The organism is Pseudomonas sp. P7779, from assembly GCF_013386315.1.
Taxonomy (GTDB): domain Bacteria; phylum Pseudomonadota; class Gammaproteobacteria; order Pseudomonadales; family Pseudomonadaceae; genus Aquipseudomonas.
On record NZ_JACARZ010000019.1, the window covers coordinates 1 to 55,707 of the forward strand.

55 protein-coding genes and 2 pseudogenes (1 of these 57 only partly in view) are annotated in these 55,707 nt (G+C 61.7%); 30 read left to right on the forward strand and 27 right to left on the reverse strand.

The genetic code is table 11. The features are described 5' to 3' along the window. Nucleotides 1-150 (reverse strand): annotated as a pseudogene (locus HX869_RS06655) (GFA family protein); the annotation flags it as partial. 34 nt (nt 151-184) lie between these two features. Then, complete coding sequence (locus HX869_RS06660) at nt 185-1,096, reverse strand: LysR family transcriptional regulator (protein ID WP_177029124.1); 912 nt, start codon at nt 1,094-1,096, stop codon at nt 185-187. Nucleotides 1,097-1,299: 203 nt separating this feature from the next. Here HX869_RS06660 and HX869_RS06665 point away from each other — a divergent pair, with 203 nt between their 5' ends. The 8 genes from HX869_RS06665 to dctM all read left to right on the forward strand — a co-directional run bounded on the left by HX869_RS06665 (nt 1,300) and on the right by dctM (nt 10,003). Beyond that, nucleotides 1,300-2,118 carry a MaoC family dehydratase N-terminal domain-containing protein gene (locus HX869_RS06665; RefSeq protein WP_178902896.1) on the forward strand — a complete coding sequence of 273 codons (819 nt, stop codon included), beginning with the start codon at nt 1,300-1,302 and terminating at the stop codon, nt 2,116-2,118. Between the two features lie 31 nt (nt 2,119-2,149). Then, nucleotides 2,150-3,313, forward strand: coding sequence for an acyl-CoA dehydrogenase family protein (locus HX869_RS06670; protein WP_178902897.1), 1,164 nt, complete (start codon nt 2,150-2,152; stop codon nt 3,311-3,313). A gap of 10 nt (nt 3,314-3,323) precedes the next feature. Next, the gene (locus HX869_RS06675) at nt 3,324-4,673 is read left to right on the forward strand and encodes an MmgE/PrpD family protein (RefSeq protein ID WP_008436239.1); all 1,350 of its coding nucleotides are present in this window, start codon (nt 3,324-3,326) and stop codon (nt 4,671-4,673) included. A 9-nt stretch (nt 4,674-4,682) separates the two neighbouring features. Further along, on the forward strand, nt 4,683-5,879 hold the full coding sequence (locus HX869_RS06680; RefSeq protein WP_003215053.1) for a CaiB/BaiF CoA-transferase family protein: 1,197 nt from the start codon (nt 4,683-4,685) through the stop codon (nt 5,877-5,879). 14 nt (nt 5,880-5,893) lie between these two features. After that, complete coding sequence (locus tag HX869_RS06685) at nt 5,894-6,709, forward strand: CoA ester lyase (protein ID WP_003215055.1); 816 nt, start codon at nt 5,894-5,896, stop codon at nt 6,707-6,709. A gap of 222 nt (nt 6,710-6,931) precedes the next feature. Continuing rightward, nucleotides 6,932-7,915, forward strand: a complete 984-nt coding sequence (locus tag HX869_RS06690) for a TRAP transporter substrate-binding protein (RefSeq protein ID WP_177022617.1) — start codon at nt 6,932-6,934, stop codon at nt 7,913-7,915. Between the two features lie 175 nt (nt 7,916-8,090). Then, on the forward strand, nt 8,091-8,723 hold the full coding sequence (locus HX869_RS06695) for a TRAP transporter small permease (RefSeq protein WP_177029129.1): 633 nt from the start codon (nt 8,091-8,093) through the stop codon (nt 8,721-8,723). Beyond that, complete coding sequence (dctM, locus tag HX869_RS06700) at nt 8,723-10,003, forward strand: C4-dicarboxylate TRAP transporter large permease protein DctM (RefSeq protein WP_003215062.1); 1,281 nt, start codon at nt 8,723-8,725, stop codon at nt 10,001-10,003. Before HX869_RS06695 ends, dctM begins: the two co-directional genes overlap by 1 nt. Before the next feature lie 74 nt (nt 10,004-10,077). On the opposite strand, the gene ampC is transcribed toward dctM, so the two are convergent. After that, entirely contained in the window at nt 10,078-11,232 is a 1,155-nt protein-coding gene (gene ampC / locus HX869_RS06705; RefSeq protein WP_178902898.1) for a class C beta-lactamase, read from the reverse strand. A 133-nt stretch (nt 11,233-11,365) separates the two neighbouring features. On the opposite strand from ampC, the gene HX869_RS06710 reads away from it, so the two are divergent. Next, the gene (locus tag HX869_RS06710) at nt 11,366-12,241 is read left to right on the forward strand and encodes a LysR family transcriptional regulator (RefSeq protein WP_003215066.1); all 876 of its coding nucleotides are present in this window, start codon (nt 11,366-11,368) and stop codon (nt 12,239-12,241) included. A gap of 191 nt (nt 12,242-12,432) precedes the next feature. Continuing rightward, entirely contained in the window at nt 12,433-13,326 is an 894-nt protein-coding gene (locus HX869_RS06715) for a LysR family transcriptional regulator (protein ID WP_087694998.1), read from the forward strand. Here HX869_RS06715 and HX869_RS06720 read toward each other — a convergent pair whose 3' ends face one another. The 3 genes from HX869_RS06720 to HX869_RS06730 form a co-directional block, all read right to left on the reverse strand. Further along, nucleotides 13,327-13,902: a DUF1349 domain-containing protein gene (locus HX869_RS06720; protein ID WP_003215071.1), complete on the reverse strand. Its 576-nt coding sequence runs from the start codon at nt 13,900-13,902 to the stop codon at nt 13,327-13,329. It abuts the gene before it with no gap. Nucleotides 13,903-13,974: 72 nt separating this feature from the next. After that, the gene (locus HX869_RS06725) at nt 13,975-15,477 is read right to left on the reverse strand and encodes an APC family permease (protein WP_087695002.1); all 1,503 of its coding nucleotides are present in this window, start codon (nt 15,475-15,477) and stop codon (nt 13,975-13,977) included. After that, the gene (locus tag HX869_RS06730; protein WP_178902899.1) at nt 15,474-16,736 is read right to left on the reverse strand and encodes an aspartate aminotransferase family protein; all 1,263 of its coding nucleotides are present in this window, start codon (nt 16,734-16,736) and stop codon (nt 15,474-15,476) included. Before HX869_RS06730 ends, HX869_RS06725 begins: the two co-directional genes overlap by 4 nt. A 224-nt stretch (nt 16,737-16,960) precedes the next feature. Here HX869_RS06730 and HX869_RS06735 point away from each other — a divergent pair, with 224 nt between their 5' ends. After that, the gene (locus HX869_RS06735; protein WP_178902900.1) at nt 16,961-18,145 is read left to right on the forward strand and encodes a DUF2252 family protein; all 1,185 of its coding nucleotides are present in this window, start codon (nt 16,961-16,963) and stop codon (nt 18,143-18,145) included. A gap of 140 nt (nt 18,146-18,285) precedes the next feature. Here HX869_RS06735 and yghX read toward each other — a convergent pair whose 3' ends face one another. Together yghX and HX869_RS06745 are read right to left on the reverse strand one after the other, a co-directional pair. Beyond that, nucleotides 18,286-19,173: a YghX family hydrolase gene (gene yghX, locus HX869_RS06740; protein WP_063029644.1), complete on the reverse strand. Its 888-nt coding sequence runs from the start codon at nt 19,171-19,173 to the stop codon at nt 18,286-18,288. A gap of 44 nt (nt 19,174-19,217) precedes the next feature. Beyond that, nucleotides 19,218-19,712 carry a PaaI family thioesterase gene (locus tag HX869_RS06745; protein WP_087695007.1) on the reverse strand — a complete coding sequence of 165 codons (495 nt, stop codon included), beginning with the start codon at nt 19,710-19,712 and terminating at the stop codon, nt 19,218-19,220. Between the two features lie 118 nt (nt 19,713-19,830). On the opposite strand from HX869_RS06745, the gene HX869_RS06750 reads away from it, so the two are divergent. Beyond that, nucleotides 19,831-20,385, forward strand: a complete 555-nt coding sequence (locus tag HX869_RS06750; protein ID WP_178902901.1) for a YceI family protein — start codon at nt 19,831-19,833, stop codon at nt 20,383-20,385. Nucleotides 20,386-20,388: 3 nt separating this feature from the next. Here HX869_RS06750 and HX869_RS06755 read toward each other — a convergent pair whose 3' ends face one another. After that, nucleotides 20,389-21,279 carry a DMT family transporter gene (locus HX869_RS06755; RefSeq protein ID WP_178902902.1) on the reverse strand — a complete coding sequence of 297 codons (891 nt, stop codon included), beginning with the start codon at nt 21,277-21,279 and terminating at the stop codon, nt 20,389-20,391. Between the two features lie 91 nt (nt 21,280-21,370). Between HX869_RS06755 and HX869_RS06760 the strand changes: the two genes are divergently transcribed. After that, complete coding sequence (locus HX869_RS06760) at nt 21,371-22,699, forward strand: PLP-dependent aminotransferase family protein (RefSeq protein WP_178902903.1); 1,329 nt, start codon at nt 21,371-21,373, stop codon at nt 22,697-22,699. 138 nt (nt 22,700-22,837) lie between these two features. Here the strand turns inward: HX869_RS06760 and HX869_RS06765 are convergent, their stop codons facing one another. Then, nucleotides 22,838-23,269: a nuclear transport factor 2 family protein gene (locus tag HX869_RS06765; protein WP_003215089.1), complete on the reverse strand. Its 432-nt coding sequence runs from the start codon at nt 23,267-23,269 to the stop codon at nt 22,838-22,840. Nucleotides 23,270-23,524: 255 nt separating this feature from the next. Here HX869_RS06765 and HX869_RS06770 point away from each other — a divergent pair, with 255 nt between their 5' ends. Next, a complete protein-coding gene (locus tag HX869_RS06770) occupies nt 23,525-23,995 on the forward strand; it encodes a RidA family protein (protein WP_003215091.1) in 471 nt (156 codons plus the stop codon). A 6-nt stretch (nt 23,996-24,001) separates the two neighbouring features. Beyond that, nucleotides 24,002-24,724 carry a CPBP family intramembrane glutamic endopeptidase gene (locus HX869_RS06775; protein WP_003215093.1) on the forward strand — a complete coding sequence of 241 codons (723 nt, stop codon included), beginning with the start codon at nt 24,002-24,004 and terminating at the stop codon, nt 24,722-24,724. A 6-nt stretch (nt 24,725-24,730) separates the two neighbouring features. On the opposite strand, the gene HX869_RS06780 is transcribed toward HX869_RS06775, so the two are convergent. After that, nucleotides 24,731-25,096: a hypothetical protein gene (locus tag HX869_RS06780; protein ID WP_003215095.1), complete on the reverse strand. Its 366-nt coding sequence runs from the start codon at nt 25,094-25,096 to the stop codon at nt 24,731-24,733. 288 nt (nt 25,097-25,384) lie between these two features. Here HX869_RS06780 and HX869_RS06785 point away from each other — a divergent pair, with 288 nt between their 5' ends. Beyond that, a complete protein-coding gene (locus tag HX869_RS06785) occupies nt 25,385-25,801 on the forward strand; it encodes a hypothetical protein (RefSeq protein ID WP_003215097.1) in 417 nt (138 codons plus the stop codon). 18 nt (nt 25,802-25,819) lie between these two features. Here HX869_RS06785 and HX869_RS06790 read toward each other — a convergent pair whose 3' ends face one another. Beyond that, on the reverse strand, nt 25,820-26,629 hold the full coding sequence (locus HX869_RS06790) for a helix-turn-helix domain-containing protein (protein WP_174717786.1): 810 nt from the start codon (nt 26,627-26,629) through the stop codon (nt 25,820-25,822). 116 nt (nt 26,630-26,745) lie between these two features. Between HX869_RS06790 and HX869_RS06795 the strand changes: the two genes are divergently transcribed. Beyond that, a complete protein-coding gene (locus HX869_RS06795; RefSeq protein WP_003215101.1) occupies nt 26,746-27,063 on the forward strand; it encodes a DUF2834 domain-containing protein in 318 nt (105 codons plus the stop codon). Continuing rightward, a complete protein-coding gene (locus HX869_RS06800) occupies nt 27,063-27,485 on the forward strand; it encodes an MAPEG family protein (RefSeq protein WP_003215104.1) in 423 nt (140 codons plus the stop codon). The genes HX869_RS06795 and HX869_RS06800 overlap by 1 nt, the downstream gene beginning before the upstream one ends. Here the strand turns inward: HX869_RS06800 and HX869_RS06805 are convergent. The 3 genes and pseudogenes from HX869_RS06805 to HX869_RS06815 all read right to left on the reverse strand — a co-directional run bounded on the left by HX869_RS06805 (nt 27,475) and on the right by HX869_RS06815 (nt 30,433). Beyond that, nucleotides 27,475-28,442, reverse strand: a pseudogene (locus tag HX869_RS06805) (substrate-binding domain-containing protein). The gene HX869_RS06800 and the pseudogene HX869_RS06805 sit on opposite strands and share 11 nt — an antisense overlap. A gap of 3 nt (nt 28,443-28,445) precedes the next feature. Further along, nucleotides 28,446-29,588: a phytanoyl-CoA dioxygenase family protein gene (locus HX869_RS06810; RefSeq protein WP_003215107.1), complete on the reverse strand. Its 1,143-nt coding sequence runs from the start codon at nt 29,586-29,588 to the stop codon at nt 28,446-28,448. Then, complete coding sequence (locus HX869_RS06815; protein ID WP_003215109.1) at nt 29,588-30,433, reverse strand: SDR family oxidoreductase; 846 nt, start codon at nt 30,431-30,433, stop codon at nt 29,588-29,590. Before HX869_RS06815 ends, HX869_RS06810 begins: the two co-directional genes overlap by 1 nt. A 123-nt stretch (nt 30,434-30,556) precedes the next feature. Here HX869_RS06815 and HX869_RS06820 point away from each other — a divergent pair, with 123 nt between their 5' ends. Beyond that, complete coding sequence (locus HX869_RS06820) at nt 30,557-31,582, forward strand: LacI family DNA-binding transcriptional regulator (protein WP_177042174.1); 1,026 nt, start codon at nt 30,557-30,559, stop codon at nt 31,580-31,582. Nucleotides 31,583-31,618: 36 nt separating this feature from the next. Then, nucleotides 31,619-32,623: an inositol 2-dehydrogenase gene (gene iolG / locus HX869_RS06825; protein WP_178902904.1), complete on the forward strand. Its 1,005-nt coding sequence runs from the start codon at nt 31,619-31,621 to the stop codon at nt 32,621-32,623. Between the two features lie 42 nt (nt 32,624-32,665). Here iolG and HX869_RS06830 read toward each other — a convergent pair whose 3' ends face one another. Continuing rightward, the gene (locus tag HX869_RS06830) at nt 32,666-33,832 is read right to left on the reverse strand and encodes a cystathionine gamma-synthase (protein WP_008436288.1); all 1,167 of its coding nucleotides are present in this window, start codon (nt 33,830-33,832) and stop codon (nt 32,666-32,668) included. After that, nucleotides 33,829-35,205 carry a cystathionine beta-synthase gene (locus HX869_RS06835; RefSeq protein ID WP_178902905.1) on the reverse strand — a complete coding sequence of 459 codons (1,377 nt, stop codon included), beginning with the start codon at nt 35,203-35,205 and terminating at the stop codon, nt 33,829-33,831. Before HX869_RS06835 ends, HX869_RS06830 begins: the two co-directional genes overlap by 4 nt. 265 nt (nt 35,206-35,470) lie before the next feature. Here HX869_RS06835 and atzF point away from each other — a divergent pair, with 265 nt between their 5' ends. After that, a complete protein-coding gene (gene atzF, locus HX869_RS06840; protein WP_178902906.1) occupies nt 35,471-37,270 on the forward strand; it encodes an allophanate hydrolase in 1,800 nt (599 codons plus the stop codon). A gap of 2 nt (nt 37,271-37,272) precedes the next feature. Beyond that, nucleotides 37,273-37,959 carry a GntR family transcriptional regulator gene (locus tag HX869_RS06845; protein WP_177080891.1) on the forward strand — a complete coding sequence of 229 codons (687 nt, stop codon included), beginning with the start codon at nt 37,273-37,275 and terminating at the stop codon, nt 37,957-37,959. Between the two features lie 148 nt (nt 37,960-38,107). On the opposite strand, the gene dapA is transcribed toward HX869_RS06845, so the two are convergent. Continuing rightward, nucleotides 38,108-38,971, reverse strand: coding sequence for a 4-hydroxy-tetrahydrodipicolinate synthase (gene dapA, locus HX869_RS06850; protein WP_178902907.1), 864 nt, complete (start codon nt 38,969-38,971; stop codon nt 38,108-38,110). 292 nt (nt 38,972-39,263) lie between these two features. After that, nucleotides 39,264-40,232, reverse strand: a complete 969-nt coding sequence (locus tag HX869_RS06855) for an alpha/beta hydrolase (protein ID WP_087695025.1) — start codon at nt 40,230-40,232, stop codon at nt 39,264-39,266. Nucleotides 40,233-40,328: 96 nt separating this feature from the next. Here HX869_RS06855 and HX869_RS06860 point away from each other — a divergent pair, with 96 nt between their 5' ends. After that, entirely contained in the window at nt 40,329-40,808 is a 480-nt protein-coding gene (locus HX869_RS06860) for a VOC family protein (RefSeq protein WP_003215129.1), read from the forward strand. Nucleotides 40,809-40,821: 13 nt separating this feature from the next. Here the strand turns inward: HX869_RS06860 and HX869_RS06865 are convergent, their stop codons facing one another. Then, nucleotides 40,822-41,985 (reverse strand): GGDEF domain-containing protein, encoded by a 1,164-nt coding sequence (locus tag HX869_RS06865; RefSeq protein ID WP_003215131.1) that lies wholly within the window; start codon nt 41,983-41,985, stop codon nt 40,822-40,824. 70 nt (nt 41,986-42,055) lie between these two features. After that, entirely contained in the window at nt 42,056-42,676 is a 621-nt protein-coding gene (locus HX869_RS06870; RefSeq protein ID WP_177009454.1) for a LysE family translocator, read from the reverse strand. A gap of 240 nt (nt 42,677-42,916) precedes the next feature. Here HX869_RS06870 and HX869_RS06875 point away from each other — a divergent pair, with 240 nt between their 5' ends. Then, nucleotides 42,917-43,483, forward strand: a complete 567-nt coding sequence (locus HX869_RS06875) for a hypothetical protein (RefSeq protein WP_003215135.1) — start codon at nt 42,917-42,919, stop codon at nt 43,481-43,483. A gap of 175 nt (nt 43,484-43,658) precedes the next feature. Here the strand turns inward: HX869_RS06875 and HX869_RS06880 are convergent, their stop codons facing one another. Further along, complete coding sequence (locus HX869_RS06880; RefSeq protein ID WP_177050599.1) at nt 43,659-44,804, reverse strand: serine hydrolase domain-containing protein; 1,146 nt, start codon at nt 44,802-44,804, stop codon at nt 43,659-43,661. A 71-nt stretch (nt 44,805-44,875) separates the two neighbouring features. Then, on the reverse strand, nt 44,876-45,943 hold the full coding sequence (locus HX869_RS06885) for a fatty acid desaturase (protein WP_003215138.1): 1,068 nt from the start codon (nt 45,941-45,943) through the stop codon (nt 44,876-44,878). A gap of 316 nt (nt 45,944-46,259) precedes the next feature. Here HX869_RS06885 and HX869_RS06890 point away from each other — a divergent pair, with 316 nt between their 5' ends. Beyond that, nucleotides 46,260-46,823 carry a recombinase family protein gene (locus tag HX869_RS06890; RefSeq protein ID WP_102604935.1) on the forward strand — a complete coding sequence of 188 codons (564 nt, stop codon included), beginning with the start codon at nt 46,260-46,262 and terminating at the stop codon, nt 46,821-46,823. Between the two features lie 159 nt (nt 46,824-46,982). On the opposite strand, the gene HX869_RS06895 is transcribed toward HX869_RS06890, so the two are convergent. Beyond that, nucleotides 46,983-47,519: an ATPase AAA gene (locus HX869_RS06895; RefSeq protein ID WP_008436317.1), complete on the reverse strand. Its 537-nt coding sequence runs from the start codon at nt 47,517-47,519 to the stop codon at nt 46,983-46,985. Between the two features lie 121 nt (nt 47,520-47,640). Here HX869_RS06895 and HX869_RS06900 point away from each other — a divergent pair, with 121 nt between their 5' ends. Then, nucleotides 47,641-48,009 (forward strand): hypothetical protein, encoded by a 369-nt coding sequence (locus tag HX869_RS06900; protein ID WP_178902908.1) that lies wholly within the window; start codon nt 47,641-47,643, stop codon nt 48,007-48,009. Nucleotides 48,010-48,025: 16 nt separating this feature from the next. Here the strand turns inward: HX869_RS06900 and HX869_RS06905 are convergent, their stop codons facing one another. Next, the gene (locus tag HX869_RS06905; protein ID WP_003215146.1) at nt 48,026-48,907 is read right to left on the reverse strand and encodes a LysR family transcriptional regulator; all 882 of its coding nucleotides are present in this window, start codon (nt 48,905-48,907) and stop codon (nt 48,026-48,028) included. 122 nt (nt 48,908-49,029) lie between these two features. Between HX869_RS06905 and HX869_RS06910 the strand changes: the two genes are divergently transcribed. After that, entirely contained in the window at nt 49,030-50,160 is a 1,131-nt protein-coding gene (locus tag HX869_RS06910) for an epoxide hydrolase family protein (RefSeq protein WP_178902909.1), read from the forward strand. Here HX869_RS06910 and argC read toward each other — a convergent pair. After that, complete coding sequence (argC, locus tag HX869_RS06915; protein ID WP_178902910.1) at nt 50,144-51,076, reverse strand: N-acetyl-gamma-glutamyl-phosphate reductase; 933 nt, start codon at nt 51,074-51,076, stop codon at nt 50,144-50,146. The genes HX869_RS06910 and argC overlap by 17 nt on opposite strands. A 112-nt stretch (nt 51,077-51,188) precedes the next feature. Between argC and HX869_RS06920 the strand changes: the two genes are divergently transcribed. The 3 genes from HX869_RS06920 to HX869_RS06930 all read left to right on the forward strand — a co-directional run bounded on the left by HX869_RS06920 (nt 51,189) and on the right by HX869_RS06930 (nt 55,293). Further along, nucleotides 51,189-52,073, forward strand: a complete 885-nt coding sequence (locus HX869_RS06920) for a LysR family transcriptional regulator (RefSeq protein ID WP_087695047.1) — start codon at nt 51,189-51,191, stop codon at nt 52,071-52,073. Between the two features lie 128 nt (nt 52,074-52,201). Next, entirely contained in the window at nt 52,202-52,996 is a 795-nt protein-coding gene (locus HX869_RS06925; protein WP_178902911.1) for an alpha/beta fold hydrolase, read from the forward strand. 101 nt (nt 52,997-53,097) lie between these two features. Then, the gene (locus tag HX869_RS06930) at nt 53,098-55,293 is read left to right on the forward strand and encodes an OsmC domain/YcaO domain-containing protein (RefSeq protein ID WP_178902912.1); all 2,196 of its coding nucleotides are present in this window, start codon (nt 53,098-53,100) and stop codon (nt 55,291-55,293) included. Nucleotides 55,294-55,448: 155 nt separating this feature from the next. Here the strand turns inward: HX869_RS06930 and HX869_RS06935 are convergent, their stop codons facing one another. Then, on the reverse strand, nt 55,449-55,707 hold the 3' end of the coding sequence (locus HX869_RS06935; RefSeq protein WP_178902913.1) for an efflux transporter outer membrane subunit. It continues 1,163 nt past the right edge of the window; 259 of the gene's 1,422 nt are visible here — the last part of the coding sequence; its start codon lies off the right edge, out of view; its stop codon occupies nt 55,449-55,451.

Genomic DNA, 55,707 nt, shown 5'->3' on the forward strand with positions numbered 1-55,707 from the left:
CCTGGCATCCCCCCCAAGGTTGATCGCATACCCGCCACCCCCCTGGGTCTTGCGACAAATCGAGCAATAACACCGCTGATAAGGGTAGGGATGCGCACTCTCAAGACTGAACGAAACCGCGCCGCAATGGCAGGAACCTTCAAGCTGCATGACCAGATCTCCTTCGCAAAAGGGCAACGTTAGCTTAGGCGCCCGGCAGCCGGGGCGGTTCCATCTCGGGCATCAAGGTCGCGATCAACGCCCGAATCGTACCCGGCAACGCCTCCAGTTCCCGCACCAGAATACTGCGCTCACGCACTGCCCAAACCTCATCCAGCTTCACCGTCACCAGTTGCATGGTCCGGCTGTGCCGCACGGCGGCCGACTCGGGAATGATGCCGATCCCCACGCCCGCCTCAACCATCCGGCAGATCGCCTCGAAGCTCGACATTTGAATGCGCAACGACAAGTGCTTGCCCAGCCGCTCCACATGCTCACGCAGGAAACTCAGCAACGTGCTGCCGTCATGCAAGCCGATATGTTGATAAGCCAGGGTTTGCTCCAGCGTCACCGAAGGCAGGCTCGCCAGCGGATGCCCCACCGGTACCGTCAGCACCAGGTGGTCGGTGCTGAAGTGCAGCACCTGCAAACCCGACGCTTCCACAGGCCCGGCGATGATGCCCATGTCGCTGGTGCCATCCAGCACGCCCCGCACGATATCCCGCGACAGCCGCTCCTGCAGGTCCACCGTCACGCCGGGGCGCTGGGACAGGAAGCCGGCCAGCACCTCCGGGAGAAATTCGGTCACGGCGGTGGTGTTGGCAAAAATGCGGATATGCCCGGCCGAGTCGATGCCGTATTGGGTGAACTCGCTTTTCAGGTAATCTACCTGGCGCATGATCAGCCGCGCATGGTGCAGCAGCCGTTCGCCCGCCGGGGTGATCTCCACGCCACGGCTGTCGCGGTACAACAGGCGGGTGTCGAGTTGGCCCTCCAGGGCCTTGATCCGCGCACTGGCGGCGGCCGGCGAAAGGAACGCGCGCTTGGCGCCCTGGGTCAGGCTGGGGGATTCGGCGATATGGATAAACAGGCGTAAGTCAGCCAGATCAAAGTGCATGCAAGGCTCCGGGGCAGCGACGAAGAACCCATGCGGGAGCAGGCAAGCCAGCTCCCACATTGATCATCCGGGTTCTTGAGATCTTTATTATGGGCGATGGCGTTCAGCATAGCCGAACGCTGCTTTATTGAAATGCAAATTCTCAGAACGGCCAGGGCCCAGCATGATCCGGTTCAGATTCCCTGCCCGAGGACATGCACCTGATGAGCGCCACAGACTGGATCGGCCGTAGCGAAACAGCCCACGACCACTTGAGCCACAACCTGCTCAAACGCATCGCCGCCACCTTTGGCGAAGCGGTACCGGCAGATGGCGAGCCGGTTCCGCCGTTGTGGCAATGGTGCTTTTTCCAGGACCCGCTGCCCGAATCAGCCCTGGGCGGTGACGGTCATCCGGCCCGTGGCGGCTTCCTGCCGCCGGCCGATAATCGCAACCGCATGTGGGCCGGCGGGCGCATCGAGTTCTTCCATGCATTGCGTGCCGGTGAGGCCGCCACCCGCGTTTCGACCATCACCCAGGTGGAAGAAAAAACCGGTCGCACCGGCTCGTTGTTGTTCGTCACCGTGCGCCACGACTATTCCCAGGACGGCCGCCTGGCCCTGCGCGAAGAACAGGACATCGTCTACCGCGAACCCACGCCGCCCAAGCAGGGCAGTGGTGACGCGCTCCCCGAAGGCGCCTGGCGTGAAGCGGTCGACCCGACGCCAACCCTGTTGTTCCGCTACAGCGCCGTGACCTTCAACGGCCACCGCATTCACTACGACTACCCCTACGTCACCGGCACCGAAGGTTATTCGGGACTGGTGGTGCACGGGCCGCTGATCGCCACCTTGAGCCTGCGCGCATTTTGCCGCGCCAACCCCGCGGCCACGTTGCGCCGTTTCTCGTATCGCGGCGTGCGTCCGTTGATTGCCCCGCAAGCCTTTGAAGTGGGCGGGCACGTCACCGCGCCGGGCGTCGCGGAACTGTGGGCGGGCAACGCCGACGGCCTGGCCCAGCGCGCCGAACTGCATTTCGAATAAACCTCCAAGAACAACAGGCGGAGAGCCGTTAATGAACCCGAATGACAACGAAGAACTGAATGCCATCCGCGAAGGCGTGCGCGCACTCTGCGCCGAATTCGACGCTGCCTACTGGCGCAAGGTCGATGAAGAAAAGGGCTTCCCGGAAGCCTTCGTCAAAGCCCTGACCGACGCCGGCTGGCTGTCGGCAATGATCCCCGAAGAATACGGCGGCTCCGGCCTGGGGCTGGCGGAAGCCTCGGTGATTCTGGAAGAAGTGAACCGCTGCGGCGGCAACTCCGGCACGGTCCACGGCCAGATGTACAACATGTTCACCTTGCTGCGTCACGGCAGCGAAGCACAGAAACGCTTCTACCTGCCCAAGCTCGCCAGCGGCGAATTGCGCCTGCAGTCGATGGCCGTGACCGAGCCCACCACCGGCACCGACACCACCAAAATCAAGACCACCGCAGTCAAGCGCGGCGACAAGTACGTGATCAATGGCCAGAAAGTCTGGATCTCGCGGGTGCAGCATTCCGACCTGATGATCCTGCTGGCCCGCACCACGCCGTTGGCCGAGGTGAAGAAAAAATCCGAAGGCATGTCGATCTTCCTGGTGGACTTGCAGGAAGCCATCGGCAACGGCCTGACCGTGCAGCCCATCGCCAACATGGTCAACCACGAGACCAACGAACTGTTCTTCGATAACCTGGAATTGCCGCTGGACAGCCTGATTGGCGAGGAGGGCAAGGGCTTCCGCTACATCCTCGACGGCTTGAATGCCGAGCGGACGCTAATTGCCGCCGAGTGCATCGGCGATGGCCGCTGGTTTATCGAGAAAGCCAGCGCCTATGCCCGCGACCGCGTGGTATTTGGTCGGCCCATCGGACAGAACCAGGGCGTGCAGTTCCCGATTGCCGAAGCCCATATCGAGATCGAAGCAGCCGACCTGATGCGCTGGCGTGCCTGTGAGGAATACGACAGCGGCGCCAATGCCGGGGCCAGCGCGAACATGGCCAAGTACCTCGCGGCCAAGGCTTCCTGGGAGGCGGCCAACGCCTGCCTGCAAACCCACGGCGGCTTCGGGTTTGCCTGCGAATACGACGTGGAGCGCAAGTTCCGCGAAACCCGCCTGTACCAGGTTGCGCCGATCTCCACCAACCTGATCCTGTCCTACGTGGCCGAGCATCTGCTCGAACTGCCACGCAGTTTCTGAGGGCCCGACCATGAGCCATACCCAAGCGCTGTGTCGGTTCCTCGCCGAGTTGAATTACGCACAATTGCCGGACGCCGTACTCGCCCGCACCGAAGACCTGTTCCTCGACTGGCTCGCCTCGGCGCTGGCCAGCAAGGGCGCGCATCCGATCCCGCTGTTCGAACGTTATGCCCGCAGGATGGGCCCGGCTGATGGCCCGGCGCAGATCATCGTCAACGGCGGCAGCAGCAGTGCCTATTTCGCCGCGCTGGTGAATGGCGCGTCGTCGCACCTGGTGGAGCAGGATGACCTGCACAACAGCTCGGTATTGCACCCGGCGACCGTGGTGTTTCCGGCGGCATTGGCGGCGGCGCAAGACCTCGGCAAGTCCGGTCGCGAACTGCTGCTGGCCTCGGTGGCCGGCTACGAAGCCGGGATTCGCATCGGCGAATTCATGGGCCGCTCCCACTACCGGATCTTCCACACCACGGCCACCGTCGGCACCCTCGCGGCGGCGGTGGCCGTGGGCAAATTGCTCGACTTCAACCAAGAGCAATTCATCAACCTGCTGGGCAGTGCCGGCACTCAGGCGGCCGGGCTGTGGGAGTTCCTGCGGGATGCCGCCGACTCCAAGCAACTGCACACTGCCAAGGCCGCTGCCGATGGTTTGCTGGCGGCGTATCTGACGGCGGACGGGCTGACCGGTGCGCGCAATATTCTGGAAGGTGATCAGGGGATGGCGGCGGGCATGTCCACCGACGCCGACCCAGGCAAATTGTCCGATCGCCTCGGCAGTCGCTGGGCGCTGCTGGAAACGTCGTTCAAGTTCCATGCTTCATGCCGGCATACCCATCCGGCCGCCGATGCGCTGCTGGATCTGATGCAGCGCGAAGGGCTCGGCCATGAGCAGATCGCCCATGTGGAAACCCGCGTTCACCAGGGCGCCATCGACGTGTTGGGCCGGGTGACGCTGCCGCAGACCGTGCACCAGGCCAAGTTTTCCATGGGCACCGTGCTGGGGTTGATTGCCGTGCATGGCAAGGCCGGGCTGACCGAGTTTCACGAGCTGGCGCTGAGCGACGGGGACGTGGCGGCGTTTCGCGACAAGGTCTCCATGACCCTCGACGCCGAAGTCGACGGTGCCTATCCGCAGCGCTGGCTGGGCCGGGTGATCGTGACCACCGCCGATGGTCGCACCCTGCACGGCGCCATCGACGAACCCAAGGGCGACCCGGGCAACACCCTGAATCGCTCGGAGCTGGCCGACAAGTTCCAGCGCCTGACTCAATTCAGCGGTGCCCGCACACCCGCGCAAACCACCGGGCTGATCGAAAAAGTCTGGGACCTGCGCAACGCCGCGTCCCTGGCTCACTGGCTTTAAGGAACTGTCATGACCGCTAATCAACGACCGCTGGACGGCATCACCGTTGTCAGCCTGGAACACGCGATTGCCGCACCGTTCTGCACCCGCCAGTTGGCCGACCTGGGCGCGCGGGTGATCAAGATCGAACGTCCCGGCGCTGGCGACTTTGCCCGGGGCTATGACGAGCGCGTGCGCGGCCTGGCCTCGCATTTCGTGTGGACCAACCGCTCCAAGGAAAGCCTGACCCTGGACCTCAAGCACGACGATGCCGGGGACATCCTGGAAACCCTGCTGGCCGATGCCGATGTGCTGGTGCAGAACCTCGCACCGGGCGCGGCCGCGCGCATGGGTTTGTCATTCGAGGCGCTGCATGAGCGCTTCCCGCGGCTGATCGTCTGCGACATCTCCGGCTATGGCGAGGGTGGCCCGTATGAAAAGAAAAAGGCCTACGACCTGCTGATCCAGAGCGAAGGCGGCTTTCTCTCGGTCACCGGTGGCCCGGGTGAAGACCAGATGGCCAAGGCCGGCTGCTCCATCGCCGATATCTCCGCCGGTATGTACGCCTACAGCGGCATCCTCTCGGCGCTGCTGCTGCGGGGCAAGACCGGGCAGGGCAGTCGCATCGACGTCAGCATGCTGGAAAGCCTGGTGGAGTGGATGGGCTACCCGATGTATTACGCGTTCGACGGCGCGCCCCAGCCACCGCGCGCGGGTGCGGCGCATTCGACGATCTACCCCTACGGGCCGTTTCCCACCGGCGACGGCGGCACGGTGATGCTCGGGTTGCAGAACGAGCGCGAGTGGGCGGCGTTCTGCGACAAGGTGCTGCTTACCCCGGAATTGGCCACCGACGAGCGTTTCTCGGCCAACTTCAAGCGTTCGGAAAACCGCGACGTGCTGCGCCAGATCATCGTCGACAGTTTTGCGCAGATGAGCGCCGAGGGCGTGATCCAGCGCCTGGAAGACGCGCAAATCGCCAGTGCACGAGTCAACGACATGCAAGGCGTGTGGGACCACCCGCAGCTCAAGGCCCGGGACAGTTGGCGTGAAGTCGACAGCCCGGCGGGCAAATTACCGTCGTTGCTGCCACCGGCACGTAATGCCGCGTTCACCCCGCGGATGGATGCGGTGCCGGGACTGGGGCAGCACAGCCAGGGGATTCTCGACCAGTTGGGTTACTCCGCTGAAGCCATCGACGGCCTGCGTATCCGCGGCGTTATCTGACAAGGAATCGAACGATGCCAACCTCTCTTGTGCGCTCTGCGCTGTTTGTACCGGGCAGCCGACCGGAACGTTTTGCCAAGGCCCTGGCCAGTGGCGCCGATGCGGTGATTGTGGATTTTGAAGACGCGGTGGAAGAGCCGCTCAAGCGTCAGGCCCGGGACAACCTCGGGGTGTTTTTGCAGGCGACGCCGGCGGCGCGGGTGTGGGTGCGGATCAACGCGCCGGAGCATCCCGAGCATTTTGCCGATGTGGCGTTCTGTCAGGCCCACGCCGGGGTCGCGGGGGTGTTGCTGCCCAAGGTTGAAAGTGCGGCCCAGGTGGCCGTGGTGGCTGCAACGGGCAAGGCTATCTGGCCGATTATCGAGAGTGCGCGGGGTTTGCTGGCGGTGGCGGAAATCGCCCATGCGCCGCTGGTGGAGCGCCTGTCGTTTGGTGGCCTGGACCTGGCGCTGGACTTGAACCTGAGCAGCGGCTCCCCGGCCGCGCAATTTGCCCTCGACCAGGCTCGCCTTGCCTTGATCGTGCATTCCCGCGCCGCCGGGCTGGTGGCGCCGCTGGACGGCGTGCACCCGGCCATCGACGACCCCGAAGGCCTGCGCCGTTCGATTCGGCATGCCTATGAAATGGGCTTTGCCGGCGCGTTGTGTATCCATCCCAAGCAGGTGGCGGTGATTCACCAGGCGTTGGCCCCCAGTGCCGAGGATCTGGCCTGGGCCAAACGGGTGGTGGACGCTGGTGCCCATGGGGCCGGGGCGTATCAGCTGGACGGGCAGATGGTGGATGCACCGGTGTTGCTGCGGGCCCAACGATTATTAGCCGCGCAACCGTAGAAATGTGGGAGCGGGCTTGCTCGCGAAAGCGGTGGGTCAGCCAGTGCATCCGGTGACTGGCACACCGCTTTCGCGAGCAAGCCCGCTCCCACAATGGATCCCCGTTGTTTGCGAAGTCGGCGTTCGTCCACGCCGAACGCAGGTATCTAAAATTCGAAATTCTCTATACGCGTGACATCAGGCACCTTGCCCTATAACACAACAATAAGAAGGTGATTTTCCATGCTCAAGCTTTCTCGGGCGCTGTTCTGCGCCGCCACCTTGTTTGCCGCGGGCCTGGCCCAGGCGGGCGACCCCATCGTGATCAAGTTCGCCCACGTGGTCGCGGAAAACACCCCCAAAGGCCAGGGCGCCTTGCTGTTCAAGAAGCTCGCTGAAGAACGCCTGCCCGGCCGGGTGAAAGTCGAGGTGTACCCCAACTCCTCGCTGTTCGGCGACGGCAAGGAAATGGAAGCGCTGCTGCTGGGCGACGTGCAGATGCTGGCGCCGTCCCTGGCCAAGTTTGAGCAGTACACCAAGCAAGTACAGATCTACGACCTGCCGTTCCTGTTCAACGACCTGGCGGCGGTCGACCGTTTCCAGGCGGCCCAGGGCAAGGCGCTGCTGACCTCGATGCAAGACAAGAACATCCTCGGCCTGGCCTATTGGCACAACGGCCTCAAGCAACTGTCGGCGAACAAGGCATTGCGTGAGCCCAAGGATGCCCGTGGCCTGAAGTTCCGCGTGCAGGCCTCCAGCGTCCTGGAGGAGCAGTTCAAGGCGATCCGCGCCAACCCGCGCAAGATGAGTTTTGCCGAGGTGTACCAGGGCTTGCAGACCGGCACCGTCAACGGCACCGAGAACACCTGGTCGAACTATGAAAGCCAGAAGGTCAACGAAGTGCAGAAGTACTTCACCGAATCCAACCATGGCCTGATCGACTACATGGTGATCACCAACGCCAAGTTCTGGAACGGCCTGCCGCCGGATGTACGCACCACTCTGGACCAGGTCATGGTTGAAGTCACCGTCGAGGTGAACAAGCAGGCCGAGGCGCTGAACCAGTCGGCCAAGCAGAAGATCATCGACGCCAAGACCAGCGAAATCATCGAACTGACGCCCGAGCAACGCCAGCTCTGGCGCGAAGCCATGCGCCCGGTGTGGCAGAAGTTCGAAGGTGAAATCGGCGCTGACCTGATCAAGGCGGCCGACGCGTCGAACCAGTAATTTGGAGAGCACCGAGATCAAATGTGGGAGCGGGCTTGCTCGCGAATGCAGTCTTTCAGTTGATGCATTCGGTGACTGACACACCGCCTTCGCGAGCAAGCCCGCTCCCACATTTTGATCCGGTTCCCGCCTCCAAGCCTTGCACACACCTATCTCCGCTTCGCGAGGTTTTGCCATGCAAACGCTAAGGCGCGTCTGGGAGCACCTGGAGGAAGGCTTTATCGCCATCCTGCTGGCCGCCATGACCCTGGTGACTTTTGTCTACGTCATGCTCAACAACATCTACACCCTGTTCTTTGCCCTTGCCGACAAGTGGGCGTGGAGCAGCGGTTTCTTCAATGCCCTGGGTGACCACACCATGGGCTGGGCCCAGGACATGACCTGGAGCGTGGCGCTGACCAAGGCCATGTTCGGTTGGTTGATTTTCTTTGGCATCTCCTACGGCGTACGCACCGCCGGCCACCTGGGGGTGGACGCGCTGGTCAAGCTGACGCCGCGCCGGGTGCAGCGCCTGCTGGGCATGCTCGCCTGCCTGTGCTGCCTGGCCTACGCCGGGCTGTTCATGGTTGCCAGCTACAAGTGGTTGAGTGCGGTGATGACCGCCCACATCGGCGCGGAAGACCTCGACCAGTTCGGCATCGATGTCGGCGACATTATTGTGATCGTGCCCATCGGCTTTGCCCTGGTGTTCATCCGCTACCTGGAAATTTTCTACCGCATCTTCACCCACCGCCAAACCGGGCTGGGCCTGGCCGACGAAGCCGGTGAAGCCAGCAAGTTGGCCGGCAGCCATGAGGAGCGTCACTGATGGCCGTTCTGTGTCTGTTTTTGCTGCTGTTCGTGTTCATGTTCCTCGGTGTGCCCATCGCTATTTCCCTGGGGTTGTCGGGCGCGGTGTCGATCCTGATGTTCAGCCCGGACTCGGTGAGTTCCCTGGCAATCAAGCTGTTTGAAACCTCGGACGCCTATACCTTCCTGGCGATTCCGTTCTTCCTGTTGTCGGGTGCGTTCATGACCACCGGTGGCGTGGCGCAGCGGCTGATCGACTTTGCCAACGCCTGCGTCGGGCATATCCGCGGCGGGCTGGCGATTGCGGCGGTGCTGGCATGCATGCTGTTTGCCGCACTGTCGGGCTCCTCGCCCGCGACAGTGGCGGCGGTGGGTTCGATTGCCGTGGCGGGCATGGTGCGCTCGGGCTACCCGAAGGAATTCGGCGCCGGGATCATCTGCAACGCCGGTACCCTGGGCATCCTGATTCCGCCGTCGATCGTGATGGTGGTGTACTCGGCCGCCACGGAAACCTCGGTGGGCAAGCTGTTCATGGCCGGGGTGATTCCGGGCCTGCTGCTGGGCTTGATGTTGATGGTCGCGATCTACATCGTCGCGCGCATCAAGAAACTGCCGGCCCAGCCACGGGCGACCTTTCGCGAGTGGCTGACCTGCGCCCGCCGGGCATTCTGGGGCCTGTTGCTGCTGGTGATCATCCTGGGCGGGATCTACAGCGGCATGTTCACCCCGACCGAAGCGGCGGCGGTGGCGGCGGTGTACTCGGCGTTTGTCGCGCTGTTCATCTACAAGGACATGAAGATCAGGGATTGCCCCAAGGTGCTGCTGGAGTCCGGGCGCCTGGCGATCATGCTGATGTTTATCATCGCCAACGCCATGCTCTTCGCTCACGTGCTGACCACGGAGCAGATTCCCCAGGAAATCACCGCGTGGGTGATCTCCGAGGGCCTGACGCCGATTGGTTTCCTGATCATGGTCAACGTGGTGTTGCTGGTGGCGGGCAGCTTTATGGAGCCGTCGGCGATCGTGCTGATCCTGGCGCCGATCTTTTTCCCGATTGCGATGAAGCTGGGGATCGACCCGATTCACCTGGGAATTGTGATGGTGGTCAACATGGAGATTGGCCTGGTGCATCCGCCGGTGGGGTTGAACCTGTTTGTGACCTCGGCAGTGACAGGGCTGACGCTGGGGCAGACCATCCGCGCGGCGTTGCCGTGGCTGATGATCCTGCTGGTGTTCCTGATCATGGTGACTTACCTGCCGTTCATATCGCTGGCCTTGCCGCATTGGCTGGGGATGTAAACCCAACTTGAATCACGCCACAAAACAATGTGGGAGCGGGCAAGCCCGCTCCCACATTTGAGGTGTGCAGGGATTTATTTATCCATCGCACTCAAGATCGCATGGGCCACTTTCACCCGTTCGGCATTCGGGTAGTTCTTGTTCGCCAGGATCACCACCCCCAGGCCTCTGCTCGGCACGTACGCCACGTAGGCGCCAAAACCACCGGTGGCGCCAGTCTTGTTCACCAGCGTGTCGGCATGGGGCGCTTGCGGTGGTGTCAGCCAGTTGACCTTGTGGGTCTGAAAGGCCATTTGTGCCGAGTTGCCTTCCGTCAATGCATCCAGCGTGATCGGGTAGGGGTACATCTCCCAGCCGAGGCCCTGGGTCATGCCATCCACCGTGTAGTAGCCGGTGTGGGTTGCGGCAATCGCCTGTTGCAGCGGCTTCTCCAGCTTCGCCGGGTGCATGTTCACTTCAACGTACTGAATCAGGTCCGAGGTGCTGGTCTTGATGCCGTAGGCCTCGGCGTCCAGGGCGCCAGGCCCTACACGCACCGGTTTGCCGGCCTTGTCGTAACCCTGGGCGTAAAGGTTCATTTGTGACTTGGGTACGCTGATAAAGGTGTGCTTGAGGCCGAGTTTCGGCAGCAAGGTCTGCGCCATCAACCGGTCAAACGGCTGGCCCAGGCTTTGCGCTGCCAGGTGGCCGAACAAGCCGATGCTCGGGTTGGAATACAGGCGTTGCGTGCCGGGAGCGAAGTCCGGTTTCCAGTGCTGGTAGTAGCTGATCATCTTGCCGGCGTTATCGGACTCATCGGGGAATTGCAGGGGCAAGCCACCTGCGGTGTAGGTGCCGAGGTTGAGCAGGCTGATGTGGTCAAACGTGTCGCCGCGCAACGCCGGCAGGTATTGGCTGGCCGGGTCCGACAGCTTCAGCTTGCCGTTGGCCAGGGCATAGCCGGCGAGGGTGGCGGTGAAGGTCTTGCTCACCGAGCCGATTTCAAACAGGGTGTTTTCGGTGACGGGCTGCTTGCTCTCCTTGCTGGCAACGCCGTAGTTAAAGTATTGCGCCTTGCCGTTCTGTACGATTGCCACCGACAGGCCGGCGATGTCCTGTTGCTGCATCAGGGGCTGGACAGTACTGTCCACGACCTGGCGCATGTCGGTAGCCGCCATGCAGTTGCCTGCGCCGAGCAATAAGGCGAATATCGCGGTGTTGCGCACGGTTGGAAAAAGGGATGTGTACATGATGACGTGACTTCCATGAAGGTGATCGGGTGAATACCGTTGCCTGCGCAGGCGCCGCAAATCTAGGCAGTTTGTGATCCCGCGGCAAACGATGATATCTCGCAACAGCCATTAGAAAAATTAGGGTCAAGCCATGCTCCGTTCCCATTTGCCACTCAACGCGCTGCGAGCCTTCGAGGCGTCTGCGCGGCATTTGAGTTTTACCCGGGCGGCGATTGAACTGTGCGTCACCCAGGCGGCGGTCAGTCACCAGGTGAAAAGCCTGGAGGCCCAGCTCAATGTCACGCTGTTCAAACGCCTGCCCCGGGGCCTGATGCTCACCAGCGAGGGCGAGACCCTGCTGCCGGTGTTGCGCGAATCCTTCGACCGGATAGCTCAAACCTTAGGCCAGTTTGAAGGTGGGCATTACCGCGAAGTATTGACGGTAGGCGCGGTGGGCACCTTTGCGGTGGGCTGGCTGTTGCCGCGGCTTGCGGATTTCCAGGCGCGCTACCCGTTTATCGACTTGCGCCTGTCCACCAACAACAACCGCGTCGACGTGGCGGCCGAAGGCCTGGATTACGCAATCCGGTTTGGTTCCGGCGCGTGGCACGGCACCGAGGCGTGCCAATTGCTGGAGGCGCCGCTGACGGTGCTGTGCGTGCCGCAACTTGCTCGGCAATTGCAGACTCCGGCGGACCTGTTGAAGCACACGCTGCTGCGCTCATATCGTGCGGATGAGTGGACGCAATGGTTCCAGGCCGCGGGCTTGCCTGCCGATACGCTGGTGCCGCGCAGTATCGTTTTCGACTCGTCCCTGGCGATGATGGAGGCGGCGCTGCAAGGGGCGGGGGTGGCCCTGGCGCCGGCGATGATGTTCAGCCGGCAGTTGGCGACGGACGTGATTCGCCAGCCGTTCGAGATCGGCATCACCACCGGCAGTTATTGGCTGACGCGCTTGCAGTCACGGGCCGAGACGCCGGCGATGCTGGCGTTCAAGACGTGGTTGCGTGAAGTGGCCATGCACTGAGGTTGGGTCGACGCTGTGGCGAGGGAGCTTGCTCCCGCTGGGCTGCGTAGCGGCCCCAAAGAAGCGACGGTGTTAGTTCAGCAAGAACGCGGCGGATGGTTTCAGGGTCGCTGCGCAACCCAACGGGAGCAAGCTCCCTCGCCACAGGTTATTCTCCCACTCGGTCTGCCCATTGATCATAAGAGGCTGCAATGCAAACTTCCGGCGTAGACATCCGTCAACTCAAGGCCTTCGTGGTGGTGGCCGAGGAGCTCAGCTTCGTGCGCGCCGCGACCCGCCTGCATGTCTCGCAACCGGCGCTGTCCCAGACCATCCGCCAGTTTGAGGCGCTGCTGGACGTACAACTGTTCCAACGCAACACCCGCAACGTAGCACTGACCGAAGCCGGCCTGGCCTTGCTGGTAGAGGCGCGGGAAATCGTCAATGGCGTAAGCCGCCTGGTACGCACCGCCCACGAACATGCACGCGGCGTACGCGGCTCATTGAATATCGGCTTCCTGATCGGCGCGGGTGTGGACTTGATGCCGCAAATCCTCAGCGTGTTCGCCAGGCGCTACCCGGAGATCGAACTGGTGGTGCGCGAGTATGACTTCGGCTCGCCCCATGCCGGGATCGACGAGGGCATGGACGTATCGGTGCTGCGCCCGCCACTGGGCCTGCCGGACATCGAGTTGCACACTCTGGTGACCGAACCCTGCGTGGCGTGCCTGGCGTCCAGCCACCGGTTGGCCGGGGAGAGCAGCGTGAGCATCTACGACGTGCTGGATGAACCGATCATTGCTGCACCGGGAGTGGGCGTGTGGCGCAGTTTCTGGACCGCCGACGCGTACCGCGATGGCCAGCCGGCGCGGATCGTCCATGAAGCTTCGACGGTGGAGACCGAGTTGCAGGCGGTGGCGTCGGAGCGCGGGATCAGTATCACCGCGCTGTCCACTGCACGCTTTTATGCGCGGCCCGGCCTGGCCTTCCCGGTGATCAGCGATATGCCGATGTGTGAAGTGGCGGTCGCCTTGCCGCCACAACCGAGTGTGGCGGCGCGCAACTTTGCCGAGTTGGCGATGGAAGTGGCGAGCAGCCGGGGTTAGTCAGGACAGGTCGTGCAGGGATTTGCCGTTGGGCGCACTTACCTGAAGTTCGGAAAACTCCACCTCCAGCCCGCCACGTTCCGGCGTGCAGCAATAAGGTCCCACCCGATACGACGCAGCCACGGGGAACGGCGCCAGGCGCACCAATGGCCAGCTCACACCATCCACCGACACCTGCACGCGCAGCACGCCCTTGGCCACGGTGGCGCGAATCCAGAACGCCTCGGGATCACCCGGGAACACACCGGTGGCCCAGTCCGACACGCCATCGGTCAATACGCTGCTCAACAGCGTCACACCGTCGGACAGCTCTGCACCGATCTTCACCCAATGCGCTTCATCCACCCGCACCATCAACCCGGCCTGGTCATACAGGTGGGTAAACGCGCTGTGGATCTTGACCTGGGCGGTGAAGTCACCGTCGGTTTCAACAAACAGGAAATGCCCGTTGTCGCGCACAAAACCATAGTGGGTTTCGCGCCAGAAATCGGTGCTGGCATCGGTGCGCACCTTGAGGCGCTCGCCTTCTTGGCTCCATTGCTGGGGTTGATTGAGCCAACTGGCCTGTTCAAACATCGGGAAGCTCCTTGAAGGTGACAAGACAAAACCCCGGCGCCCGGGGTTTTGTTGTTTGGCTGCAATCAGCGGCTAGTGGTCGAGCAATTTGCCGCTCGGCCCGGCGGTGCCATTGTTAAGGCGCGTGCGCAGCGAAAACAACCACCACAGCACGCCGACCCCGAGTGTAACCCCGGTGGTGATGGCGCCGGTGTGGCTTTCTTCGGGCACGCTCAGGGTCAGGATCACCGCGATGGCCCACAGGCCGCCGAGGACGATCATCGGCAACAACCACTTGCCCAGGCTGAACACACCCGCAGGCGCCCCCGGCATCCGGCCATTTTTATAGGCCAGGTACGCGGCAATCAGCGTCAGCAGGTAGGTGCAGTAGTAGGTCAGGCCGACCATCGAGTAGATCGCCGTGACAAACCCGCCGCTCGCCAGGTTCAGCAGCACGGCGATGGCGGTGATCAGCACGATGGCGGCGACCGGCGTACCGAAGTGCGGGTTGATCTTCGCCAGCACCTTGGAGCCCGGCAGCATGTTGTCCCGGGACAGGGCGAAGGTCATGCGCGTGGCCACCGCCATGTTGGCGATCAGGCAGGCGAGGATCGAGGCGAAGGCGATCACGATCATGCCCACGCCGGCGGCGTTGCCCAGTTGCAGGCGCACGATATTGATCACCGGGTTTTCGCTGTGGCTGAGCAGCTCGCTGACCGACCCCGGGATCGCAATGCTCAGCAAGGCGAACACCACGAAGCCCAATACACTGGACACCAGCACCGCACGAATCATCGCCCGGGGCGCGGCGCGGCGTGGGTCCTTGGTTTCTTCGGACAGGTCGGCGGCGCCCTCCCAGCCCAGCAGCACCGAGACCGGCAGCAAGGTGGCGAGGGCGAGGGTGGTGAAGCTGAGGGTGCCGCCGCTCACCGGTTGTGCCGAGGTCAGGATCGCCACGCCCTGGGTGTGCTCGAAGAAGAAAAACACCCCGAAGAACAACGCAATCGCCAGCAGCACCGTGCCGATGATTTCGATGATCGCGCCGATGTCGTTGATCCGCGTGGCCAGGCGAATCCCGCAGATGTTCAGCAGGCCTACCACCAGCGTGGCACCGATGCTCAGGCCCTGGATCTGGCCCTGTGTCGGGTTGGCCCAGATCTCCGGCGCGAACACCGTGCCGATGGCCGCCGAGGTGGCGGCTGTACCGGCGACAAACGAGGTGAACGCGACCCAGCCGGTAAACCAGCCGAAGTGATTGCCCGCCAACCGGCTGGACCATTGGTAGGCGTAGCCGGTAAGCGGAATGCGCCCGGCCAGGTGGCAGTAGACCATGACGATGCAGCACACCAGCGGGATCACCAGCAGCCACAAAAGGATGCCGATACCGCCGACGCGGTTGAACGGGTCGGCGAACAGCGTGACCACCCCGGTGTTGATCGAGACCATGGAGAAGGCCAGGGCAAACGAGGTGAACGAACTCATGGTGCGGTGCATCTTTTGCTCGTAGCCAAGGCTGGCCAGGTCGGCGTCGTCGCTGGACAGCGGGGCCTGGGCATTCGGCGGGGCGGTCACGGTGTTTTCAACGAATGTGCTCATGGCCGTTGCTCCTCGATGATGCCGATCACCTCGTCCAGCACGTCGAGGGCCTTGGCCAACAACGGGCGTTCGATATCCAGAGGAGGCTTGACCTTGATCAGGTTACCCAGCCCGGCGTAGCGGCTTTCGCCAAACAATACGCCGCGCTCCACCCCAAGGCGATACACCTCCTGGGATTCCCGGCAGGCCGGTTCCTTGGTGGTGCGGTCCTTGACCAGCTCGATGGACGCCATCAGCCCGGGGCAGCGCACGTCGCCGATCAGCGGGTGGCGGGTTTGCATGTCCTTGAGGCGGGCGGTGATGTAGTCGCCGGAGTCGCGGGCCTTTTCGCAGAGGTTGTCGGCGACGATCGCTTCCACCGTGGCGTAGCCGGCGGCCAGCGAGACCGGGAAGTGGCCGAAGGTCAGGGCTTCTTCACCTTCGTCGAACCACTTGAGCTTGTCATCGGCGAGGATCCCGGCCAGCGGGAAGCCGCCGCCGACGCCTTTGCCGAACACGATGATGTCGGGCAGCACGTCGTAATAGTCCGCAGCGAACATCGTGCCCATGCGCCCGAAGCCGGTCTGCACTTCATCAAAAATCAGCAGCACGCCGAGGCGGTCGCAGATCTCGCGCACGCCTTTGTAGTAGGAGCGGGGGAACTCGATATGCCCGCCATTGCCCTGGATCGGTTCCATCATCACTGCTGCCACGCCACCGTCGACGCCCTTGAGGATGCTTTCTTCCAGCAGGCCAAGGCACAGCTGCGACTCGGTTTCCGGGTCCATGCCCAGGCGCGTACGGTACGGGTTGGGGTGGGGGACGCGGGTGAAACGTGGCTGGATCGCCAGAAACGGATTGTTCGGGTGCGGCCAACTGGCGCCGAGGGTGGCCAGGGAGCGGCCGTGGTAGCCGTCCTGCAGCACCAGCAGGTTCTGTGCACCGGGGCGGTTCTTGAAAGCCAGTTTCATCGCCATTTCACCGGCGAGGCTGCCATGCAGGGCAAAGCCCATCTGGTTGAGGGCGCCCGGGGAGACCTCCCGCAGCTTCTTCACCAGCCGGGTGTGGGCCGGTGAGCCAAAGTTGGGGCGGATGTGAGTCATTTCGCGCAATTGCGCAACGGCGGCTTCCACCACCCGGGGGTCATTGGCCCCCAAATTGTTCGACCAGGCCTGGGCGGTACAGTCGATGTATTCCTTGCCCTGATCGTCCCATACCAGCGAGCCTCGGGCCTTGACCAGGTTGATCTTGGCGGGTGCGGTGTTCATCACTTCATTCATCTGCGTTATCTCTTTTGTTAGGGCGGCAGTGTTTGGGGATGTGTGCAGTTAGGGTTGTGACTCGCTGCATCGAGTTGACCCGATGCTAGTCCCGGAGACGGGAGGAATAGAAAGACCGATTGCAGTGGGATTGATTGGCGTGGCTTATTAATAGAATCCTCTGAAACAAAATGAAACATTTGTCGCGGGCCAGCCTCTACCGTATCTCCACGACGAGTACTTCTATGAAAATTCCGCGTCCCTCTTCGCGAATGCCCCACCTCACGCAACTGCGCAACCTGAAGATGGCGCGCTCCGCCCACGCCTATGTGCGGGGCAGTACGGTTCAGTTTTACGAGTGGCTGCACAGCCAGCGCGGCCGGCGCTTGCCCCACGGGCCGGCGATCTGGATCTGCGGCGACTGCCACGCCGGTAACCTTGGGCCCACGGGCGATACCAAGGGCCGGATCGACATGCATATCCGTGACCTAGACCAGGCGGTGATCGGCAATCCGGCCCATGACCTGGTGCGCCTGGCCTTGTCCCTGGCCACCGCTGCGCGGGGTTCGGACCTGCCGGGGGTGACCACCGCGCGCATGCTTGAAGAGATGATGGTGGGCTACGCGCAGGCGTTTAAAGACAAGCCCGACGAGGCACCGCCGCGCCCGTCCCAGGTCAAGGCCGGGATGCGCAGTGCGGTGGAGCGCACCTGGAAGAATCTGGCTCGCGAACGTATTGAAAACACCCGGCCGACAATTCCATTGGGCAAGCATTTCTGGTCGTTGTCGCGGGCGGAAAAATCAGCCCTTGAAACGTTGTGCGCGTCGGATGAAATCCACTGGCTGGTGACTTCGCTCAAAGGCCGCTCCAACGACGCCGAGGTTGAGCTGCTGGACTCGGCCTATTGGGTCAAGGGTTGCAGCTCCCTTGGGTTGCTGCGTTATGCGGTGTTGCTGGGAGTAGGGGACAAGTCTGATCAGGAATACTGCCTGCTCGACATCAAGGAAGCGGTAGGCGCTGCGGCGCCGCGTGCGGCTCGGGCAAAAATGCCTCGGGATAACGGCCGGCGGGTGGTGGAGGGCGCGCGGCACCTGTCACCGGCGTTGGGGGCGCGAATGTTGGCCACGCGGTTTCTGGATCACGGGTTTTTCATCCGCGAACTGCTGCCCCAGGACATGAAGCTGGAGCTGGATGAGCTGAGCGAGATTGATGCGATGCACGCGGCCGGGTACCTTGCACGGGTGGTCGGCGTGGCCCATGCGCGGCAGATGGACCGGGATACGCGCAAGGACTGGATGGCGCTGTTGCAAGAGAACCGCTCCAGGCAACTGGATGCGCCTTCGTGGCTGTGGACCAGTGTGGTGCAGTTGGTGGGGAGCCATGAGGAAGGGTATTTGAATCATTGCCGGCGGTATGCGCTGGAGCACTGAGCTCAAGAACGCTGAAAGTCCCCTGTGGGAGCGGGCTTGCTCGCGAAAGCGGTGGATCAGTCAAACATCTGCTGACTGACACACCGCTTTCGCGAGCAAGCCCGCTCCCACATGAGTTGGGTGGTGTTTTGGAGGGCGGGTTACACCAGGTATTTCTTGAACCAGCCCAACGTCCGCTCCCACGCCAGATTCGCCGCCGCCTCGTCATACCTCGGCGTCGAATCATTGTGGAAGCCGTGGTTGGCGCCCTTGTAGATAAACGCCTCATAGGTCGTGCCGGCCGCCTTCAACGCTTTCTCATACGCCGGCCAGCCCTCATTGATCCGCGTATCCAGCTCACCGTAATGCAACATGATCGGTGCCTTGATCCGTGGCACATCCTTGGCTTCCGGCTGGCGCCCATAAAACGACACCGCCGCACCCAGCTCCGGATAAGCCACGGCCGCTGCATTCGTCACGCCGCCGCCATAACAGAACCCGGTAATGCCCACCTTGCCGGTGCTTGCATCGTGGTGCATCAACCATTCGATGGCCGCGAAAAAGTCGTTCATCAGCTTCTCGGGATCGACTTTCTGTTGCAACTCCACACCTTTCTCATCGTTGCCGGGATAGCCGCCCACCGAGGTCAGGCCATCCGGCGCCAGGGCAATGAATCCGGCCTTGGCCAACCGACGGGCGACGTCTTCGATATACGGGTTCAACCCCCGGTTCTCATGCACCACCACCACCGCCGGCACCTTGCCGCTGGCCTTGGCCGGGCGCACCAGGTAGCCGCGCACCGTGCCGTTGCCCTTGGGTGACGGGTAGGTGATGTAGTCGGCGACGATATCCGGGTCGGTGAATTTCACCTGCTCGGCCAGGGCGTAGTTGGGGCTCAGGGCGGCGAGCAGGGCGGAGGCCGTCAGCCCGCCGAAGGTGAACAGTGCTGCGCGGTCGAGAAATTCCCGGCGGTTGATCTTGCCGTGGGCGTAGCCGTCGTAAAGCTCCAGCAGTTCAGGGGCGAAGTCTTTGGCGGTCAGACGAGTCATCGGTAGCGTCCTCGATTAGCGGTGAGACTGAATGTAGACCAGTATCAGGCTTCCCGGCCATGGGCCGCGGCGGCCAGTTGCCCGGTGTCGACCCGTACGAAGACCGAATCGCCAATCGCCGTCAGCACGCCATCGGCGTACACCTCGCACACCACGCGGCTTTTGCGCCCCACGTCACCTTCGACTTTTGCGCGCAAGGTCAGCGGCACGCCCATCGGTGTCGGCTTGATGAATTTGATTCCCAGGTTGCCGGTGACGCAGTCGATACGCGGCAGGCTGCCGGGTTCGCGTTGCTCGGCCCGGTAGTGGTAGGCCATGGCGGTCCAGTTCGAGTGGCAGTCCACCAGCATCGCGATCAAGCCGCCATAGACCAGGTCTGGCCAGCCGCTGTATCGGGCGTCGGGCTGGTGCTCGGCGATCACGTGGATGCCGTCGGCGTCCCAGCGGCTCTTGATGTGTAGGCCGTGGGGGTTGCTGCTGCCGCAGCCATAACAGACGCCTTCGGGGGCGGTGGTGTCTTGCAGGGAAAGCGCGGGCATCGTGGCTCCTTGTTGTTTGGGTTCCGTCGAGGCACGAGCCTAATGCCAGGCGCGTGAATAAATCCAGCGCCTACGCTGTTAGCAGTGCACAGCGTGTTCATTCCCGGTTGAGAATCCCATGAAATCTCGATTGCCAGCGGTCTTCCTTGCCTTCGCCACCTTGTCTAACGCGTACGCCGTGGAATACACCGACGTGAATCCGACGGCCAGCACCATCAGCTTCACCTATGACCAGATGGGCCAAGAGGTGTACGGCACGTTTGGCACCTATTCGGCGACCCTGAATTTCGACACGCAAAACCCGGCTGCCGCCAGCACCGTACTGACCATCCAGCTGCCGAGCATCAATGCCGGCAGCGACGACGCCAACACCGAGCTGCCCAAGCCCAGCTGGTTCGACATGACCACCTACCCGGTGGGCACCTTCACCTCGACCCACATCACTGACCTGGGCGACAACCGTTACCTGTTCAGCGGCAACCTGACCCTCAAGGGCCAGACCCGGCCGGTGGAGGTCAAGGTGGCCCTCAAGGAGCAGAGCGGCATTGGCATATTCGACGGCGAATTCGTGCTCAAGCGCGATGACTTCAGGATCGGCGCGGGGGAGTGGGCGGACAGCGTGGTGTCCAATGCGATTGTCATCAAGTTCAAGATGGTTGCGCCTGAGCGCTGATGGCTAGCGGGCGAACTTCTTGGCCCCCGCCACGCACGCAATCACCGCGACGGTCACCCCCAGCATGCCCAGGCTCACCTGCTCATGCAGCAGCGTGGCCGCCAGTGCCAGGCCGAAAAACGGTTGCAGCAACTGCAATTGCCCGACGGCGGCAATGCCGCCCTGGGCCAGCCCGCGGTACCAGAACACAAACCCGATCAGCATGCTGAACAGCGACACATAGGCCAGGCTCAGCCAGGCCGGCAGGCTGATGCTCACGAAAGTTCCCGGGGCGAGGATCGCCGTCAGCGGGGCCACAATCGGCAGCGAGATCACCAGCGCCCAGCAGATCACCTGCCAGCCACCCAGGGTGCGTGAGAGCCTGGCCCCTTCGGCATAACCGAGGCCGCACACCAGGATTGCCAACAGCATCAGCAAATCCCCGGCGGGCGCAGCGCTCAGGCCCTGGGCAACCGCGTAGCCCACCACCAGCAGGCTGCCCAGGATCGAAAACAGCCAGAACACCAACTTGGGCCGCTCGCCGCCGCGCCATACGCCGAAGACCGCAGTGGCTAAAGGCAGCAGGCCGACAAATACGATGGAATGGGCACTGGTGACGTACTGCAAGGCCAGTGCGGTGAGCAAAGGAAAGCCGATCACCACGCCCAGCGCGACGATTGCCAGGGGCAGCAACTGACTGCGGGCCGGGTTTTTTTCCTTGAACAGCCACAGCAGGCAGAGGCCGAGCAGGGCGGCGATGGTGGCGCGGGCGACGGTCAGGAATACCGGATCGAACTCCAGCACCGCCAGGCGCGTGGCCGGCAGCGAGCCGCTGAAGATCACCACGCCGATCAAACCGTTGATCCAGCCGCTGGCGTTGTTTTCCCGGGTGTTGAGGTGGGTGGTTCGTTCCATGAGTGTAGGGCTCGATAGGGATAAGTTGCGTCCTGCGCATCCTATGATTCACTATCAAGACAATCAAAAAATTGTCATGGATACATCGCCTATGCCCCGCGCCCGCTACAAGACATTGGTGGACACCTTCGCCCGGGATATCCGTTCGGGCACGCTGGCGGCGGGCACCCGGTTGCCGACGCACCGCCAGTTGGCCGCCAGCCATGGCCTGGCGCTGGTCACGGCCAGCCGGGTATACACCGAGCTGGAGGCCATGGGCCTGGTCAGTGGTGAAACCGGGCGCGGAACCTTTGTGCGGGAAATCGCGTTGTCGCCAGGGCAGGGCATAGGGCAGATCGCGGTGGCGGCGGGCATGATCGATCTCAACTTCAACTACCCGTCGCTGCCGGGCCAGACCGACCTGCTGCGCACCGCATTGCGCCAGTTGGCGTTGTCCGGCGACCTGGCGGCGCTGCTGCGCTATCAGCCTCACGCCGGTCGGCTGCATGAGCGGGCAGCGGTGGCGCGTCATCTGCTGAGTCGTGGGTTGACGGTGCAGGCCGAGCAGGTGCTGATCGTCAGCGGTGCCCAGCATGGCCTGGCGGTGACCATGATGTCGCTGCTCAAGCCCGGCGATGTGGTGGCGGTGGATGCGCTGACCTATTCCGGGTTCAAGGTGCTGGCCGAGACGCTGCACCTGGAAATCGTCGCGATCCCGGTGACCGCGACGGGCCCTGACTTGGCCTTTCTTGAACAACTCTGCGCCCGGCGCCCGGTACGCGCCGTGTACAGCATGCCGACCCTGCATAACCCGTTGGGCTGGGTGATGAGCAGGGAGCAGCGCGAGCACCTGGTGGCGATTGCCCGTCGGCATGACCTGATCCTGATCGAGGATGCTGCCTACGCGTTTTTAGCCGAGGACGCGCCACCGCCCGTGGCCGAACTGGCGCCGGAACGCACGGTTTACGTGTCGGGGCTGTCCAAGAGCGTCGCCACCGGCCTGCGGGTGGGTTTTGTCGCCGCTCCGCAGCAGTGGATGGCGGCGCTGGAACGTACGGTCATGGCCACCACCTGGAACACTCCGGGGGTGATGACTGCGGTGGCTGCCGCGTGGATCGACGACGGCACGGTGCTGCAGCTTGAAGCGCAAAAACGTAAGGACGCCCAGGCGCGCCAGGCGGTGGCCGATGAGGTGTTGGCGGGCTTGAATGTTATCCGCCATCCGTCTTCGTATTTCTTGTGGTTGCCGTTGCCGGAAGATGCCCGCGCCGATCAGATCACCATGGCGCTGGCACGGGAAAATATCTCGGTGTCCACGGCCGAGCCGTTTGCCGTCTCGGCCCACGTGCCCCATGCCTTGCGAGTGGCGCTGGGGTCGGTGGACCGGGAGGTGCTGCGCGAGGCGTTGGTGAAAGTGCGCTGGGCGGTGGAGGCGTGCTAGGGGGCCGGATCGTTCCCACGCTCTGCGTGGGAACGCCGCCTTGGACGCTCCGCGTCCCGCTGTAGATTTGCGCGATAGTGACGCAGAGCGTCACCGGATGCATTCCCACGCAGAGCGTGGGAACGATCCAGGCGGGACTCAGAACTTGTAGGCCTGGCGCCCGATCAGCAGCCATTTGCCTTTCTGCTTCTGCCAGACCTGGAAGTTTTCAATTTCGGTGGGCACCTCGACGCCACTGTTCACCGCCTGTGCGGAAAAGTGGTTGCGCACCAGGGCGGTGTCGCCATTGAGGGTGATGGTCTGTTTCTGCATTTCCAGGGTCTTGAAACCACTTCTGCCGGTTTCAATGTCGGCGATAAATTCCTGCTTGTTCTGGACCTTGCCGCTGGAATGGCCGTAGGTGAGGTTGTTCGCGGTGAGGGCCTGCAGTTGCGGGATGTCCTTGTGCAACATGGCCTGGGTCAGATGATCGACCGCAGCGGCTACATCCTTGTCACTTGCGGCGGGCGCGGCGGCCGCGTAGCCGCTGAACAGGCACAGAAAACCAATCAGAACCTTGACGTTTTGCATGGGTGTTTCCTTGTTGTTGTGGGTACCGGGACGACTCGGGCTGTGTTTTTAAGTCGTCGTACAACCATGCCGTATTTACCGGGATCAAGGAAAGTGAAATTTGTTCTTGACTAGAAGATAAGCGCTGTTTGCCAGTATTGGTTGTCGTATCACTTGCGAAATAGCGGTCGGTACTTCCCGTGGAGATGGCACATGGCTATGCTGTGGCCGGCGACTTCATGGCGTGGATTCGCAACGACTGAGGAAAACAAAAAAATGACACCGGATCAAAAGTACGCGGCGGCCATGGTGCGCCTGGGTTATCAACTCAACGAGTTCAAGATCGGCGGCAACTACACGCCGCTGCTGAGGGACGGCAATCACGTCTACATCAGTGGCCAGATTCCGCGGGTGGGTGACGCCATCGTGTTGCCCGGCAAGGTCGGCGAAAGCCTCAGCCTGGCCGACGCACAGATTGCCGCGGGCGTCAGCGCACTGCGTTGCCTGGGCTTGCTCAAGCAGGCACTGGGCTCCCTGGATCAGGTCAAGGCGATCCTCAAGATCAATGTGTACGTGCGCAGCGCGGATGACTTCGACCAGCAAAGCGAAGTCGCCAACGGTGCGTCGGACCTGTTGAACGAGATCCTGGGGGCCGCAGGATCCCATACGCGCACCTCGGTGGGCGTGCTGCAATTGCCCAAGGGCGCGGCCGTGGAAATCGACATGATCGCCGTGGCACGGGACTGAAACCGGGTGATCGCCGAGGCGTTTGCGGTACTGGTCCACTATGGAATCTACCTGCTCCCGGGACTGATCCTGTTTGGCCTGTGGTTTGGTCTCACGCCAAAAACATTGCCGGGCTTGCGCATCGTTATCCTGCTGCTGGCCTTTGTGCTGATGCGCGATGCGATGACGCCACTGGGCATGTGGTCGCTGAGCCGCGAGGTGCAGATCGAATTCACGGCCAACCCGTGGGTGCTGGCCGCGCTGGGCGGGTTATCCCTTGGGCTGATTGCCCTGCTCGCGCGCCTGGCACCGGAGTTGTGGCAACTGACGGTGCTGTTCAAGGGCAATCGTTGGGCGGGCCTGGCGGTGGGACTCGGGGCCGGGTGTCTGATCGGTCTGCCATTGCGGCTGTATCAAGGCATTGAGCCGGTTTATTGGGCCTGGCTGATGGGCATGCTGGTGCTTGCCTACTGCGCCAATGCGCTGGAAGAGGTATTGTTTCGCGGCTTCTTGCAGGGTTATCTCGAACAGCACGTTACGCCGCTGCGTGCGGCGTTGCTCAGCGGGTTGGCGTTCGCCGCGTGCCATTCATTTCTGGCGTTGAGCGTGACGCAACTGGGCTGGCCAGTGTTGGCCTTTACCCTGATTGAAGGCGTGGCCTGCGGGCTGGTGCGGATGCGCTACGGTGTGGTGGCGGCGACGGCCACCCATGGCACGGCGATCTTGCTGATTGCCGTGCCGATGGTGTGAACCGTCTCAGGCCTGTACATCAACGCCGATGTGGGCCTGGAGCCAGTCTTTGTAGACCGCGATGTTATCGGTCGACTGGTCGCCATTTTTCGCGGTGACAGTCTTGCCGTCCAGGCGCCCGATATCGAGCAGGTACTGAAGACCGTTGGCCACATGGGTGGCGTCGCTTTTGCTGAGTGACTGAACATCGGGCAGTTCGACGGCGTTGCCTTTATCGTCGAAGGTCGCCCATGAAGGGTTGGCCCTGGCGGTGGCAACGGTTTGCGCGGTCGAGCGCACTTGCTCCTGATAGCTGGCTTCCAGCTTGGTCTTGATCTCGGGCGTGGCGTTGGTGACTTCAATCCTCCCGGCCCGCAGGGTGCCGTTTTCCATGGATTGTGTAAAAGTCTTCTGTCCCAGCGCTAACAGACTTGTCGTGCTTCCTATCATGGTGCCGCTCCCTTATTGGTAGCAGCAACAGAGCAAAACCCGGGCCATGTGCTGCATGCCTTGTGCGGCGCGGGCTGGGTGGTATTGCCGGGGCAGGGCGCAGGCCAGGAGTTGCCGGGGCTGGCAAAGGGTTGCCACGTCGGCTCGCGCGAGCGCATTTCAGAACGTTGGAAACTAAGTTCAGAATCTCCAGTCTGTAATAGCGTATCGCCACCTCTACAAGGAATTAACATGAAGCTTAAGGTCGTTTTGCTGGGCACGGTTTTGTTGGCTGCGCCGCTTTACCAAGCGGTTGCCGAGACGTGCAGGGCGAACAGTTATGGTGGGTCCGATTGCGAATACGACAATGGCACCTCTTCCAAGAGTCGCGCCAATAGCTACGGTGGGCAAGACACCCAATACAGCGATGGTACTTCCTCCAAGAGCCGCTCCAATAGTTATGGCGGGCAGGATATCCAATACGGCGACGGCACCTCGGCCAAGACCCGTTCCAACAGCTATGGTGGGCAAGACACTCAATACAGCGACGGCACCTCAGCCAAGAGCCGCTCCAATAGCTACGGCGGGCAAGACACCCAATACAGCAACGGCTCCTCCTCCAAGAGCCGCGCCAATAGCTATGGCGGGCAAAATACGACAAATAACTAATGGCCCCGCCGCGGCTTTCTACCTCACCAATGACCGCTCATACGCCGCGGTCATCACCTGCCACGTCTGCGCATCCGCCGGAATCAAATGCTCGATGCGCAACGACGTTACCGTGATGTCCTGAGGCATGCCGAAGGTGGTGAAGGTCGACATGAAGTTCAGCTCACCTTCACGGGAGTTGACGCGTGTCAGCACCAGTGGCGGCGGTTCATTGACCAAGGCTTCGGTACTTTGCGGGGCCGGCAGGCTGTCCAGAAGCCTGGCAAGTTCGGAGTTGCCCAACGCCTCGCGCGTCGCCCGTTGCCAGGCGATGGTGCGGATTTCGTCAGCGTTGATCAAATGATCACCCAGGCCGCCAGGCTGTAGCAGGGTGACCAGCAAATTCAGCCCATCAGCCGCCTCCGGTTTGATCCCCACCAGCTCGAACAGCACCTGGGTACTGGCGTTGGCGGCGAGCACTTCCCAGTGGCTGCCCAGCACGATCGCCGGTGCAGGATTGTTCGCGTGCAGCACATGGCTGATTGCCTCGCGAATAGCCTCCATGGAGGGCGAGGAGAGCGGGGTTGCCTCATAGCGCGGGGCGAAGCCGGCAGCGAGGAACACGCTGTTGCATTGCTCCAGCGGAACCTCCAGCGCCATCAGCAAATTATGCAAGGTGCCCGGGCTCGGCTTGGCGCGCCCGGTCTCGATGCAGCTCAGGTGGCGTTGGGAAACCCCGGTGATCAGCGCCAGTTCCAGCTGGCTCAATCTGGCGTGCCGACGCAGCACGCGCAGTTGCGTGCCGGCGGTAGTGTCGGGGTTGGCGCGGGGGAAAGGTTGGCTGCTCATGGGTTGACTCTGGCCGTGCGGGTCGGTGGTGTCGATGACCTTCGAGGTCATTGAGAGGGGAACGACGTTATCACTAATGTGCAGCTTCCCGAACCGTTGTCTCCAAGGAGGAGAACATGCGCAGACCCTGGATTGCCCTGGCCGGGCTGTTGGCTTTTGCCCTGTACACATTGATCACGATGCTGATCGCCGAACAATCGCTCATGGCGTTCGGACGTGAATTGATATCGAGGCCGGATACTGCCCAGGTGGTGATTGACTTGTATCTGATGGCGGCCTTGGCGGGCGTATGGATGTACCGGGATGCGCGGGCCAGGGGCAAATCCCTGGCGTCGGTGTTGCCCTATTTACTGGTAACAGCGGTTTTCGTATCCATCGGTCCGCTGCTGTATATCGTGGTCAACGGGTTCCGCGAACCTTCAGGGGGCCGGTGATGGAGGTTTATGCGTTGTGCGTACTGGTGCTGTTCTTGAAGATGCTGGCGATCTCCTGTTACCAGGGTTTCTTTCGACTCAGATTCCGTGCATTCACTAACCACGAGGATGCAGCTTTCTTCCATCGCGATGCGAATCCCCAGGAGTTACCGCAAGTCTCCCGGGCCGAAAAGGCTTGGGCCAATGATCTGGAAAATATTCCGTTGTTCTTCATTTTGGGTGGCCTGTGCCTGGCGATGGAAACGCCAGGCACCGCTACCGCGGGGTTGTTCTGTCTGTTCACCGCTGCCCGTGTGATGCATACGGTGATGTATCTGAGCGGCCGCCAGCCCTGGCGCACCCTCGCTTATGGAGTGGGAGTGCTCTGTTTGTCGGGGCTGGCCGGTCTGCTTGGCGCTGGGCTGATAACAATCAAGGGGTGAGAAAGGCCTGATAGTTGTCCTTGGTGATCTGTTGATAGGGAATGGTCAGCTCCGCCGTGTAGGGCTGCTTCCTGATCATCTTCAGCGCCAGGTCAATCGAGCCGACGGCCTGGCCCTTGTTGTCCTGATAGGCCGTGACTACCAATAGATCTTTTTTGATCGCATCCAGGCCGGCGGGTCCGCCGTCGCTGCCGCCCACCAGGATGTCCTTGCCAGGGTGCATGCCGGCCTGGGTAATCGCCATCGCGGCACCGATAGCCATTTCATCGGCATTGGCCGCCACGGCGTCGATTTTCTTGCCCGAGACGATCCAGTTGTTCATCAGGTCCATGGCCTTGCTGCGTTGCCAGTCGGCGCTTTGTTCTTCACGATATGGATGTCGGGGTAATCCTTCAGTACGTTTTTCACGCCCTGTGTGCGGTTGTGGGTGGCGTTGTTGGAGAGCAAGCCGAGCATGATTGCGAGGTTGCCCTTGCCGTTCATTTTTTCCGCGAGGTAGCGCATCTGAATCTCGCCCGCTTTGATCTCGTCCGAGCCGACATAACCCACCCCGGCCGGTAAGCCGGGGATGTCCGGGCGACGGTTGACGTACACCAGCGGGATACCCGCCTGCTGGGCATTCACAGTCATTTTCTGGGTGGCGGCGGTGTCGACCGCGTTGACGATAATCGCGTCCATGCCTTGGGCAGAAAAGCTCTGCACCTGGTTCAGTTGGCGCACCACATCGCCTTGGGCGTCTTCGAATTGCAGGGTCACGTCGGTGAGGTCCCTGGCGTGGGTCGCCATGTAGTCACGCATCTGGGCGAGGAACACGTCGTCCACCTGGGCGATGCTGACGCCGATGCGTGTCTCGGCGAGGGCTAGCGGGGTAACGATGAGGGTCAGGAGCAAGGTCAGCAGCTGTTTTTTCATGGTGTCAGTCCGTTTTTTTGTTGTTTTGAAAGACGTTGAAAACATTCCTCAGCCTTGGCGTTTGGCGTGTAGTTGCGCAACGCGTTCGGCAAAGGTCTCGCAGGGCCAGCGTTCGTTCAGTGCCTGCAACATCAGTTGCTGCCCGGTTTGCGGAGCCAGGCCCTGTAAGGGTGGGTCGGTATCCAGGTTGGTGGGAAAGGAATAGCCATCGGCGGTGCAGGCGATCACCGCGTGCAGCGCCTCGCCATCCATGACGTTGTCCGCCAGGCGCTCCAACAGGCAGGGGTACAGCGCCAGCATCATCCGGTCGCGGTCCACAGCCTCCATCGTTTTGCCGAACGCCGAGGAGATTTGCAGCAGGTTGGCCATGCGCTGGCGGTCCGGTGTGCGATTGGTGCCAGCGGCGTGAAACAGGGCCGGGTTGAAGAACAGCAGGTCACCTTTGTTCAGCGGCAATTGCACGGCATGCTGCTGGAAGTACTCGATGAATTCAGTGCGCCTCCAGGCCAGGTAGCCCAGTGGGTATTGCTGGGAAAACGGCAGCAGTTGGGTCGGGCCGGTTTCCAGGGGCATGTCGCTGTGGGCCACGGCCCCTTGCAGCGTGAGGTATTGGGACAGCGTGTGCAGGGGCAACGGAAAGCGCTCCACCACGTCGATGGTCTGGAACCCGAGGTGATAATCACGGTGCGGTTGCTGGGCTTGGCCACCGGGGTGCACCACGTTGACCTGGGCCGTGACTTGGTAGCCCGGGCCGAGCCAGGCTTGTGCGATCAACCCCAGCAGTGGGTTGGCGTAATATTCGACAAAGGATGCCGGCGACTGCAGTGCGGCCTTCTGTAATGAGTTCCAGATACGTCCGTTACTGCCGGCCTTGGCGAAGTGGTCGGCGGCCACACCTTGCGCAGCCTCTTGGGCAAAGATCGCTTCGAATACCTGGCTGTGACGGTCGACCACGTCCAGGTCGGCGTAGCCCTGGCGCACCACCATCACTCCCGGCCCCTGGCTGAACAGGCGATGCAGTTCGTCCAGCACGGCGTGACGATCGCCGTTGCGCAGTGCCTGGGCCTGATAGATCGGGATGTTGCTGCACACTTCGGCGCAGTGCGGGTAGTCCTCGGCAGCAGCCTGCTGGGCACAGATCGAGTGAAAATCTTCCAGTTGCACCGCATCGGCGCTGACAAAGGCAGGCATCACGCACCCTCCACCAGGCTCAAGGCCTGATCGGGGCGTGGGGTGCCGCCGTCGCCACAGCCGATGACGCCTTGCTCCAGGTCGATCACCGTGCCGGTCATCATTCCCGACTCGCGTGACAATAGAAATGCCACGCTCCGGGCCACCTCTTCAGGTTTGAGCAGGCGGCCGAAGGGCTGTGCGGCTTCGGCGGCTTCCAACCAGGCATCCCCGGCACCGTGGTAGTGCCGCTGGATTTCATCCTCGTGCGGTGTGTCCATCCAGCCGATGTTCAAGCCGTTGACCCGAATCCGGTTGCGCAGGGCGCTGAACGCCACGTTTTTGGTCAGAATCGCGAGAGCGCCCTTGGACGCCGCGTAGGCACTCAAGAACGATTGCCCGCCGTGGCCGGTGACACTCTGGATATTGACCACTGCACCTTCAACCCTCTGGCTGATCATCAGCTTCAAGGCTTCCTGCATCAGGAAAAACGGCGCCCTCACATTGACCGCAAATAGTCGATCAAACAGTTCGGGGGAGGTGTCGAGAATGGTGCCGCGATCCGACATCCCGGCGCAGTTGATCAGCCCGTGGAGGGTGCCGAAGTGGGCACGGGCCGCCTCGATCACGGCGCGGCAGTCGCCAATCTGTTCCAGGTCCGCCTGGACAAACACCGCGCGGCAATCGAGCGCTGCCAACTGCCGTACTTGCTCCTGGCCCTGGTCCGGGCGGCGTCCGCAGATGATCAGGCCGGCAGCACCGCGCCGCGCGAGGGTATGGGCGACGGCAGCACCCAACCCCTGGGTGCTGCCGGTGACGACAAAGTATTGGCCTTTGAAGGTATGGCTGAGGTCGGTTGAAGGCATCGGGGTCTCCTGGGTTTTTGTTGTTTTGAAGGCCGGGCTCGACGCCGGGCAAAACTGAGACTAGCATTGCGGTCACCTCAATGAGTCTCAAAAAGACCTCAAAAAAACCTCAGGCTCAACGGCATGCTCGAACGCGCTAAACACTTTTCCATCAAGCAACTGGCCACCCAGGCGGGCGTCAGCAAGGCGACGGTCGATCGCGTCTTGCATGAGCGCGGCAGCGTGCACGCCCAAACCCGGCGGCGTATCGAACAGGCTCTGGATGAGCTGGAATCCCAGGAAAAAAATGGCTTGGCAGTAGGCCGGACCTTTCATGTCGATGTGATCATGCACACGCCCAAGCGCTTCAGTGCGGCGGTGCAGGCCGCCATCACCGCCCAACTGGGCAGCCTGGCACCGTTTCGTATCGCCCCGCGGTTTCATGTGTTCGAAGAGATCGAGCCTCAGGCGATGCACGACCAATTGCTGCGCTGCCTCGAGACCGGCAGCCAGGGTGTGGTGCTCAAGGCCGCGGACGAGCCGGCGGTGAATCTGGCGGTCAAGCACCTGGCGGCCGCAGGTATTCCGGTGGTGACCCTGGTCACCGATCTGCCCCACAGCGAGCGCATCGGCTACGTAGGCATGGATAACCGCACCGCCGGAAAAACCGCCGCGTACCTTCTGTCCCGCTGGATGTCACCCCAACCCCAGGAAGTGGCGGTGGTGATTGGCAGTGAATTGTTCCGGGGCGAGGAAGAACGCGAAATGGGGTTTCGCATGTGGCTGCGCGGCCGTGCGACGCACCTGCGGGTACTGGATATCAGCGGTGGGTACGGCGTGTATGACCGAACGTTTGCCCGGGTCACCGATGCGTTGAAGCAGCATCCCGAACTGAAGGCGGTGTACAGCGTCGGCGGTGGCAACCGCGCAATTGTCGACGCCTTTGCGGCTCTGGATCGCCCGTTGGACGTGTTTATTGCTCACGACCTCGACGAAGAGAATCGCCAGCTGTTGGCTGAAGAAAAAGTCGCCGCGATTATCGATCACAACCTGCAGATCGATGCGCGCCATGTGTTTCTGCACATCCTGCAATTTCATCGGCTGTGGAAGGCTGGGCCGATTGCGCCGTCACAGGTACAGATCGTCACACCGTTCAACCTGCCGGACTGAATCTCCACACCCAATAACAATCCCAGGAGTTCGACCATGCTACGTATCGCTGTCCTTGGTGCAGGGCGCATCGCCAACATTCACGCGGCCAATGTCGCGGCCCATCCTGATGCCACTCTGGTGGTGGTCGCCGACCCCTGGCGGGAGGGCGTCGATGGCTTGGCTGCGCAGCTGGGTTGCGAGGCGGCCTATGACTGCGCAGCAGTGCTAAGTCGGGACGATATCGACGCGGTGGTGATTGGCACACCCACCGACACTCATATCGATTTGCTGCTGGCGGCCGTGTCCCAGGGCAAGGCCGTGCTGTGCGAGAAGCCCATTGACCTGGATTTCGCCAAGGCGCGGGCGGCGGCGCAAGCTGTGGAGCGCGAGGGCGGCAAAGTAATGCTGGGCTTCAACCGCCGCTTCGATCCCGACACGCTGCGCCTGCGCCAGGCCATCGACGCGGGGCAAATTGGTGCTGTGCGGCAGGTGATCATCACCAGCCGTGACCCGGGGTTGGCGCCACGGGATTACCTGGCACATTCCGGCGGCATCCTGCGGGACATGACCATTCATGACTTCGACATGGCGCGGCACCTGCTGGGTGAAGAGCCCATCGAAGTCAGCGCGATAGCCAGCCGGCTGGTAGACCCGAGCCTGGCGCAGATTGACGACTTCGACAGCGTGATGGTGCTACTGCGCACCGCATCCGGGAAACAGTGCCATATCAACTGCTGTCGGGAGGCGGTCTACGGGTATGACCAGCGACTTGAGGTGTCCGGGGCCAATGGGGTGTTGCTCACGGATAACCATCGACCCAGCACCTTGCGCCATTGGAACCACGAGCACACCGAGGCGTTGGAGCCGTTGCAGCATTTCTTCCTGGAGCGTTATGCGGATGCCTACCGCAATGAGTTGGGGCAGTTTATCCAGGCACTGAGCGCGGGGCGCGCGCTGCCCACCAACATGCGCGATGGGCTGTATGCGTTGCACTTGGCGGACTGTGCGCTGGAGTCCATCAAGACCGGGCGAATGGTTGAGGTCAATTACGCTATTTAAGGTGTTGCCGGAGCGGGCATGCTCGCTCCGGCAGATTGCGCGTTAGATTTTTGCCAACGCCTGCGCCAGATCCGCCCGCAGGTCTTCCACATCCTCAACCCCCACCGACAACCGCACCAACCCATCACCAATCCCCAGCTGCGCCCGGGTCGCTGCCGGGATGCTCGCATGGGTCATGATCGCCGGGTGCTCGATCAGGCTTTCAACGCCCCCCAGGCTTTCAGCCAACGCAAAGATCTTCACGTTTTCCAGGAAGCGTGTCGCTCCTGCCAGGTCGCTTTTCAGGTCCACCGAAATCATCCCGCCAAACCCGCGCATCTGCCGGCGTGCCAGCTCATGCTGCGGGTGTGATGCCAGGCCTGGGTAATAAACCCGCGCCACTTGCGGCTGTTGCTCCAGCCATGTCGCCAGTTCCAGCGCATTGCTGCAATGGCGCTCCATGCGCAGCGCCAGGGTCTTCACCCCGCGCAAGGTCAGGAATGCGTCGAACGGCCCGGCAATCGCGCCCACGGAGTTTTGCAGGAAGCCCAGGCGCTCGGCCAGTTCAGGATTCTGGCCCACCACCGCAATGCCGCCGATTACATCGGAGTGGCCGTTGAGGTACTTGGTGGTGGAGTGCACCACGATGTCGAAACCCAGCTCCAGCGGGCGCTGGATCCAGGGGCTGGCGAAGGTGTTGTCGGCCACGCAGATGATGCCCCGGGCCTTGCAGATGCGGGAGATGGCACTGAGATCGGTCAGGCTCAGCAGCGGGTTGCTCGGGGTTTCGACCCAGACCATCCGCGTGTCGTCCTGCAGCGCGGCTTCGAAGGCCGACAGGTCGGTCAGGTCGACGAAGCTGAAGCGATGCCCGGCGCTGCGCTGGCGCACTTTGTCGAACAGGCGGAAGGTGCCGCCGTACAAGTCATTGCCGGAAACCACGTGGGAACCGGCGTCGAGCAGTTCCAGCACGGTGGAAATCGCCGCCAGCCCGGAGGCGAACGCGAAGGCCTGGGTGCCGCCTTCCAGGTCGGCCACGCAGCGTTCCAGGGCGAAGCGCGTCGGGTTGTGGGAGCGCCCGTAGTCAAAGCCCTTGTGAACGCCGGGGCTGTCTTGCAGGTAGGTGGAGTTGGCGTAGATCGGCGGCATCAGCGCCCCGGTGGTCGGGTCCGGGGATTGCCCGGCATGGATCACGCGGGTGGCGAAGGCGCTTTTATCGTGCTGGGTCATGCAAGGGATCTCCGTAGGTGATTGAGCAGGTCGACGCGGGTGATCAGGCCGTGAAAGCCCGAGGCGTCGGCAATGATTGCCACCAGCCCGCGATCCAGTTCGGCCTGCAATTGCGCAAGGCTGGCGCTGGGTGCGAGGGTGTGAAGGGCGTTGGTCATGGCGCTGCCGACGGTCATGGAAAAGTGCGCGGCGTTCTGATGCAGGCCGAGCAATACATCCGACTCGTCGAGCACCCCCACCAGTTGCTTGCCGTCCACCAGCACCGGCAGCTGTGAGACGTCGGCCAGGCGCATGCGCTGGAAGGCGGTGAGCAGGCTGTCGTCGGGGCCGACGCTGATCACCCGGCCATCCTCGAAGCGACGGGCGATCAGGTCGCGCAGGTCGCCGTAGTGTTTGTATTGCAGCAGGCCGGCGTCGTTCATCCATTGGTCGTTGTAGACCTTCGACAGGTAGCGCGTGCCGGTGTCGCAGACGAAGGTGACCACGCGCTTGGGCTCGGTCTGTTCGCGGCAATAACGCAGGGCGGCGGCCAGCAGGGTGCCGGTGGAGGAGCCACCGAGAATGCCTTCGGCCCGCAGCAGTTGGCGGGCGTGGTCGAAGCTTTCTTCGTCGCTGATGGAATAGGCGTGGCGCACGCTGGAGAGGTCGGCGATCGAGGGGATGAAGTCTTCGCCGATACCTTCCACGGCCCACGAGCCGGGCTCGGTCATGGTGCCGCTGCGGCTGTACTCGGCCATCACCGAGCCGACCGGGTCGGCCAGCACCATGGTCAGGTCAGGTTGCACGCGCTTGAAGAAGCGCGTCAGGCCGGTGAGGGTGCCGGCCGAGCCGACGCCAACCACGATGGCATCCAGGTCATGTTGGGTCTGGGCCCAGATTTCCGGGGCGGTGCTGGTCTCATGGGCCAGGGGGTTGGCCGGGTTGTTGAACTGGTCGGCGAAGAACGAATCGGGAATGTCCTTGGCCAGTCGCGCCGCCACATCCTGGTAATACTCGGGATGGCCCTTGCCGACATCCGAGCGGGTGATGTGCACCTCAGCGCCCATGGCTTTCAGGTGCAAGACTTTCTCGGTGGACATCTTGTCCGGCACCACCAGCACCACCCGGTAGCCTTTGGCGCGTCCCACCAGGGCCAGGCCGAGGCCGGTATTGCCGGCGGTGGCTTCGATGATGGTGCCGCCGGGGCGCAGGCGGCCATCCCGCTCGGCGGCGTCGATCATGGCCAGGCCAATGCGGTCCTTGATGGAGCCGCCGGGGTTCTGGGATTCAAGCTTGAGGAACAGCGTGCACGGGCCGGTATCGAAGCGGCTGACCCGCACCAGCGGGGTATTGCCAATCAGTTCGAGCACGGCGGGGCGGGAAGCGGTGGGCATGTCGTCACCTGGCTACGGAAAGGGCGTATGGGATGGACAGCAGCGTTTACAACATGGTTTCGAACATAGGCCGGTATCGGGCCGCTCGCAACCGCGCGGCCGCCAGAATGTCTTTTTTTGGCGCATTGCTGCTTCATGACGGAGCACGGCTGGAGGCGCTCCATCGGCGGGTTTTCTGTCAACCTCACGTATTCATTGGCTTGCAGCTGATTGGCCCAGGGATTGCTAAAAGAAATCCAAACTTGGATACAAGATGGAATCCTCAATGCGCAACGAACAACTCGGCTGGACCCTGGGTGAATGGCAAGCTGCCTACCGCAGCCAGGCGCTGACTCCCGATATCCTGTTGACCCTGGCGAGCACGTTTCCCTCCGAGGACAATGCCTGGATCAGCCAGGTGCAACCGCAGCAATTGAGTGACCAGTTGGCGCAGTTGGCCGAGCGGCTTGCGGCGGTCGACGGCGATATCGACCAGTTGCCGTTGTATGGCGTGCCGTTTGCCATCAAGGACAACATCGATGCGGCGGGTTGGGAAACCACGGCGGCGTGTCCTGAGTTTGCCTATACCGCCGCGGCGGATGCCTCGGTGGTGGCGCGGTTGCGGGCGGCCGGGGCGATCCTGATGGGCAAGACCAACCTCGATCAGTTCGCCACCGGCCTGGTGGGTACACGCTCGCCCTACGGCGCGGTGGGCAACAGTTTTAACCCGGACTATGTCAGCGGCGGTTCCAGCTCGGGTTCGGCCTCGGTGGTTGCCCGCGGGCTGGTGGCGTTTTCCCTGGGCACCGACACCGCCGGTTCCGGGCGGGTGCCGGCGGGCTTCAACAATATTGTCGGGTTGAAGCCGACCAAGGGGCGCTTGTCTAACACCGGACTGGTGCCGGCCTGTCGTACCGTGGACTGTATTTCGGTATTTGCGCTGACGGTTGAAGATGCCGAGACGGTTGCGGGCCTCGCTGCTGCTTACGACGCCAGCGACGCCTATTCACGCGTCAATCCCAACACTGCTCCCGTAGCGGTCGGCGCCACAATCAAGCTGGCGGTTCCGGCCAGCCTGGAGTTTTTTGGCGACGCGCAGAACCAGGCCGTATTTGAACAGGCGCTGCTCAGGTTCCAGTCCCTCGGCGCCGAAATCACGGCGGTGGATTTCAGCCCGTTTCAGCAACTCGCCGAGCAGCTCTATTACGGCTCCTGGGTTGCGGAGCGCACGGTGGCACTGGAAGGCATGCTCGCCAGCAACGCCGAAGCGATCAACCCGGTGGTGCGTGGCATTGTGGAAAACGGCCACACGTACAGCGCCTGCGATGCCTATAAAGCCGAATACCTGCGCGCCGAACTGAGCCGCCGCATCAACGACACCCTGGCCGGTTTCGACGCCTTGCTGCTGCCGACATCGCCGACGATCCGCACCCTGGCGGAAATGGCCGTGGAGCCGGTGCTCTACAACTCGCAGTTTGGCTTCTACACCAACTTCACCAACCTGGCCGACCTCTCGGCACTGGCCGTGCCCGCCGGGCTGCGCAGCGACGGCCTGCCGTGCGGCGTCACCCTTATCGCACCGGCCTGGCACGACGCCGCCCTGGCGCATCTGGGCAAGCGTTGGCAGGCCGGCCTTGATCTTCCGCTGGGCGCTACCCAACGCAATCTGCCGCAACCGGCACCGGCGCGACAGGCGCCCGGCAGCGTGCGGGTGGCGGTGGTTGGGGCGCATCTCACCGGGATGCCGCTGAACTTCCAGCTGACCAGCCGCAACGCCGTGCTGGTGGAGCAAACCCTGACGGCGAGCAACTACCGCCTGCATGCACTGCCGGGCACGGTTCCGCCCAAGCCGGGGCTGGCCAGGGATGACTCGGGCCGCTCGATCATCGTCGAGCTGTGGGACATGCCTGTCGCCCGCTTTGGTGAGTTCGTCGCCGAGATCCCTGCGCCGCTGGGCATCGGCAACCTGACCCTGGCGGACGGGCGCAGCGTGAAGGGTTTTATCTGCGAGCCCTGGGCCCTGGCAGGCGCCACCGACATCACCGAATTCGGCGGCTGGCGCGCGTACATGGCGAGCAGGAACTAGGCATGCAGCTCTCAACCACGAGAAAACCCGGCGAACGGCCGGACAGCCTGGCGGAACGGGTCTACCAGCAGGTGAAGGACGACATCTTCGGCTTTCGCCTGCTGCCGGGTGATCGCTTCAGTGAAGGTGACGTGGCCGAGCGCATGCAGGCCAGCCGCACGCCGGTGCGCCAGGCGCTGTATCGGCTGGAGCGGGAAGGGTACCTGGAGGTGTTTTTCAGGAGTGGCTGGCAGGTGCGGCCGTTCGACTTCAACTATTTCGAAGAGCTTTACGACGTAAGAATCGTGCTGGAGTTGGCCGCCGTCAGCCGCTTGTGTGGCATGGCGGAGCAGGGGCTTGAACGGCTTGAAGCGATCTGGCGGGTGGACGAAAGTGCGCGTCTGGATGACGCACAGGTCGTCTGCGCGCTGGATGAGGAGTTCCACTGCGGGTTGGTGCAGGCCACGGGCAACGCTGAAATGGCGCGCATGCATTACGAGATAACCGAGAAAATCCGCATCATTCGGCGGCTGGATTTCACTCAGCAATCACGTATCGCAGCGACCTATGAGGAACACGCAAGCATCCTCGATGCGATCTCGGCACGGCACAGCGATCTGGCGCAGCAACTGCTCAAGACTCACATCGAGGTGAGCAAGCAGGAGGTGCGCAAGATCACGTTGCATCGGTTGGCGGTGGCGAGAGGATAAGCAGCCCGTGCCCTGTGGCGAGGGAGCTTGCTCCCGCTGGGGTGCGAAGCGCCCCCAAAACCGGTCACCCCATTTTACCTGGCGAAAACGCGGTGCCTGAATTGGGGCTGCTGCGCAGCCCAGCGGGAGCAAGCTCCCTCGCCACGGGTTATTCCCGCACGCCTAATACTTGCTGCAACCGATTTGTCACCGTCTCACTCGCCCCCAACATCGGCGCCCGCAACTCACTGCCGATCAAACCCTCCATCGCCAGCGCGGCCTTCACCGGCGCCGGATTGGGCTCCACGAACAGTGTGTGAATCAACGGCAGCAGCCCGAAAAACGTCTCGCGAGCCGCCAGCAACCGGTTGTCGCGAACCTGTCGATGCAGCGCCACAAAATCTGCGGTACGCACATGCGCCGACGCGGCAATCGCGCCGGTCGCTCCCAGGCACAGCGCGTTGAATATCTGCACATCCTCGCCACACAACACATCCACATTCCCGCTGGCCAGCAGCGCCAGGGTATTGGCCAGGTTGCCGCCACAATCCTTGATCGCGACGATCCGTTCATGGGCGACGATGTTCAGCAACGTCGCCTGTTCGAAGGCGATACCGGTGCGGTAGGGAATGTCATACAGAATGATCGGCACACTGGACGCATCGGCCACGGTGCGGAAGAACGCCTCAAGGCCCGCCTGGGACGGGCGGATGTAGCTCGGCGGCGGTACTAGCAAACCGGCCACCGGGCGTTGCAGGATTTCACTCTGGAACTGCAGCAGCTCAATCTGGTTATACCCCGCCAGGCCCATCACCACCTGCTGCGGCGGTACCAGTTCCAGTACGGCATCCAGCATCGCCAACTGCTCACGGCGGCTCAGTGCTGCGGCTTCGCCGGTGGTGGTACAGACCATGATCCCGGCCACGCCTTGTTCCAGCAGATGGCAGACCAGGCGGCGCAAGCCGATGAAGTCGATAACGCCGTTATGAAACGGTGTAACGACGGGAACCCAGATACCTTGAAACGATGACATGCGCTTTCTCCTGATGGTTGACCGATTTCGTCACCGTCAGAAGGGCAGAGGGAAGTAAGCAAGAGGAGGGGGCCTTCGCGCTCAATGTCCTGTCAGCTCATCTGACGGGACAGCGCGCCCCGGTCACATGAGCGACTGTTTCTTCGATTTGAGGGCGTGCGCAACGCAACCTTGCGCCTTGGCAATCAAGCCAATGACGGAAAAGTTGAAGGTCGTTGCAGACATTGAGGACACACCCTGAAGAAGGCGCTTATCTTTATGGATTATTACAGGGTGTGTCAACTCACGGTGGTCAGTCGCGGTTCAACCAGTGGCGCACGAAACGCACCTGCTCTGCCGACAGTTCTGCGTCTTCCGGCGCGCCCATGAAACCGCCGTGGGGCATTGCTTCAAAGATGTGCAGTTCCACCGGTACCTCGGCCTGGCGCAGCGCCCGGTGCAGGCGTACGGCGTTGGACAGGAACAGGTCGCGGGTGCCGCTTTGCACGAACGTTGGCGGGAAGCCTGGTGCGAAATCCCCGAACAGCGGCGACAGGTACGGGTGAGACAAATCCGCGCCAGCGGCGTACAGCAGGTTGGTGCTCATCAGCGGGTTGGGCAACACCACGTCGACGGTGCGGTTGACCTGGAAGCTGTCGCCCGATTCGGTCAGGTCCACTTCGGGTGACAGCAATACCAGCGCGGCCGGCAGCGGCAAGCCTTCGTCGCGGGCGCGCAGCACCATGGCAGCGGCGAGGTTGCCTCCGGCCGAGCGTCCGCCGATCACGATCTTGTCCGGGGTGTGGTGCTTCAGCACATGCCGGTAGGTGGCCATACAGTCATCGAGTGCCGCCGGGTACGGATGGTCAGGCGGCATGCGGTAGTCCACGCCGTAGCAGGTCAGGTTGTGCAGGTCGGCGTGCTTGCCGGCGGCGAGGCGGGCGTTTTCGCCGCCGCCGAACACCAGGGCGCCGCCGTGCAGGTCGATATAGGCGAACTCGGCCCCGTATGCCGGCGTCGCCCGGTACACCGTGGCGTCTTCCACGGTGAATGTCTCAACGTGGTCTGCCGTCTGTCCCGCCTGGGACGCCGCGTACTGTTGGGCAACTGCGGCCTGCATACGGCGCCAGCCAGCGTGGTCATCGGGTGCGGGCAGGGTGTACAGGCTGTTCAGCGGCACGCCATCGGCGTTCACCATGCGTTGCAGCATCGCCTGGGCCTCGGGGCTGATGGACCGCGGAACCGGGATGATTCGCGGGTCGATCCTTACACCATTACTCATTCTCTGCACCGTTTGGGTTCATGTCAGGACGCGAACGCATTCTTGTCGGTAGCGGTACTACACTGCAAGTCCGAACCTCCACGCTGGAGAACACTCATGCTCAACAAAAACACGGTGTGCCTTTGGTACGACGGCAGTGCACTGGACGCTGCCAACTTCTACGCCAGGACCTTCCCGGACAGCGCAGTGACTGCGGTCCATCACGCCCCCGGGGATTATCCGGCGGGCAAACAGGGCGATGTGTTGACGGTGGAATTCACCGTCATGGGTATTCCTTGCCTGGGGCTGAACGGCGGCTCCGGCGTGCAGCACAACGAGGCGTTTTCGTTCCAGGTAGCCACCGACGACCAGGCGGAAACCGACCGCTTGTGGCACGCGATTGTCAGCCATGGCGGCCAGGAAAACGTCTGCGGCTGGTGCCAGGATAAATGGGGGGTGAGATGGCAGATTACCCCGCGTGTACTGAGCGCGGCGATCACCCATCCCGACCCGGCAGCGGCCAAGCGGGCGTTTGATGCGATGATGGGGATGACCAGGATTGATATAGCGGGGATTGAGGCGGCGCTCAAAGGTTGATGCACCGATTGAGTCAATCGGCGCCCACCGCAGTCCGGTCCACCAGACGAATACGGTTGCGTCCGCCACGCTTGGATTCATACAGCGCCGCGTCGCCTTGCTCGATCAAGGCCGCGAGGCTGGCGGGCGGCGTGTCGAACAGGCTGGCGCCGATGCTCAATGTCACCGCTTCGGGCGTGGCGAACGCCTGCGAGGCAGCCTGATGAAACTGTTCGCGCAGGGCGCTGCCCAGCGCGACAATGCGCGCGTTCGAGGTGTCGTTAAGCAGGATCACGAACTCGTCGCCACCCAACCGCGCCGCCAGCGAATCATCGGGCAACTGCGCGCGAATCATCTCGCTCAGGGCCACCAGCAGCCGGTCGCCCGCGGTATGGCCGTACAGGTCGTTGATCAGCTTGAAATTGTCGATGTCGATCAACAGCAGGGCACCCGGCCGGGCCTGCGAGACCTCGCTCAGCAGGTTCGGCGCGCGCATTTCAAGGGCGCGGCGGTTATACAGCGCGGTCAACGGGTCGCGGGCGGCCAACCGTGCAATCTGTTCCTCACGGCGGTAGCGCTCGGTGCCGGTCATCGACAATGCAATCAGCATGATCGCCATGGCGCCTTCCACCAGCGACACCTGAATGATCTCGCCACGAAACGCCGTCAGATCGATCAGTGTCCCCGGCACGATCGCCACCAGCGACTTGGCCAGATAGAACAGCCCGTGGGCCAGCAGCACATAGCGCAGTTGCACCGCGCCCACGCTGAGTGATCGGCCATGGGGGCGTAACAGGAAACTGGCCCGCAGGGTCGGCAGGGCAACCAGCAGCGAGTTGGCCAGCAGCATGGCCCTGGACCACGACTGTCCTTCCGGCAACAGCAGCATGGCAAACCAGGCCACGAACATCAGGTACCAGGCGCGAGACAGGCGCACCTGGGTGAAACGCGCAACGCCCAGCAGGAACAGCCAGTGGGCGGTGATCAGCAACCCGTTGGCGAACCAGATGCCGATCAACAGCAGGCCGCTGGCCCGCAACAGCGCCAGGGTGCTGCCCACGCTGATGATGGCGAAACCGGCAGTCCAGTACAGCAGCGATGGCTCGCGGACATTGCGCCACTCGACGGCCAGGTACAGCGCGGCGGCGCCTGCCAGGGCGATGGTGAGGACCAGTATGGTGATGGGGTCGAGCGCCATGGGCGAACTGGCCTGCCTGAGTTGCGGTGAGACGGCGATTGTAAGCGTTTTCGCCGGTTTTTCGCAGTGCTCAGGCCCTGCGCGCCATCAGCAATACCGTCGCGGCGGCCGACAACAACCCCGCACAGCAGCGGTTGAAAATCCGCTTGCCCCGAGGCTGCGCGAACCAGCGGCGCATATGCAAACCCATATAGGCGTAGGCGCTGATGGCGAACCATTCCAGCGCCAGGAACATCGCTCCCAGCAGGGCAAATTGCGGCGTGATCGGACGTGCCGGGTCGACGAATTGCGGCAGGAAGGCGGTAAAAATCAGGATTGCCTTGGGATTGCCGGCGGCCACCAGGAACTCCTGTCGCGCCAAGGCCCACAAGCCCGCCTTGGGCGCCGTCGACTCAGCCTCCGCGTGCGGATTGGACCGCCACAGTTGATACGCCAGATAAAATAGATACGCCGCCCCCAGAATCTTGATCCCGTAGAACAACAACTCCGAGGTTTGCAGCACCACCGCCAGCCCGGCGGACGCGAGGGCGATCATCCCGGCAAAGGCCAGTAGTCGCCCGACGCCTGCCAGGCACGAAGTGCGGTAGCCGTAGCGGGTGGAGTTGCTCACGGACAGCAGGTTGTTCGGGCCTGGCGCCATGTTCAGGGCGAAGCAGGCCGGGAGGAAGAGGGTGAGGGTGGCGAGGTCCATGGGGGGCTCCGGCGGGCGCTGGCAGGTAAGGCCACGAGGATAAGGGATGTGAGGCGGTTGAACAATTTGCGCTAATGGGTAGAACCGATGGCGCTCTGGCCATGTCTGTGAGTCGTGGGTAAATAGATCGGTCACCATGACGCTCATTCGTTAATATGCCCGGCATGCCAATCGGGTAAAGGAAGTTGGCGTGAAGCACGAAGCGCTTTTCCCGGGAATTAAAAATAGAGTAGGCAGGGAATGGAATATCCTTCATTTGAAAACAAATCAAAGAAAAGAACCTTGTTGTTGGTGGTGTGTCTGTTATTTGGAGCATGGATTGCTTATACGCTCTGGGCCGGTCGCATTGTAATGCGAACGGTTTTAATGCCATCGATTCCCGAGTGGACGACCTATATAGTCATTGGTTGTCTGGTTGGACTCTTTTTTGCTGCAAGGGCCACCTACTATCGTCCGGCTGTAAGAAACCCGAACCGTGTTGGAGAATCTTTTTTTGGTGGTTTTTGCCTGGGTCTGATTTTGTCCTTGCACAGTTATGACGTCGTTACGTACCTGTTGCCCGGCGACATTGTTCAGTATGCGTCACCTTACGAGCTGGTGACTCCGGGGCCCTACGTTGGAAAGTTCAGTCGTTGTGAGGCGGGTCTGCGGATTAAGGATTTAAAGACTGAGCGCTGGGTTGCGCTTTGTACCACTCAGTCGGAATTCAACGATCAAAGAAAGACAGGCATGAATGCAGTGTGGGTGACTGCTCATTCAAACGAGATAGGTTCTTATATCGAGGCGTATGAATTTATTTATAAATAAATCATGTCGTCGTTGTACCAGCCTTCGTTCATAAGCCAATGACTCATTGTTGGCCGGGAGGGGAAGGTTTCGGTTTGCCATCAGCCACTTGTGTCTTGCCACAAACTTGCTGCGTTGCATTCGGCAGTATTGCGCCCCCTTGAAAGCCTCAGATGAACAGATCCGCCCCTTGCCTTCAAAGCGCCGCATAGACAAGGGATGAAAGTCGGCGGGGGCGTGGATCAATCATCGAATGGCTGCCCGAAGTCGTGGTGACAAAACCGAAGCTCACTTGTTTTTCGGGATCAGCGAAACTGATCGGGCCACCAAGCCCGATATGGCCAAAGGTGTTCGGGCCCATTGCATGGGAAGCCGTCGGGTCGCGTTGCTGCTCGAGCATGCAACCCAATCCATAACGCATGGGGCGCATCCATACTCGATCCATGCCATGACTGTGCTCACGGCTGAATTCAGTAAGCAGCTCGGGACCGATAAAGTTTCCTGCCATCAATGCACTGTAGAAACCGGCCAGGCCGTGAGCCGAACCGTGTCCACACACGGCGGGTTGCCGGTAGGCCCACCAGCGAGGGTCACTGGTTCGTCTGGGCACCATTCCGGGGTTGGTGAAGGCGAGCGTCGCGATATGCGACGGCTCGTTTTTCACCACGGTTCGCAACGCCTGCGAGTAAGGGTCACCGACTCGTCCCGTGGCACTGTCGAAACGCGCGATACGGTGAAAGTGTTCTTCGCTCACGCCAAGGTGCACGTCCAACTCATGGGGATCGAGAATCTCTTCGTGGATAAACACACAGGGATCTCGTCCGTCCACCCGGCGAATCAACTCGCCGAGGATCCAGCCAAACGTGGTGGTGCCGTAGCCCAGGTCTGTTCCCGGTTCCCACCACAGCGGCTCGGCCTCCAGCAGTCGCAGCATATGCTCCCAGTCATACATCATGGGGTTATGGTCGGGCCCCCGCAGCGCCGGCAGGCCTGCGGTATGGTTCATCACCTGGCGCAGGGTGACCTTTGCTTTCCCGCTCCGGGCGAACTCGGGCCAGTAACGGGCCACGGGTGCATCCAGCTCCAGCTTGCCCGCCTCAACCAACATCAGGACGGCCACCGCGACATAGGGTTTTATTACGCAGAAGGTATTGGCCAGCGTATCGCGGGTCCAGGGTTTCGTGCCCGCCTGGTCTGCCATGCCGGCCCACAGGTCGACAACGATCTCTGCGCCTACCTGCACGCACAGGCCGGCCCCACGTTCCTGCGGATCATCGAACATGTCCTCGAAGGCCTGCTTGACCGCTTCAAACTGCTTCGCACATATCCCTTGCGCTTTCATACCTCAACGTCCTCGTATTTGAAGTGCGGCCCTTGATACTTGCCGAACACCGATAATGGTTGTGGAGGAATTCACCCACGAGACCGAGTTTGGGAGTGCTCCATGGAAAAGCGATTGGCTCGTTTGTAGGTGCCGAAGTCATTGAACCTGACACCGGCCTGGGCCATGACTTTATGAGCATAAGGTGCCGTCATCTGACGCAGATAAAACGGGTCTCTCACCACGAAGTGATGGATGCTGTGAGTGCTGCCAAAGTTAAAACAGAACAACTGGAACGGCCACAGCCACCAAGGGTTCATCACCTGGGTTTGTTGTAATGCGTTACGCGGGGCAACATCGCCGTAATAGTGCATATTTGAACTTATAAAGAACAGGCAGAACTGCCGTATCATATTGGGCGCTATAAGAATAACCACTGCGCTATTGACGATATCCATTAGTTCCAGCGTCGTAGCAGAGCTGTGAACCTCCATCCCGGTAATTGACCCAAGCCAGACATACAGGTGGTAGCCGAGGAACACATACCAGCACCCCCAATACAGAAGCCCGAATGGTGTATTGAGCCGAATGATCTTGCCTAACAATTTTACCTTTTGCCGCCATCCCGGGGCAAACACCGCATTTAGAAAACCAAATACAAATCCGTCCACCAGTTTGAGTAATCGCAGTATTCCCCAAGGACTGCCGCTCGTGGTGATCCAGGCTTCAACATCAGAATCAGTTCCGGACTCCTTATGGTGATGAAAGTGCAGACTGCGTCTTAGCCACGGGCTGGGCATACCCGGGCGTGCCAGCCAGCAGAAGAGCATCATGGCATTATGGGCCAGCGGCTGTTTTCTAAAATAAAGGCGATGAATCAGGTCATGTTCGATTTCATGAATGAACGAAGTCAGCAGCGCATTGACCAGAATACACATCCATGCGGGGATAAAACCCTTTAGATAGAGCCCTCCCGTAATGACCATCCCTATCAGGGAAAACGCCATGACACTCGCGCCCAGAGCATCCTGGTGCTGCAGGATCGGATAACGCTTTCGCAGGTAGTTCCCATGATCGGTAATACTGCGGGTTACCTTATCAATCTTTTCCTGATCGGTAGTTGGGCGATCAATTTCGATGGCGCCTTCCAAGACATTCATCCATTCATCCTCTGATTGCAATCGAGAAATTAACAGCCGCGTCAAGCCGGTCATGTCAATTGTTTGAGCTGTAAAACAGTAGATACTCATATGGGTTGCTTGAGTTGCACGGGGCATTCAAGAAATACGAAATCGACTTTTTTGCGAAAAACTTGTTAGAATTCCATGCTTCAAAATGATAAGGGAAGTTCAACTCTTTGCAACTGTGTATTTTGGGTGGGTTCAGTGTTACAAGTGCGGTGTAAGGAATTGATGATTTAGTTACAGTTTGTACAAGTATAAAATGACGCTGTACAAGTATTGCCAAGGAGGCACCATGAGATTGCATCGCATCAAATATTTCCGGCGCGCTCTAAAAGAGCCCGAGGGTGGCGTAGAGAAAATAACAAGCGACGATGTATTTGATGCCGTGTTTTGCGATGAGCCGGCAGACAATGCCGCGAATCCTGCAGGCCTGGAAAGGCTACTCCGCTACCTGCAGTGCGGGGATACCGTGGTGGTGGACAGCATGGCAGCGCTGACTTCAAGCACGGAGCAGCTGTGCGCCATCATTCGCCGGTTGATTGAAAAGCAGGTCACGTTGGAGTGTTTGAACGAAAACCTGGTTTTCCGGCATGACTGTCTTGAAGTCGTGGAGTCGATCATTGCGGTAATGGAGCTGATTGCAGAGTTCGAGCGCGCTGCGATGAGGGAAAGACAGGCGGCGGGAATTGCCAGTGCAAAGAATCGTGGGACTTATAGAGGTCGCAAGAAAAAACTGTCTGACAATCAGGTTGTAAACTTGATTGACCGGGCCGCTGCTGGAGAAAGTAAATCCAAGTTGGCGCGTGATTTTGAAATCAGTCGGCAGACGCTCTATCGGTACTTGAGATCCAGATAGGGGCTTCTTCGGGTCGCACGAGGGAGCGGCTGCCAACAAGATCCTACAGTTGAAAAAACCTGTCAGGACGGCATGGCCCGAGGGCGGTGGAAGTCTTGCCATCAATGATTTCTTCACTGGCAAGACGACCCACTATCGCGGCCAACGCTCCTGCTCCCTCTATTCAAGGCAGCCTTCAGATGCTGCGGGCAAGCGCTCGAGAAACTCGGCGATCTGCTGGCCACCGCGCAAGTGCACCACGGGCACCGACGGGCCTGCCGCCAACCGCACCGCCTCGATACCTGGCCGGTGGCCGCGATCAAACGTCCACACGTACTTCAGGAATGTCAGGAACTCCCGGTCGAGTTTCTCGGTACAGCCGGCGGGAATATCCGGGCGCGGGCGGTTCAGCGCACTGCGCAGGATCACCCGGGTAAAGCAGGTGAGCCGTGGCGTGTCGAGCCAGATGATCAAATCGGCACGGGGCAGGCGCAGGTCGAACGTGCGCCGCGCATAGTTGCCTTCACACACCCAGCCATCGGCGGCAACGGCGTCGCGCACGCGGGTACGGAACTGCTCGGCGTCGGGCTCGACCCAGCCGGGCGACCAGAACAGGGTGTCCAGGTGCACCACGGGCAGGCCCAGGCGTTGTCCGAGGGCGCGGGCGAGGGTGGATTTTCCGCTGCCCGCATTACCGAGAATCACGATGCGTTGCATGAAGGGACGTCCTGTCGCGGGAAAGCCCACAATTGTGCAGGTTTTACATGACCGACAAAAGCCATATGAGGTAGGTTGGGCGCCCCGGAATGGACCCTCTCGACCAAGGAAGCGCCTGTCAATGCCAAATGCCTTTTGCCAAATCAGCGAACGCCTGGACAACCGCCGGTTTATCGTCGCGGGCAACACCCATGGTGTGTCCGGTACAGGCACCGTGTTTCATTACCACGTCGATGAAAACGCCATCTGGGGCACCTACCAGGGCGGCCGGATTCGCATGGGCAATCAAGTCGGGCGCGCCACAGGCCCCGATACCATCGAGTTGCTGTACCAGTGCCTGACCACCGAGGGCGAGATTCTTGCCGGCTGGTCCCGGGGCACGGTAGGCGTGGACGCCGCCGGGCGTACCACCCTGGCCTTCGTCTGGGGCTGGTTGTCGGGCGCGACGGGAGGCGGGGAGTCGAGCTACGTCGAACTCGTTGCCGAGTAGTCATGGGATTTCGCGCCTACTGGAACCGCTCAACCAGGTAGTCGACAAAGCACCGGACCCGCGCCGGCGTGTGGGTACCGCCCAGGAACACGGCATGGATCTCTTCGCCATCGCCGGGATTGAATGCCTCCAGCAGCGGCACCAGCCGACCCGCCTGAATGGCGTCCGCCACGGTCTCGGCGCAGACCCGCGCGATGCCGATGCCCTCGGCCGCCAATTGGCCCTGGGTGTCACCGTTATTGGTTTCGACATGGCCCTTGATCGTCAGTGAATAGTCGTGGCCATCCTTGCGAAACGGCCAGGTGGGCGCCGCACGCTTGAAGTTGAAACCGATGCAGTCGTGATCCAGCAGGTCTTCCGGCACCTGCGGCGTGCCGCGTCGTGCCAGATAGCTCGGCGCAGCAATGATGACCTTGTGGGTGGCGCCCAGCCGGCGGGACGTCAGGCTGCTGTCGGGCAGCGGGCCCAATCGCACTGCGACGTCGGCTTGCCCGGCGGCGATGTCGACCACGGTGTCGGTCAGGTTGATGTCCACCAGGATGTCCGGGTAACGCTGAATGAACTCGCCCAACAACGGGATCACGAAGGTCCTGCCATACAGCAGCGAACTGCTGACACGCAGGCGCCCGCGGGGTGAACTCTGGTCGGTAATCTGCTGTTCGGTTTCCCGCAGGTCCGTGAGGATCCGCCGGGCGCACGACAGATAGGCGGCGCCCTCCGGGGTCACGGTCAGTGAGCGCGTGGTTCGCAACAACAGGCGTACGCCCAGCCGGGCCTCCATGCGGTCCAGCACCCGCGCGATGGAGGAGGGCGCAAGGTTCAAGCGACGCGCGGCCGCCGAGAAACTCGCGGTCTCGGCCACGAGGGTAAAGATTTCCAGTTCGTCCGTTATGTCCACGGGAAACTCACTTGTGCGTTTTTCGCAAAGGCCTTGAGCGGCGTAATGGGGTTCACATCGGTTTTTGTCGGGTTCAGTATTGCGTAAAGCAATGTAATACGGAAACTCACCAGGAGAATCCCATGATCTTGCCCTACACCATCAATGTCCCCGACGAACGTCTTGTGGCCATCCGCGACAAAGTCGCCGCCTACGATTGGACCCGGCTTCCCGATTTGGGAGGGTGGAAGTCGGGCGTTGGCGTGCGCGACCTTCAGCGCCTGGTCGCTTACTGGCTGGAATCCTATGATTGGCGCCGGGTCGAAAAACACCTCAACCAATTGCCCAACTTCATCACCGAGATTGAGGGCGAGCACCTGCACTTCGTCCATGTGCGGGGCGACGGTTCCAGGCCGCCGATCCTGCTGCTCCATGGCTGGCCAGGTTCGTACCTGGAATTCGAGGCGCTGCTGGAACCGCTGGCGGCTGACGGACACGATGTGATCGTGCCGTCGCTTCCGGGGTTTGCATTCTCCAGGCCGATCACCGGAGTGATTGGCCCACGTCGGGCGGGCGAACTCATGCATGGGCTGATGGCCCGGCTGTTCGGGCCAACCCGCTTCATCGTTCAGGGCGGTGACTGGGGTTCGGGCATCGCCGGTTGGATGGCCCACGATCGGCCCGAGGCGTTACTGGGGATTCACCTGAACATGGCCGACCTGCTGGCCCAGGGCACCGTTGCGACCACGCCGGAGGAGGAGGCTTTCGTCGCCCGGCGTGACGTGCTGATCGACTGGGAAACCGGCTACAACCACCAGCAGGAAACCCGCCCGCAGACCCTGGGTGTCGCGCTGGCCGACAGCCCGGTGGGGGCCGCGGGATGGATCCTCGAAAAAATCGGCACATGGGCCGATCTGCCCACTGCCGCCCATGGCAGTCCGGATCTCTGGGGCACCTTTACCGAGGAGCAACTGCTGACCAACATCATGTTGTATCTCGCACCGTCTTCCATGGTCACCGCGACATGGATGTATCACGGCAAGCGCCTTGAGGGGTCATCAAAATTCCCGGCCGGCACCCGCATCCAGGCGCCGACCGGATTTGCCGCCTTTCGTGACCCGGTGTTCGTGCCGCCGCCGCGCTCATTTGCCGAAAAGACCTTCAACATCGTGCACTGGAGCGAGATGCCCGCCGGCGGTCACTTCGCGGCCTGGGAGCAGCCGGCGTTGATGCTGGCGGACCTGCGCGCCTTTATCGCTACGGTCTCGGCTTGATCATCAAATCCAGGTTTTGCACGGCGGCACCTGCGGCGCCCTTGCCGAGGTTGTCGAACACCGCCGCCAGCAGGACCTGGCCCGTCTCGTGGTTCTCACACACGATCAAACGCACATCGTCCGTGCCGTTCAGCGCTTGAGGGTCGAGGTAGGTCAACTCCCTCGCAGCCTGCATCGACAGCACCTGTACGTGACGGGTGTCGCGGTAGTGCTGCGTCAGGCAGGCATGCAACCGCGCCGCTTCCACGCCCGGGGCCAACAGCCGCAGTTGCAGCGGGATGGTCAGCACGATGCCCTGGCGGAACGCCCCGTAGGCCGGCACAAACAGCGGCGGCTGCGTCAGCCCGCTTTGCTGCTGAATCTCCGGCACATGCTTGTGTGCCAGTCCCAGCCCATACACCAGGAACGCGGGCGCCTGTGAAGCGTCGGCGCCCTCGTGCTCCTGCACCCCGGCGCGGCCCTTGCCGGAATAGCCCGAGACGGCATGAATAGTCGTCGGGTAGTCCCCGGGCAGCAGCCCGGCCTCAAGCAACGGGCGCAACAAACCAATCGCACCGGTGGGATAGCAACCGGGATTGCTCACCCGCTGCGCCGTGGCAATGCGTTGCGCCTGTTGCGGGTTCATCTCGGCGAAACCGTAGGTCCAGTCGGGATGAGTGCGGTGCGCCGAACTCGCGTCGATCACCCGCACGGCCGGATTGTGGATGCTGGCGACGGCGTCCCGTGCGGCGTCGTCGGGCAGGCAGAGAATCGCGATGTCGCAGGCGTTGATCATCTCGGCGCGCTGCTGCGGGTCCTTGCGGTGTTCAGGGCTGAGGGTGATCAGTTGCAGATCGGTGCGGTCGCGCAGGCGTTGATGGATCTGTAGCCCGGTGGTGCCTTGGTCGCCGTCGATGAATACAAGAGGATTTGCCATGGGATGCACTCGGATAGGAAATCAGGTGTTCCAATCTTCGGCCAGCCGCTAGGATAGGAAAAGTTGAATTTCCAAACGATGAAGTTCAGTTTTTATGAACGAGGATTGACCCATGCGCGAAATCAGCCTGGACCGCCTGCGTACGTTGGTGGCGATTGCCGACCTCGGTTCGTTCGCCGAGGCAGCCCGCATGCTCAATCTGGCGCCACCCACCGTCAGCCTGCATATCGCCGACCTGGAGGCGCGAGTGGGCGGCAAGCTGCTATCGCGTACCCGTGGGCGGGTGCAGCCTTCAGCGATTGGCGAAACCCTGGTGGAGCGCGCGCGCCGCTTGTTGGCGGATGCCGAGCAGGCGCTTGAAGACGTGGAGCGACAGGTGCAGGGGCTGGCGGGGCGGGTGCGTCTGGGAGCCTCAACCGGAGCCATCGCACAGTTGCTGCCGCAAGCTCTGGAAACCTTGAGCCAACATCATCCCGCCATTGATGTGCAGGTGGCGGTGCTCACGTCGCAGGACACATTGAAGAAGCTGGCCGAGGGCGCCCTGGAGATCGGCCTGGTGGCGCTGCCCCAGGCACCGGTGAAGGGCTTGCGGATCGAGCCCTGGCGGCGCGACCCGGTCATGGCATTTTTGCCGGCGCGCCGGGAATGCCCCGAGGTGGTAACACCCGCCTGGCTGGCTGCCCAGCCGTTAATCCTGAATGACAACACCACTCGGCTTTCGCGCCTGACCTCGGAGTGGTTTGCCAATGACGGCTACCAGCCGACGGCGCGTATTCAGCTGAATTACAACGACGCAATCAAAAGCCTGGTGGCCGCCGGTTACGGGGCCACGTTGTTGCCCCATGAAGCGTCCACACCCTTGCACGACACCCGGATTGCGATGCGGCCGTTGCAACCGTTGCTGTGGCGCCAATTGGGGATCGCCCATCGCGCCGGGGAGGTTGAGCGGCCTACGCAACATGTGTTGGACGTGTTGTGGGGATTGAGTGCGGGGTAGGGCGTTATGGAACGACTCATACGATCAGCCTATGAATACCTTCCCGAATCAGGAATTTACAGAAACCTGAATACGGTTGAAATTAACGGCTTTTGAGCCGCCAATCGGTTTTTCAGGGAGTCTTCACCATGCCATTCACCCACACACAACTCCCCATCGTCGTCGCCGATGTGCCGTTGAACATCGCCGCGATCCACCGCGCGGGTACCCTGGCGCCAATCGTGTTCCTGCATGGCTTTGGCTCGACCAAGGAAGACTACGCCGACATCGTCCAGCAACCTGCCTTCGACGGTCATCCATTTTTGGCTTATGACGCCCCGGGTTGCGGTGAGAGCCATTGCGATGACCTGTCGAAGATCTCCATCCCGTTCCTGCTGCAAACCGCCTTGCAGGTGCTCGAGCATTTCAACATCGAGCGCTTCCATCTGGTAGGCCACTCCATGGGCGGGCTTACCGCGCTGATGTTGGCGCACCAGTTCCCGGGCCGGGTGCTGAGCTTTGTCGATATCGAAGGCAATATCGCCCCGGAAGACTGCTTTCTCAGCCGGCAGATCGTCGACTACCCGGCGGACGATCCCGAGGCGTTTTTCAGCGCCTTTATCGAGCGCACCCGGCAGGCACCGGCCTACGCCAGCGCGCTGTATTCGGCGAGCCTGCGGCACAAGGTGCGTGCCAGGGCGGTGCGGGGGATCTTCCAGTCGATGGTCGAACTGTCGGATAACGCCGACTTGATGGGCAAGTTCCTCGGCCTGGAATGCCCGCGCATGTTCATGTACGGCGAGCAGAATGCCCATTTGTCGTACCTGGCGCATATCCAGGCGCAAGGCGTGCGGTTGGCGCCGATTGCCCGGTGCGGGCACTTCCCGATGTACTCCAACCCGATCGCGATGTGGCAGCAGATTGCGGACTTTCAACACGGCTGATACCCATCGCCAACGATCGGCCAGGCCCGAAAGCACAAGACTTACGCCTCGAAACCCGGATAATGGCGGCCATATTTTGCTCGCTATTCTGGTAATCCCGCATGGAAATCAAGGTCAATTTTCTCGACAACCTTCGACTTGAAGCCAAGTTCGACGACTTCACCGTGGTGGCCGACCAGCCTATTCGCTACAAGGGCGATGGCTCGGCCCCCGGTCCGTTCGATTACTTCCTGGCGTCGTCGGCGTTGTGTGCGGCTTACTTTGTGAAGTTGTACTGCGAAACCCGCAACATCCCTACCGACAATATTCGCCTGTCCCAGAACAACATTGTCGACCCGGAAAACCGCTACAACCAGATCTTCAAGATCCAGGTCGAATTGCCAGCGGACATCTCCGATAAAGACCGCCAGGGCATCCTGCGTTCCATCGACCGCTGCACCGTGAAAAAAGTCGTGCAGGCCGGGCCGGAGTTTGTCATCGAGGAAGTGGAAAACCTGGATGCCGATGCCCAGGCATTGCTGATGCCGAGCGCGGCGTCCGACGCGGGCACCTACATCGCGGGCAAGGACCTGCCGCTGGAAACAACCATCGCCAACATGTCGGCCATTCTGGCGGGCCTGGGCATGAAGATCGAGATCGCTTCGTGGCGCAATATCGTGCCCAACGTATGGTCGCTGCATATCCGCGACGCGCACTCGCCGATGTGCTTTACCAACGGCAAGGGCGCGACCAAGGAAGGCGCATTGGCGTCGGCATTGGGCGAGTTTATCGAGCGGCTGAACTGCAACTTCTTCTACAACGACCAGTTCTGGGGTGAAGACATCGCCAACGCGGCGTTTGTGCATTACCCGGACGAGCGCTGGTTCAAGCCGGGCCGCAAGGACGAACTGCCACCGGAGATACTCGACGCGCATTGCCTGCACATCTACAACCGTGACGGCGAGCTGCGCGGCTCACACCTCTACGACACCAACTCCGGCAACGAAGAGCGCGGCATTGTTTCGCTGCCGTTCGTGCGCCAGTCCGATGGCGAGGTGGTGCATTTCCCGTCCAACCTGATCGAGAACCTGTACCTCAGCAACGGCATGAGTGCCGGTAACACCCTGGCTGAAGCGCAGGTGCAGTGCCTGTCGGAAATCTTCGAACGCGCGGTAAAACGCGAAATCATCGAAGGTGAATTCGCGCTGCCGGATGTACCGCAGGAAGTGCTGGCGAAATTCCCCGGTATCCTGGCCGGTATCCAGGGCCTGGAAGCCCAGGGCTTTCCGGTACTGGTGAAGGATGCGTCCCTGGGCGGTGAATTCCCGGTGATGTGCGTGACGTTGATGAACCCACGCACCGGCGGCGTATTCGCCTCGTTCGGCGCGCACCCAAGCCTGGAAGTGGCGTTGGAGCGCAGCCTCACCGAACTGCTGCAAGGCCGCAGTTTTGAAGGCCTGAACGATCTGCCGCAGCCGACGTTTGAAGGCCATGCGGTGACCGAACCGAACAACTTTGTCGAGCACTTCATCGACTCCAGCGGCGTGGTGTCGTGGCGCTTCTTCAGCTCGAAGTCGGATTACGAGTTCGTCGAATGGGACTTCTCCGGCCAGGGTGAAAACTCCAATGCCGAGGAAGCCGCCACGTTGTTCGGCATCCTCGAAGGCATGGGCAAGGAAGTCTACATGGCGGTGTACGAGCACATCGGCGCGACCGCCTGCCGCATCCTGGTGCCCGACTATTCGGAGATCTACCCGATCGACGACCTGATCTGGGACAACACCAACAAGGCGCTGTTTTTCCGCGAGGACATCCTGAACCTGCATCGCCTCGACGAAGCGGAATTGAAGGGGTTGGTTGAGCGTCTGGTGGAAAGCGAGCTGGACGACTACACCGACATCACCACCTTGATCGGCATCGAGTTCGATGACAATACGGCGTGGGGTCAACTGACCATCCTGGAATTGAAGCTGCTGATTTATCTGGCCCTGCAGCAGTTCGAAGAAGCCAAGGAACTGGTGGAGATGTTCCAGCAGTACAACGACAACACCGTCGAGCGCGGCTTGTTCTATCAGGCCGTGAATGCGGTGCTGGAGATGGAGCTGGACGAAGACCTGGAACTGGCGGACTACGAAGTGAATTTCCGCCGGATGTTTGGCAACGAGCGGATGGACGCGGCGATTGGGTCGGTGAATGGCAGTGTGCGGTTCTATGGTTTGACGCCGACGAGCATGAAGCTGGAAGGGCTGGACCGGCACCTGCGGTTGATCGACAGCTACAAAAAGCTGCACGCGGCGCGGGCCAATACGGCCAATTAAAAGCTGACACCGTACCTGTGGTGAGAGGGCTTGTTGTGGCGAGGGGGCTTGTCCCCCGTTGGACTGCGTAGCAGTCCCTCTTTTTTGGGGCCGCTGCGCAGCCCAACGGGGGACAAGCCCCCTCGCCACAGGTCAGTGGTCACTCGGGTTATTTGTCACAACGTCCATCCCAACCCCAGCGCCTTGTGCAACGACGCAAAGTCCTTGAGCAACAGCGCATCCCCGGAAATCCGGCTTTCCTGCGCCTGGTACCGCGTACGTTCCGCGTCCAGCCAATCCAGCGTGCTCGCCGTACCTGCCTTATAACGCTGGCGCGTCAGGTCCGCAGCCCGTACTGCCGAAGATTCCACGTTACGCAGCAGCACCACGTTCTGCCGCTGGTTGCCATACCGCGCCAGGGCCACATCCGCATCA

Coding starts and splice junctions, on each gene's coding strand:
- HX869_RS06895 (WP_008436317.1), bottom strand. CDS start 47,519: ATGCAACGCATCGTGATTCTCGGTAATGCGGGCAGCGGAAAATCCACC.
- HX869_RS06690 (WP_177022617.1), top strand. CDS start 6,932: ATGCTCAAGCTTTCTCGGGCGCTGTTCTGCGCCGCCACCTTGTTTGCC.
- HX869_RS06790 (WP_174717786.1), bottom strand. CDS start 26,629: ATGAGCAGCCAACCTTTCCCCCGCGCCAACCCCGACACTACCGCCGGC.
- HX869_RS06660 (WP_177029124.1), bottom strand. CDS start 1,096: ATGCACTTTGATCTGGCTGACTTACGCCTGTTTATCCATATCGCCGAA.
- HX869_RS06815 (WP_003215109.1), bottom strand. CDS start 30,433: ATGCCTTCAACCGACCTCAGCCATACCTTCAAAGGCCAATACTTTGTC.
- HX869_RS06800 (WP_003215104.1), top strand. CDS start 27,063: ATGGAGGTTTATGCGTTGTGCGTACTGGTGCTGTTCTTGAAGATGCTG.
- HX869_RS06870 (WP_177009454.1), bottom strand. CDS start 42,676: ATGGACCTCGCCACCCTCACCCTCTTCCTCCCGGCCTGCTTCGCCCTG.
- argC (WP_178902910.1), bottom strand. CDS start 51,076: ATGGCAAATCCTCTTGTATTCATCGACGGCGACCAAGGCACCACCGGG.
- HX869_RS06720 (WP_003215071.1), bottom strand. CDS start 13,902: ATGTTTGAACAGGCCAGTTGGCTCAATCAACCCCAGCAATGGAGCCAA.
- HX869_RS06910 (WP_178902909.1), top strand. CDS start 49,030: ATGATCTTGCCCTACACCATCAATGTCCCCGACGAACGTCTTGTGGCC.
- HX869_RS06845 (WP_177080891.1), top strand. CDS start 37,273: ATGCAGCTCTCAACCACGAGAAAACCCGGCGAACGGCCGGACAGCCTG.
- HX869_RS06785 (WP_003215097.1), top strand. CDS start 25,385: ATGAAGCTTAAGGTCGTTTTGCTGGGCACGGTTTTGTTGGCTGCGCCG.
- HX869_RS06695 (WP_177029129.1), top strand. CDS start 8,091: ATGCAAACGCTAAGGCGCGTCTGGGAGCACCTGGAGGAAGGCTTTATC.
- HX869_RS06830 (WP_008436288.1), bottom strand. CDS start 33,832: ATGACCCAGCACGATAAAAGCGCCTTCGCCACCCGCGTGATCCATGCC.
- HX869_RS06680 (WP_003215053.1), top strand. CDS start 4,683: ATGACCGCTAATCAACGACCGCTGGACGGCATCACCGTTGTCAGCCTG.
- HX869_RS06795 (WP_003215101.1), top strand. CDS start 26,746: ATGCGCAGACCCTGGATTGCCCTGGCCGGGCTGTTGGCTTTTGCCCTG.
- HX869_RS06780 (WP_003215095.1), bottom strand. CDS start 25,096: ATGGAAAACGGCACCCTGCGGGCCGGGAGGATTGAAGTCACCAACGCC.
- HX869_RS06715 (WP_087694998.1), top strand. CDS start 12,433: ATGCAAACTTCCGGCGTAGACATCCGTCAACTCAAGGCCTTCGTGGTG.
- HX869_RS06730 (WP_178902899.1), bottom strand. CDS start 16,736: ATGAATGAAGTGATGAACACCGCACCCGCCAAGATCAACCTGGTCAAG.
- HX869_RS06885 (WP_003215138.1), bottom strand. CDS start 45,943: ATGAATGTCTTGGAAGGCGCCATCGAAATTGATCGCCCAACTACCGAT.
- HX869_RS06735 (WP_178902900.1), top strand. CDS start 16,961: ATGAAAATTCCGCGTCCCTCTTCGCGAATGCCCCACCTCACGCAACTG.
- HX869_RS06820 (WP_177042174.1), top strand. CDS start 30,557: ATGCTCGAACGCGCTAAACACTTTTCCATCAAGCAACTGGCCACCCAG.
- HX869_RS06880 (WP_177050599.1), bottom strand. CDS start 44,804: ATGAAAGCGCAAGGGATATGTGCGAAGCAGTTTGAAGCGGTCAAGCAG.
- HX869_RS06770 (WP_003215091.1), top strand. CDS start 23,525: ATGACACCGGATCAAAAGTACGCGGCGGCCATGGTGCGCCTGGGTTAT.
- HX869_RS06675 (WP_008436239.1), top strand. CDS start 3,324: ATGAGCCATACCCAAGCGCTGTGTCGGTTCCTCGCCGAGTTGAATTAC.
- HX869_RS06875 (WP_003215135.1), top strand. CDS start 42,917: ATGGAATATCCTTCATTTGAAAACAAATCAAAGAAAAGAACCTTGTTG.
- HX869_RS06685 (WP_003215055.1), top strand. CDS start 5,894: ATGCCAACCTCTCTTGTGCGCTCTGCGCTGTTTGTACCGGGCAGCCGA.
- dapA (WP_178902907.1), bottom strand. CDS start 38,971: ATGTCATCGTTTCAAGGTATCTGGGTTCCCGTCGTTACACCGTTTCAT.
- HX869_RS06890 (WP_102604935.1), top strand. CDS start 46,260: ATGAGATTGCATCGCATCAAATATTTCCGGCGCGCTCTAAAAGAGCCC.
- HX869_RS06930 (WP_178902912.1), top strand. CDS start 53,098: ATGGAAATCAAGGTCAATTTTCTCGACAACCTTCGACTTGAAGCCAAG.
- HX869_RS06810 (WP_003215107.1), bottom strand. CDS start 29,588: ATGCCTGCCTTTGTCAGCGCCGATGCGGTGCAACTGGAAGATTTTCAC.
- HX869_RS06760 (WP_178902903.1), top strand. CDS start 21,371: ATGCCCCGCGCCCGCTACAAGACATTGGTGGACACCTTCGCCCGGGAT.
- ampC (WP_178902898.1), bottom strand. CDS start 11,232: ATGTACACATCCCTTTTTCCAACCGTGCGCAACACCGCGATATTCGCC.
- yghX (WP_063029644.1), bottom strand. CDS start 19,173: ATGACTCGTCTGACCGCCAAAGACTTCGCCCCTGAACTGCTGGAGCTT.
- atzF (WP_178902906.1), top strand. CDS start 35,471: ATGCGCAACGAACAACTCGGCTGGACCCTGGGTGAATGGCAAGCTGCC.
- HX869_RS06750 (WP_178902901.1), top strand. CDS start 19,831: ATGAAATCTCGATTGCCAGCGGTCTTCCTTGCCTTCGCCACCTTGTCT.
- HX869_RS06835 (WP_178902905.1), bottom strand. CDS start 35,205: ATGCCCACCGCTTCCCGCCCCGCCGTGCTCGAACTGATTGGCAATACC.
- HX869_RS06725 (WP_087695002.1), bottom strand. CDS start 15,477: ATGAGCACATTCGTTGAAAACACCGTGACCGCCCCGCCGAATGCCCAG.
- HX869_RS06925 (WP_178902911.1), top strand. CDS start 52,202: ATGCCATTCACCCACACACAACTCCCCATCGTCGTCGCCGATGTGCCG.
- HX869_RS06920 (WP_087695047.1), top strand. CDS start 51,189: ATGCGCGAAATCAGCCTGGACCGCCTGCGTACGTTGGTGGCGATTGCC.
- HX869_RS06900 (WP_178902908.1), top strand. CDS start 47,641: ATGCCAAATGCCTTTTGCCAAATCAGCGAACGCCTGGACAACCGCCGG.
- HX869_RS06745 (WP_087695007.1), bottom strand. CDS start 19,712: ATGCCCGCGCTTTCCCTGCAAGACACCACCGCCCCCGAAGGCGTCTGT.
- HX869_RS06765 (WP_003215089.1), bottom strand. CDS start 23,269: ATGCAAAACGTCAAGGTTCTGATTGGTTTTCTGTGCCTGTTCAGCGGC.
- HX869_RS06865 (WP_003215131.1), bottom strand. CDS start 41,985: ATGGCGCTCGACCCCATCACCATACTGGTCCTCACCATCGCCCTGGCA.
- HX869_RS06755 (WP_178902902.1), bottom strand. CDS start 21,279: ATGGAACGAACCACCCACCTCAACACCCGGGAAAACAACGCCAGCGGC.
- dctM (WP_003215062.1), top strand. CDS start 8,723: ATGGCCGTTCTGTGTCTGTTTTTGCTGCTGTTCGTGTTCATGTTCCTC.
- HX869_RS06665 (WP_178902896.1), top strand. CDS start 1,300: ATGAGCGCCACAGACTGGATCGGCCGTAGCGAAACAGCCCACGACCAC.
- HX869_RS06855 (WP_087695025.1), bottom strand. CDS start 40,232: ATGAGTAATGGTGTAAGGATCGACCCGCGAATCATCCCGGTTCCGCGG.
- iolG (WP_178902904.1), top strand. CDS start 31,619: ATGCTACGTATCGCTGTCCTTGGTGCAGGGCGCATCGCCAACATTCAC.
- HX869_RS06860 (WP_003215129.1), top strand. CDS start 40,329: ATGCTCAACAAAAACACGGTGTGCCTTTGGTACGACGGCAGTGCACTG.
- HX869_RS06670 (WP_178902897.1), top strand. CDS start 2,150: ATGAACCCGAATGACAACGAAGAACTGAATGCCATCCGCGAAGGCGTG.
- HX869_RS06710 (WP_003215066.1), top strand. CDS start 11,366: ATGCTCCGTTCCCATTTGCCACTCAACGCGCTGCGAGCCTTCGAGGCG.